This is a genomic window from Paracidovorax avenae ATCC 19860, from assembly GCF_000176855.2.
Classification (GTDB): Bacteria; Pseudomonadota; Gammaproteobacteria; order Burkholderiales; family Burkholderiaceae_C; genus Paracidovorax; species Paracidovorax avenae.
This window is the reverse complement of the sequence record NC_015138.1, coordinates 223760-280999: the sequence shown is the minus strand read 5'-3', so window position 1 is coordinate 280999 and position 57240 is coordinate 223760. Positions and strand designations below refer to the sequence as shown.

The 57240-nt window shown below is 69.1% G+C and carries 48 protein-coding genes and 1 pseudogene (2 of these 49 only partly in view); 25 read left to right on the top strand and 24 right to left on the bottom strand.

What is annotated here, in order from left to right; translation table 11 throughout:
* Positions 1-1511: the 5' portion of a pentapeptide repeat-containing protein gene (locus ACAV_RS23935; RefSeq protein WP_013592764.1), read on the bottom strand. Its footprint begins 1309 nt before the window's first position; 1511 of the gene's 2820 nt are visible here — the first part of the coding sequence; it begins with the start codon at positions 1509-1511; its stop codon lies beyond the left edge, outside the window.
* A 1346-nt stretch (positions 1512-2857) separates the two neighbouring features.
* Here ACAV_RS23935 and ACAV_RS01235 point away from each other — a divergent pair.
* A complete protein-coding gene (locus ACAV_RS01235; RefSeq protein WP_244875544.1) occupies positions 2858-3550 on the top strand; it encodes a class I SAM-dependent methyltransferase in 693 nt (230 codons plus the stop codon).
* Here the strand turns inward: ACAV_RS01235 and ACAV_RS01230 are convergent.
* Complete coding sequence (locus tag ACAV_RS01230) at positions 3507-4955, bottom strand: MFS transporter (RefSeq protein ID WP_013592763.1); 1449 nt, start codon at positions 4953-4955, stop codon at positions 3507-3509. The two genes, ACAV_RS01235 and ACAV_RS01230, sit on opposite strands and share 44 nt — an antisense overlap.
* A gap of 114 nt (positions 4956-5069) precedes the next feature.
* Here ACAV_RS01230 and ACAV_RS01225 point away from each other — a divergent pair, with 114 nt between their 5' ends.
* Positions 5070-6059, top strand: coding sequence for a LysR family transcriptional regulator (locus tag ACAV_RS01225; protein WP_013592762.1), 990 nt, complete (start codon positions 5070-5072; stop codon positions 6057-6059).
* On the opposite strand, the gene ACAV_RS01220 is transcribed toward ACAV_RS01225, so the two are convergent.
* Positions 5989-7356, bottom strand: a complete 1368-nt coding sequence (locus tag ACAV_RS01220) for an aminotransferase-like domain-containing protein (protein WP_041828488.1) — start codon at positions 7354-7356, stop codon at positions 5989-5991. The genes ACAV_RS01225 and ACAV_RS01220 overlap by 71 nt on opposite strands.
* Before the next feature lie 144 nt (positions 7357-7500).
* On the opposite strand from ACAV_RS01220, the gene ACAV_RS01215 reads away from it, so the two are divergent.
* Positions 7501-7734, top strand: coding sequence for a hypothetical protein (locus tag ACAV_RS01215; RefSeq protein WP_013592760.1), 234 nt, complete (start codon positions 7501-7503; stop codon positions 7732-7734).
* Positions 7735-7851: 117 nt separating this feature from the next.
* Here the strand turns inward: ACAV_RS01215 and ACAV_RS01210 are convergent, their stop codons facing one another.
* The 3 genes and pseudogenes from ACAV_RS01210 to ACAV_RS01200 form a co-directional block, all read right to left on the bottom strand.
* Entirely contained in the window at positions 7852-8583 is a 732-nt protein-coding gene (locus tag ACAV_RS01210; RefSeq protein ID WP_110088020.1) for a papain-like cysteine protease family protein, read from the bottom strand.
* A 128-nt stretch (positions 8584-8711) separates the two neighbouring features.
* Positions 8712-9759: pseudogene (locus ACAV_RS01205) on the bottom strand (tripartite tricarboxylate transporter substrate binding protein).
* A gap of 64 nt (positions 9760-9823) precedes the next feature.
* Positions 9824-11035: a muconate/chloromuconate family cycloisomerase gene (locus tag ACAV_RS01200; RefSeq protein WP_013592758.1), complete on the bottom strand. Its 1212-nt coding sequence runs from the start codon at positions 11033-11035 to the stop codon at positions 9824-9826.
* A 106-nt stretch (positions 11036-11141) separates the two neighbouring features.
* Here ACAV_RS01200 and cynR point away from each other — a divergent pair, with 106 nt between their 5' ends.
* Complete coding sequence (cynR, locus tag ACAV_RS01195) at positions 11142-12071, top strand: transcriptional regulator CynR (RefSeq protein ID WP_013592757.1); 930 nt, start codon at positions 11142-11144, stop codon at positions 12069-12071.
* Positions 12068-12583, top strand: a complete 516-nt coding sequence (locus ACAV_RS01190) for a hypothetical protein (RefSeq protein ID WP_013592756.1) — start codon at positions 12068-12070, stop codon at positions 12581-12583. The genes cynR and ACAV_RS01190 overlap by 4 nt, the downstream gene beginning before the upstream one ends.
* A gap of 12 nt (positions 12584-12595) precedes the next feature.
* On the opposite strand, the gene ACAV_RS01185 is transcribed toward ACAV_RS01190, so the two are convergent.
* The 8 genes from ACAV_RS01185 to urtA all read right to left on the bottom strand — a co-directional run bounded on the left by ACAV_RS01185 (position 12596) and on the right by urtA (position 20870).
* A complete protein-coding gene (locus tag ACAV_RS01185) occupies positions 12596-13630 on the bottom strand; it encodes an aliphatic amidase (RefSeq protein ID WP_013592755.1) in 1035 nt (344 codons plus the stop codon).
* Between the two features lie 58 nt (positions 13631-13688).
* A complete protein-coding gene (locus ACAV_RS01180; protein ID WP_013592754.1) occupies positions 13689-14054 on the bottom strand; it encodes an FmdB family zinc ribbon protein in 366 nt (121 codons plus the stop codon).
* A gap of 35 nt (positions 14055-14089) precedes the next feature.
* The gene (gene fmdA / locus ACAV_RS01175; RefSeq protein ID WP_013592753.1) at positions 14090-15316 is read right to left on the bottom strand and encodes a formamidase; all 1227 of its coding nucleotides are present in this window, start codon (positions 15314-15316) and stop codon (positions 14090-14092) included.
* Between the two features lie 27 nt (positions 15317-15343).
* On the bottom strand, positions 15344-16033 hold the full coding sequence (urtE, locus tag ACAV_RS01170) for an urea ABC transporter ATP-binding subunit UrtE (protein ID WP_013592752.1): 690 nt from the start codon (positions 16031-16033) through the stop codon (positions 15344-15346).
* 401 nt (positions 16034-16434) lie between these two features.
* Positions 16435-17178, bottom strand: coding sequence for an urea ABC transporter ATP-binding protein UrtD (urtD, locus tag ACAV_RS01165; RefSeq protein ID WP_013592751.1), 744 nt, complete (start codon positions 17176-17178; stop codon positions 16435-16437).
* Between the two features lie 29 nt (positions 17179-17207).
* Positions 17208-18428 carry an urea ABC transporter permease subunit UrtC gene (urtC, locus tag ACAV_RS01160; RefSeq protein WP_013592750.1) on the bottom strand — a complete coding sequence of 407 codons (1221 nt, stop codon included), beginning with the start codon at positions 18426-18428 and terminating at the stop codon, positions 17208-17210.
* 52 nt (positions 18429-18480) lie between these two features.
* Positions 18481-19395 (bottom strand): urea ABC transporter permease subunit UrtB, encoded by a 915-nt coding sequence (gene urtB / locus ACAV_RS01155; protein WP_013592749.1) that lies wholly within the window; start codon positions 19393-19395, stop codon positions 18481-18483.
* A gap of 203 nt (positions 19396-19598) precedes the next feature.
* The gene (gene urtA / locus ACAV_RS01150; protein WP_013592748.1) at positions 19599-20870 is read right to left on the bottom strand and encodes an urea ABC transporter substrate-binding protein; all 1272 of its coding nucleotides are present in this window, start codon (positions 20868-20870) and stop codon (positions 19599-19601) included.
* A gap of 188 nt (positions 20871-21058) precedes the next feature.
* On the opposite strand from urtA, the gene ACAV_RS01145 reads away from it, so the two are divergent.
* Positions 21059-24529 (top strand): hybrid sensor histidine kinase/response regulator, encoded by a 3471-nt coding sequence (locus ACAV_RS01145; RefSeq protein ID WP_013592747.1) that lies wholly within the window; start codon positions 21059-21061, stop codon positions 24527-24529.
* Positions 24516-25442, top strand: a complete 927-nt coding sequence (locus tag ACAV_RS01140) for a response regulator transcription factor (protein ID WP_013592746.1) — start codon at positions 24516-24518, stop codon at positions 25440-25442. Before ACAV_RS01145 ends, ACAV_RS01140 begins: the two co-directional genes overlap by 14 nt.
* A 177-nt stretch (positions 25443-25619) precedes the next feature.
* On the opposite strand, the gene ACAV_RS01135 is transcribed toward ACAV_RS01140, so the two are convergent.
* Positions 25620-26084, bottom strand: coding sequence for a PACE efflux transporter (locus ACAV_RS01135; RefSeq protein WP_041828485.1), 465 nt, complete (start codon positions 26082-26084; stop codon positions 25620-25622).
* 71 nt (positions 26085-26155) lie between these two features.
* On the opposite strand from ACAV_RS01135, the gene ACAV_RS01130 reads away from it, so the two are divergent.
* The 8 genes from ACAV_RS01130 (at position 26156) to ACAV_RS01095 (ending at position 35908) form a co-directional block, all read left to right on the top strand.
* Positions 26156-27127, top strand: coding sequence for a LysR family transcriptional regulator (locus tag ACAV_RS01130; protein ID WP_013592744.1), 972 nt, complete (start codon positions 26156-26158; stop codon positions 27125-27127).
* 31 nt (positions 27128-27158) lie between these two features.
* Entirely contained in the window at positions 27159-28061 is a 903-nt protein-coding gene (locus ACAV_RS01125; protein WP_013592743.1) for a glycoside hydrolase, read from the top strand.
* Positions 28058-28483: a DUF4087 domain-containing protein gene (locus ACAV_RS01120; RefSeq protein ID WP_013592742.1), complete on the top strand. Its 426-nt coding sequence runs from the start codon at positions 28058-28060 to the stop codon at positions 28481-28483. Before ACAV_RS01125 ends, ACAV_RS01120 begins: the two co-directional genes overlap by 4 nt.
* Before the next feature lie 250 nt (positions 28484-28733).
* A complete protein-coding gene (locus tag ACAV_RS01115) occupies positions 28734-30866 on the top strand; it encodes a TonB-dependent siderophore receptor (RefSeq protein WP_013592741.1) in 2133 nt (710 codons plus the stop codon).
* Positions 30867-30934: 68 nt separating this feature from the next.
* A complete protein-coding gene (locus ACAV_RS01110; RefSeq protein WP_013592740.1) occupies positions 30935-32413 on the top strand; it encodes an amidase in 1479 nt (492 codons plus the stop codon).
* Between the two features lie 91 nt (positions 32414-32504).
* Complete coding sequence (locus ACAV_RS01105; protein ID WP_013592739.1) at positions 32505-33392, top strand: PPK2 family polyphosphate kinase; 888 nt, start codon at positions 32505-32507, stop codon at positions 33390-33392.
* A gap of 178 nt (positions 33393-33570) precedes the next feature.
* Positions 33571-34473 carry a hypothetical protein gene (locus ACAV_RS01100; RefSeq protein WP_013592738.1) on the top strand — a complete coding sequence of 301 codons (903 nt, stop codon included), beginning with the start codon at positions 33571-33573 and terminating at the stop codon, positions 34471-34473.
* A gap of 133 nt (positions 34474-34606) precedes the next feature.
* A complete protein-coding gene (locus tag ACAV_RS01095; protein WP_013592737.1) occupies positions 34607-35908 on the top strand; it encodes a Glu/Leu/Phe/Val family dehydrogenase in 1302 nt (433 codons plus the stop codon).
* A gap of 165 nt (positions 35909-36073) precedes the next feature.
* Here the strand turns inward: ACAV_RS01095 and ACAV_RS01090 are convergent, their stop codons facing one another.
* The 8 genes from ACAV_RS01090 to ACAV_RS01055 form a co-directional block, all read right to left on the bottom strand.
* The gene (locus ACAV_RS01090; RefSeq protein WP_013592736.1) at positions 36074-37168 is read right to left on the bottom strand and encodes a hypothetical protein; all 1095 of its coding nucleotides are present in this window, start codon (positions 37166-37168) and stop codon (positions 36074-36076) included.
* A gap of 121 nt (positions 37169-37289) precedes the next feature.
* On the bottom strand, positions 37290-38156 hold the full coding sequence (locus ACAV_RS01085) for a hypothetical protein (RefSeq protein ID WP_013592735.1): 867 nt from the start codon (positions 38154-38156) through the stop codon (positions 37290-37292).
* A gap of 142 nt (positions 38157-38298) precedes the next feature.
* A complete protein-coding gene (locus ACAV_RS01080) occupies positions 38299-38880 on the bottom strand; it encodes a cytochrome b (RefSeq protein ID WP_013592734.1) in 582 nt (193 codons plus the stop codon).
* Between the two features lie 34 nt (positions 38881-38914).
* A complete protein-coding gene (locus ACAV_RS01075; protein WP_013592733.1) occupies positions 38915-39484 on the bottom strand; it encodes a TetR/AcrR family transcriptional regulator in 570 nt (189 codons plus the stop codon).
* 85 nt (positions 39485-39569) lie between these two features.
* The gene (locus ACAV_RS01070; protein ID WP_013592732.1) at positions 39570-40742 is read right to left on the bottom strand and encodes an AAA family ATPase; all 1173 of its coding nucleotides are present in this window, start codon (positions 40740-40742) and stop codon (positions 39570-39572) included.
* Positions 40729-41598: an RNA ligase family protein gene (locus tag ACAV_RS01065; RefSeq protein ID WP_013592731.1), complete on the bottom strand. Its 870-nt coding sequence runs from the start codon at positions 41596-41598 to the stop codon at positions 40729-40731. Before ACAV_RS01065 ends, ACAV_RS01070 begins: the two co-directional genes overlap by 14 nt.
* 351 nt (positions 41599-41949) lie before the next feature.
* Complete coding sequence (locus tag ACAV_RS01060) at positions 41950-44298, bottom strand: ATP-dependent DNA helicase (RefSeq protein WP_013592730.1); 2349 nt, start codon at positions 44296-44298, stop codon at positions 41950-41952.
* A 38-nt stretch (positions 44299-44336) separates the two neighbouring features.
* Positions 44337-45254, bottom strand: a complete 918-nt coding sequence (locus ACAV_RS01055) for a hypothetical protein (protein WP_041828482.1) — start codon at positions 45252-45254, stop codon at positions 44337-44339.
* Between the two features lie 142 nt (positions 45255-45396).
* Between ACAV_RS01055 and ACAV_RS01050 the strand changes: the two genes are divergently transcribed.
* The gene (locus tag ACAV_RS01050) at positions 45397-46695 is read left to right on the top strand and encodes a serine hydrolase (RefSeq protein WP_013592728.1); all 1299 of its coding nucleotides are present in this window, start codon (positions 45397-45399) and stop codon (positions 46693-46695) included.
* Positions 46643-47737 (top strand): serine hydrolase, encoded by a 1095-nt coding sequence (locus ACAV_RS01045; protein ID WP_013592727.1) that lies wholly within the window; start codon positions 46643-46645, stop codon positions 47735-47737. The genes ACAV_RS01050 and ACAV_RS01045 overlap by 53 nt, the downstream gene beginning before the upstream one ends.
* Here ACAV_RS01045 and recQ read toward each other — a convergent pair.
* Positions 47695-49557 (bottom strand): DNA helicase RecQ, encoded by a 1863-nt coding sequence (gene recQ, locus ACAV_RS01040; RefSeq protein ID WP_013592726.1) that lies wholly within the window; start codon positions 49555-49557, stop codon positions 47695-47697. The genes ACAV_RS01045 and recQ overlap by 43 nt on opposite strands.
* A gap of 268 nt (positions 49558-49825) precedes the next feature.
* Between recQ and ACAV_RS01035 the strand changes: the two genes are divergently transcribed.
* From ACAV_RS01035 to ACAV_RS01000, 8 genes are all read left to right on the top strand, one after another.
* Entirely contained in the window at positions 49826-50812 is a 987-nt protein-coding gene (locus ACAV_RS01035) for a Bug family tripartite tricarboxylate transporter substrate binding protein (protein WP_013592725.1), read from the top strand.
* Between the two features lie 184 nt (positions 50813-50996).
* Entirely contained in the window at positions 50997-52256 is a 1260-nt protein-coding gene (locus tag ACAV_RS01030) for a CaiB/BaiF CoA transferase family protein (RefSeq protein ID WP_013592724.1), read from the top strand.
* Between the two features lie 65 nt (positions 52257-52321).
* A complete protein-coding gene (locus ACAV_RS01025; RefSeq protein ID WP_041828480.1) occupies positions 52322-52735 on the top strand; it encodes a cupin domain-containing protein in 414 nt (137 codons plus the stop codon).
* Positions 52735-53898: an acyl-CoA dehydrogenase family protein gene (locus ACAV_RS01020; RefSeq protein ID WP_041828906.1), complete on the top strand. Its 1164-nt coding sequence runs from the start codon at positions 52735-52737 to the stop codon at positions 53896-53898. Before ACAV_RS01025 ends, ACAV_RS01020 begins: the two co-directional genes overlap by 1 nt.
* A 73-nt stretch (positions 53899-53971) precedes the next feature.
* The gene (locus ACAV_RS01015) at positions 53972-54859 is read left to right on the top strand and encodes a LysR family transcriptional regulator (RefSeq protein ID WP_013592721.1); all 888 of its coding nucleotides are present in this window, start codon (positions 53972-53974) and stop codon (positions 54857-54859) included.
* A 111-nt stretch (positions 54860-54970) separates the two neighbouring features.
* Positions 54971-55333, top strand: a complete 363-nt coding sequence (locus tag ACAV_RS01010; protein ID WP_013592720.1) for a hypothetical protein — start codon at positions 54971-54973, stop codon at positions 55331-55333.
* Between the two features lie 68 nt (positions 55334-55401).
* Positions 55402-56466, top strand: coding sequence for a homocysteine S-methyltransferase family protein (locus tag ACAV_RS01005; RefSeq protein ID WP_013592719.1), 1065 nt, complete (start codon positions 55402-55404; stop codon positions 56464-56466).
* Between the two features lie 82 nt (positions 56467-56548).
* Positions 56549-57240 carry the 5' portion of a sensor histidine kinase gene (locus ACAV_RS01000; RefSeq protein WP_041828477.1) on the top strand. 799 nt of this gene lie beyond the right edge of the window, so 692 of the gene's 1491 nt are visible here — the first part of the coding sequence; it begins with the start codon at positions 56549-56551; its stop codon lies off the right edge, out of view.

Genomic DNA, 57240 nt, shown 5'->3' with positions numbered 1-57240 from the left:
GCCACCAAATCGCCATAAACGCTATTCAGATTCAGCGATTTCGAGAATTCTAGTTTTCCGCGGCGATAGCTGAGCGCAACCAAGTAGTTTAGGAGTGGCTGCGCTGTAATTTCATCGATTTCTCGGATCTGCAATTCTTTGGGCAATGCCTGAAACGTTGCACCAATCAGTTCTCCATAATTTTTCCACCATTGCTGTCGCAAATCGATTTCGAGAAGCTTCTTTGGATCTTTGTACAATTCGTTCTCATCTGTTACCAGATACGGCAAAATAGACAAAATCTGCTTCGGACGACGGAACTCGGTCTCATTTTCTTGGACGATGAGTTCACGACCGCTTAGCAGAATGTAGATGGGATGGGGCCCCAGATTTCGTCTTTCTAGCATCCGCTCGACCGCTTGGACAAAGTCCCGTGCTACTTGGGCGGCAACCTTTCCCATGCTTGCCAGTTCATCTAGGCCGTCGAAAACCAACAGCAGATCGTCCTCGGCGCGATCCGGATCGAGTGGATTGAAGCCAAGGAGTCCTTCATCTCTGACGAATCGTTCTACTTCTTGAGCAACGTCTCGCGTAGGATCAATTAGGTGAAGGGGGATATATATCGGCTTTGCGTGCCCGCTCTCTGCTAATTCACAGCAGAACATTTTGGTGAATGACGATTTGCCGCTACCTGGTCCCCCGCTGATAACCCGCAACGCGTCTGCTTTATTTTTCGCCCCCATCCAGCGCTTCAGTTCTGCGTCGAGTCGTACGCACACGCGCTTTTGCGGACTCTTCAACATTGACGTTGAGTCGCTACATCTCTCCTTCGGCTCAAGATAGTACGCATTCAACGGCACATATATTTGTGACAAACCAAATGGTTCGTCGAAAACGCTCTCTGATACGCGCTTCCTGAGAAAAGAAAAATAAAGTTGCCAGCCATGCTGTGCGGCTTCGGCTGCTGAAAAGGGAGTGCCATTTTGTTCAAGAAGAATCTTGTATCTACCGGCGTTGGCGCGCCATTCATTGGCGAGTGAAAATGTGAAGTACTGTGGTAGGCGGCTAGCGATCGATAATGCAGCGTTTGGTGCGACTCCAGCATCACAAAGCCATTGCGCATACGCCTCTGACACGGTTTTTACGAATGGAATTTTGCCCGGAGATTGAAAGAAGTCGCGTCCGAAACTAACAGAAATGCTTTCAAGCAGCGATTCTGTCCGTTCGCTGAGCGCGTCAATCTGGCACAGATCGGGGTTAATGTGGGAATTGCTTTCTCTTGTGAGGGATAGCAGTGCATCAAGGATAGCGCGCTTGAGAAGCACGTAGGCCAACTCGTGAACTGGTGTTTCAATTCCCAAGCTCGTCGCTGCTTCTACTGCATCATTACCTAACTCCTCAAACTTTAGGGTTGCCGCATGAGTTGCTGCCTTGGCCAATGCTTTGAAGAGTGGCTTCAGATCAATTTTTACCTTGCGAGCCCAAATGCTCTGTGGTTTAGCAAGGGCAACGGAACTTTGCGTTGTAGCCATGTTGGTGAGTCCAGAGGTCTAAATTTTGGAAGGCTGTGGTCTATATCTGCCCTAACGCCCGCGATAAGCTGATATTTAAGGAGCGAGGCGACTGAAAAGAGCCAACCGTAAGGTTGGCGCCAGCTCAATCAAACAGTCAGACCGTTTTGCGTTTGACATGACGAAGGTACATCCCAAGGTATTATGTATTATTCCGCACATTTTCACCGATCAATCCCTCCACACTTAAACCATAGGCACTGAGTTTGATGAGTAAGTCTATTATTTGGCCAGTTCTTTTATTTATTGGGGAAATTTTCCCCATCTTTTCGCCGAATACCACAAGCATGGTTTTCCGATCTGTTTGGATATTTCCAGGCATCGAGCTAGCAGCTCTCCGCCATTGATGTCCCGAAGAAAATCGAGGAATGCATCGATTGATTTGTCGTAGTCTTGGATTGAAATTGGTCTGCGCAGCAGTAATTTGAATTTCTCGCCTTTAGGGCCATCGCCGCAACGAACCCAACAACAAATGTCGGCATGAGCCACTCCAGTCCAGCGAATGGGCCATTTGGTTCGCGGCTAACCACTATGATGTTTATTTGCTCGTTAGCGAGGGTGGTCTGGAAATCGGCGAATGTCGCGTCTGGAACACTGTCCACATGGAATATGGCAAGGTGTGGCTGCATGGCGTGATGTGAGGCCTAACGTAATGTAGACCGCACCAAGCCGCAGGCCATATCTGGCGCTTGCGGTCTAAATTGGTGCGAAGAAAACGCGGAAAGGGGCTTGTAGCCCAGCTTGACGGCGCGTGTGCTGTACAAAAATACAGAATTAAATTCAGCCATGCCCCCCCTCCTGTGTTGCACGCCGCACGGTTGCTGGATCAGGTCCGTGAGCGATTCGTTACAAACACTATAGCCTGAGTACCGAGCAGGCCTGCGTGCAATAGGTGCACATGTTCGTGAAACGGCACGGCTTGCGGCATCCATGAGACATCGGGCAGCTGGAAATCGAAGGTTTTCCTCTACCGCGAGGTGTCGGGCATGGACCTGCCATGGCTCGATGGCGCGCACGCCCAAGCGCATTCCCTCTGTTTTGACGGCCTTGCTGGCCGCCTGCTGTACGGTACCGGCATGCGGCTGATTGGAAAGGCCTGCGCTTGCAGGTCAAGGACATGGAGTTTGACCGTGGGGTGGCCGTGGTACGCCAAGCCAAGAGCGACAATGATCGGGAGCGGGAATGCGCCGTCGCCACGCTCAAAAACCATGAACCATCCCATCGACATCCTCGCCCACAACCAGGCTGCCTGGGACCGCTAGGCCGCGCAGGGCTGCGAATGGTCCGCCCCGGTCGGCCCCGAGGCCATCGCCGCCGCGCGCGCCGGGCACTGGCAGGTCCACCTCACGCCGGGCCCGCTGCCCGCGGGATGGCTGGAGCAGGTTGCCGGCCTGCGCATCCTCTGCCTGGCCGCCGGAGGGGGCCAGCAGGCCCCCATCCTCGCGGCGGCGGGCGCCGAGGTGACGGTGTACGACGCCTCGGCCGGCCAGCTCGCGCAGGACCGCGCCGTGGCCGAGCGGGAAGGCCTGGACCTGCGCTGCGTGCAGGGCGACATGCGGGACCTGGGCGTGTTCGCCGATGCCAGCTTCGACCTGATCTTCCACCCCATCTCCAACCTCTACGTGCCGGATGTGCGGCCCGTGTGGCGGGAATGCGCGCGCGTGCTCGTGCCCGGCGGCACGCTGCTGTCGAGCTTCTGGAACCCGGTGGTGTTCATCGGCGACCGGGACCCTACCCTGCGCGCCCAGGGCCTGGTGAAGCCGGTGTGGCGACTGCCCTATTCCGACGTGGCGCACCTGCCGCCCGAGGCCCTGGCGGACAAGCAAAGCCGCGGAGAGGCGCTGGTCTTCGGCCACACGCTCGCCGACCAGATCGGCGGCCAACTGGATGCGGGCTTCGTGCTGACGGGCTTCCATGAAGACTGGCAGCCGCATCCGCGGTTCGTGGTGGAGAACGTCATGCCGACGTTCGTGGCGACGCGGGCGGTGAAGAAGGCTTGAGGGCAGCGTCGAGCGTACCGGTCGGTGGGTCGTCGGCACCGCCCCGGCGCAGCCACGCTCCGGCCAGCGCGATGGCGAGCGCGGCGCCCATCAGCACGGCGTCCACCGCGAAGGTGCGGTGCATGCCCCGCGCGACGGCCGCCGCGCCCGCGCTCGCGACATCGGCCGACGACGATGCCGTGGCGAACACCGCGCCCAGTGCCGCCACGCCGGTGACGAGGCCGAGGTTGCGCGCGAGGCTCATCAGTCCGGAGACAAGACCGCGCTGCGCTGCGGCGGCGCCGTGCATCAGCGCGGTGTTGTTGGCGGCCTGGAAGCTCGCGTAGCCCACCGTCGTCACCACGATGCCGGCGAGCCATCCCGCCACGCCCAGGCCCGATGGCAGCAATGCCAGCAGCAGGGTGCCCGCAAACATCGCGGCGAGGCCGCCAACCACCACTCGAGAAGCGCCGACGCGGTCCACGACGCGCCCAGCCGGCGCCCCCGCCAGCGCAGACACCATCGGGCCGCACGACAGTACGACGCCCACGATGCCCGCTGGCAATGCCAGCGCGCGGGCGAGGTAGAACGGGCCGACCACGAGCGTGGTGGCGATCACGGTCGCCACCAGCGCCGTCGTCGCGAGGCCCGCGCACAGTGCCGCGTCGCGGAACATCGAGAGCCGCACCAGCGGTGCAGCGGCGCACGCCTCGACCGCCACGAACGCGAGCCCGCCGGCCAGCGCGGCGGCCATCCACGCGAGCGCATGGCCGCGGCCGACCGTCGTCGCGATCGCGTAGGCGGCGAGCGTGCCTGCCAGCAGCACGGTGCCAGGGATGTCGAAGCGCGGCCCGGCGCCTGCGGTGGCAGGGCGCGCCATCGGCAGGTGCCGGCGCGCCAGCCACAGGTTGACGAGGCCGACCGGCACGTTGACGAGGAAGATCGCGCGCCAGCCCAGGGCCGTGGTGAGCAGGCCGCCCAGCGACGGCCCGAGCGTCGTGCCGATGGCCGACATCGTGCCGAGCAGGCCCATCGCCGCGCCGGTGCGGTCGCGCGGCATCGTTTCGCCGACGAGCGCGACGGTCAGCGCCAGCATCGCCGCGGCGCCCAGGCCCTGCAGCACGCGCGCCGCCGCCAGCGTGGCGAGCGTCGGCGCGAGCCCGCACAGCAGCGAGGCAACGGTGAAGAGCGCGATGCCGGCGACGAGCAGCCGCCCGCGCCCGAGCAGGTCGCCGAGCCGGCCGGCGCCGACGATCAGCGCGGTGATGGTGAGCAGGTAGGCCAGCACCACCCACTGCACTTGCGCGAACGATGCCCCGAGGGCGTGGGCGAGCACGGGCAGGCTGGCATTGGCGATGCTGGTGTCCAGCGAGGGCATCAGCATCGTCAGGCACAGGGCGGCGAGCGCGGGTCGGTTGTCGTTCATGGGCATCTTTCCGGAGTCGTTCCCTGCAGCGTAGGGACGAACGGACCCTGGCGGAAGGCGCATGGATTGCATTGAATAGCTGCACGAGACGCCATGTCATGCCAAGATGGCGGCATGGTGCGACCCGACCTCAACCTGCTCGTGACGCTCGACGTGCTGCTTGCCGAGGGCAATGTGGCGCGCGCGGCGCGCCGCCTGGGCCTGAGCGCGTCGGCCATGAGCCGCTCGCTCGCGCGCCTGCGCGAGACGACCGGCGACCCGCTGCTGGTGCGCGCCGGCCGCGGCCTGGTGCCCACGCCGCGCGCGATCGAATTGCGGGAACGGACGGGCCCGGCGCTGCGCGAGGCCGAGGCGCTGCTGCGGCCCGCAGAACGCCTGGACCTCGCGCGGCTGGAACGGACGTTCACGCTGCGCACGCGCGACGGCTTTGTCGAGAACTTCGGCGCCGCGCTGATTGCCCGCGTGGCGGCCGAGGCGCCCGGTGTCAGCCTGCGCTTCGCGCCCAAGCCCGACAAGGACAACACACCGCTGCGCGACGGCAGCGTCGACCTGGAGACCGGCGTCGTCGGCCAGTCCACCGGCCCCGAGATGCGCGTGCAGGCGCTGCTGCGCGACCGCTTCGTGGGCGTGGTGCATGCGGGCCATGCCCTTGCTCGTGGCCGCATGACACCCGCGCGCTATGCGCAGGCCGGCCATGTCGTGGTGGAGCGCCGGCCCGGGCACCGCGGCATAGTGGACGGCGCGCTGGAGCCGCTGGGCCTCGCGCGCCGCGTGGTGACGACGGTGGACAGCTTTGCCGGCGCGCTGGCGCTCGCGCGCGACACCGACCTGGTGGCGACGGTGCCCGAGGCACACACGGCCCGGCTGCGCATGGGGCTGAAGACATTCGCACTGCCATTCGATCTGCCGGACTTCACCGTGTCGCTGATCTGGCATCCGCGGATGCATGCGGATGCGGGGCATCGATGGCTTCGCGAATGCGTGCGGGAGGTGTGCGCAGCCGGAAAACTGCCTGCAAGGGCCGGACAGCGCTCTACCCGGGCCGCCGCGCCAACAAATCAGACAGCTTCCGGAGCCCCGCCTGCAGGCGCCCGCGGTCCTTGATGCCGCCCAGAGAGATCCGGATGGCATTGGCATGCATGGCTCCGCCGCCCGTCGCAAACGCCTCCGCCGGCATGACGGCAATGCCCTCGCTCCGGGTGGCCTGCGCCAGCTCTGCAGAACTCCAATACCCTGGCAACTCCAGCCACACATGCAGGCCGTCTCCCGAGCCGCTGTACCGCCCCGCCAGAAGGTCTCCCGCCATCCGGTGGCGCAGGCGCGCTTCCTTGCGCACGCCCTCCATCAACTCGGCCGCTGAACCGTCGAGGATCCACTGCGTGGCCACTGCGGCCGTCAGGGGCGCGGCCATCAGCGCGAAGGCCCTGAGCGCGGCCAGGAAACGTTCGCGCTCCTGCGGGTCCCGCATCAGGACGAAGGCGACGCGCAGGCCGGGCGTCAGGCATTTCGACAGGGTCGCGATGTAGCTCACCCGTTCCGGAGCGAACGTGGCGATGGGCGGCGGCGGGGCATCGGCCAGGAGCCAGTAGGGGTCGTCCTCGATGATGCGCAGCTTGCAGCGCTGCGCGATGCCGGCCAGTGCCTTGCGCCGGTGTTCCGGCATGGTGACGGCGGTCGGGTTGTTCAGCGTGGGGTTGAGATAGACCAGCCCGGGCCGGTGCAGGCGGCACGCCTGCTCCAGCGCCTCGGGCATCATGCCCTGCCCGTCCGCTTCCACCGCCACGAGGCGCCGGCCGAATTGGGCGGCTGCAGCCAGCACGCCGGGATAGGTTGCGGGCTCCGCGAGGATCGCATCGCCCGGCTCCGTCAGCGCCAGTATCAGTGCCGCGATCGCCGCCTGCGCACCGGGGCAGACGATGACCTGCCCAGCCTCCACATCGCCCAGCATCGGCCTGAGCCATCGGGCCCCGGCCTCCCGGTCGGCCTCGCTGCCTCCGCCCGGGTGGTAGGTCATCAGCAACCCGGCATCCGCCCGCATCAGGACCTGGGACACGCCCTGCCTCAGCAGCTCATCGAAGTCCACGCACTCCGGTGGCGGGGGGATGTTCATGCCCAGGTCGAGGATCGGGGTCCATTCGACCTTCGGCGCCGCGACATAGGTGCCCCGGGCGCCGCGCCCCTCCAGCAGGTGGCGGCGCCGGGCTTCGTCGTAGGCGCGCGTGACGGTCGTGAGATCGACGCCCAGCCGTGCCGCCAGCAGGCGCTGCGGCGGCAGGCGGTCGCCCGGGGCCAGGGATCCGTCCGCCACCGCGGCCTGCAGGGCATCCGCGATCTGAAGGAAGCGGGGCCCGCCCTGCACGGCCAGTCGCGGCAGCCATAGGGGCGCGTTGTCGTCTTGCATGGCGGGGATGGATGGCGGCATGGGCCGTAGATGTATGGATATTGCTTCTGCGTACCATGTCCCGGAGCGGGCGGCGGCGCCCCAGCATTCTCCTCTGCCGCCTCCCATGCACCGTATCAGGCCACCCGCCCGGAAGCTCCCCAGATGATCGATTGGATCCCCGTAGTCTTCATTGTGTTCAAGGTGCTCGTGTTCGGCACGTGCATGTTCTTCGCCATCAAGTGGCATTACGACCAGGGCGGCAAGAAGATGGACAAGCGCGCGCTGCTGCTGACCACCTGCAAGCTCAGTGCCGCCTTCCTGCTGGCGCTGGCGGTGGTGGTGTGGTTGACGTTCGCCCTGGCCAGGCATCTGGGGATGGACCTGAGCCTGCCCTGAGGGCAAGACCAGGCAGAGATTGGAGGTCCGCGTCCGGTCTTGCTGTGGCCGTTGAAGCCTGGTTCGCGGCCGGCAGCCATCATCGGACCGCGCAGCACGACGAATAAGCGCGTGGTCTTACCCGTTGTATGCCGTCAATGCCGTCCGGTGGCTAGTCCAGTCAAAGGCCGCATTGAGCATTTCAATGGACACTTTCTGCCGCGGGCCCAGTTCCGGGTCATGGCAGATGACGTCCCCGTCTTCGTCGATGCCCGTGAGCACAATTGCATGGGCAACCAGTTCATCGTGGGGAGACTCGATGCGGGCCTCCAGCGGGCCGTGCTGATCGAGCAGGGCCTTGATCTTGTCGGCATCCCAGGACTTGCCTGCAGGAACAGGGACATTCTTGAGTTTGGCCTTGCGGTTTCTCGTCGCGTAATCCAGTTGCCCATTCAACTCTTTGGGTACTCCTTCTGCATCGTACAGGTAGGCAAGTTGTCGCTTGTCGAGAGGCGGTTGCCCGAAGTAAGCCCGCAGCATGTTCATGGTGGCTTCCCAGCACCCTCTTGTCCCATTTTGCGGAATATAGGGAACTGCAAGCTTGCTGCCTCCCGACGAAGAGCAGGAACCCGCACTTTGGAGATGCCCTCCGCCCAACGTCCTCGGTTTGATCGCCGCGATGTCCAGGATGCCTTTTCTCGGGCCGATGCCCGGCGCATCCGCGTGGGCCGGGCTCCTGCCTGCGGCCAACGGCATGGCGTTGCCGTGGGATACGCTCTTTGCACGGGGGGCGGTTGCCTGTATGGCAACTCCGCCGTCGCGTGCCACATTCATGTTCCTGTGGGGAGTCGCAGCATGGGTGATATGCATTTCATGGTCCAGATACAAAACTGCGGCGACTCTATGCAGTGCATCACGAACTGTGAAACGCAACCATTCGGCTGATAAGCGAATGCTTCGCCCAGGTGGCGAGCACTGCCTTCCCCGGACCTGTCGCGTCAATCCATCCGGATGTTGCGGTCCTTGATCAGCGCGCCCCACCGCGCCATTTCCTTGTCCAGGTGCGTGGCCAGCTGCGCGGGCGTGCTGCCGATGGGCTCGGCGCCGATGGCGTCGAAGCGGGCCTTGGTGTCCGGCTGCTTCATGGCGTCCAGCAGGGCGGCGTTGATCTTCTGCACGATGGGCGCGGGCGTGCCGGCCGGGGCGAACACGGCGAACCAGGGCGAGACCTCGTAGCCGGGCACGCCGGCTTCGGCGATGGTCGGCACGCCCGGCAACGCGGCCGAGCGCCTGGCGCTGGTGACGCCCAGGGCGCGCAGCTTGCCGGACTGGATGTGGGGGGCGGCGGAGGTGATGCTGTCGAACATCAGGTCCACCTGCCCGCCCAGCATGTCGGTCATGGCCGGGCCGCTGCCCTTGTAGGGCACGTGCAGCAGGTTGAGTTTGGCCATGGAGGCGAACACCTCGCCGGCCAGGTGGATGGAGGTGCCGTTGCCGGCCGATGCGTAGGTGAGCTTGCCGGGCTCGCGCTTGGCATGCGCGATCACGTCGGCCACCGTCTTGTCCGGGCTGTTGGCGTGCACCACGAGCACGTTGGGCACGATGGCCAGCAGGCTGACGGGCGCGAAGTCCTTCACCGGGTCGTAGCTCAGCTTGGCGTAGAGCGCCTTGTTGGTGGCCATGCCGATGGAGGTGATCATGATCGTGTAGCCGTCGGCCGGCGACTTGGCGACGGCGTCCGCGCCGATGTTGCCGCCCGCGCCGGGGCGGTTCTCGATCACGAAGGGCTGGCCCAGGGTGCGGCCGGCACGCGCCCAGGGTGCGGGCGATGACGTCCATGGCGCCGCCGGGCGGGAACGGAACGACCCAGCGGACGGGCTTGGAGGGCCAGGCGGCGGCATCGGCCTGCTGTGCATGGGCCGGCGCGGGCAGCACGCCCGCCAGGGCGGCTGCGGCGGTGGCGGCGGCACCCGCCGCGAGGGCCAGGGCGCGGCGGCGTGTGGGGACGTGGGCGAACGGCAGGGCCTGGGCGCGGATGGATGGCATGGGACTTGTCTCCGGATTTATAGGGTTCGGTGAAGGATGGATGGGTGAAACGGCGGCGCAGGCGTCAGGCGGATGGCGCGGCGGAGGCGGCCGCCTGGCGGCCCATGTCCACGTGCACGGGCGCGAGACCTTCGCGGGCACGGTCGAAACGGTGCAGGGCCTCGGGCAGCACCTCCACGCCGAAGCCGGGACCGTCGGGAAGCTGCAGCGCGAAGTCGCGCACGGCCATGGGCGTGGCGACGATGTCGTTGACCAGCAGTTGCGGGCCGAACAGCTCGCAGTTGTGGTGCGTGCCGGGCAGGGTGGCGAAGACGTGGGCCGACGCGGCGCTGCCGAGCGACGTCTCCAGCATGGTGCCGCCGTACCAGCCGATGTCCGCGGCCTCGGCCACGGCCGCGACGGCGCGGGTGCGCAGCAGGCCGCCGTGCTTGGCCACCTTGAGCGAGAAGACATGGCAGGCGCCCTGCCGCGCCAGCAGCATGGCGTCCTGCGGCGTGCAGACGGTCTCGTCGGCCATCACCAGCGCGCCGGCGGGCAGGCCGGCGGTGAGCTGGCGCAGGGCCTCCACGTTCCATTGCGCGACGGGCTGCTCGATCAGGCTCACGCCCGCATCGATGAGCTGGGGCACGTAGCGGCGCGCGGTGTTGCCGTCCCAGGCCTGGTTGATGTCCACCGTCATGTCGGCGCGCCCGTCCAGGCCGCGCGCGATGCGGGTGACGTGGGCCACGTCGTCCTGCGGAGCGCGCGCGCCGATCTTGAGCTTGAAGATGCGGTGGCGGCGCGCTTCCAGCATGCGCTCGGCCTCTTCCACGTCGCGCGCGGAATCGCCGCTGGCGAGCGTCCAGGCCAGCGGCAGGCCCTCGCGCTGCTTGCCGCCCAGCAGTTGCCAGGCGGGCAGGCCCAGGGAACGCGCCACGGCGTCGATGGCGGCCATCTCCACGGCGCTCTTGGCGAAGCGGTTGCCTTTGCAGACGGCGTCCATGCGCTGCAGCAATTGCTCGAAGCGGCCCGCGTCCTGCCCGGCCACGGCGGGGCCCAGGTACTGCGTGATGGCGTGCAGGATGGTTTCGGGGGATTCCTCGTTCCACGACGGGCCGCCGATGGTGGCGGCCTCGCCGAAGCCGCAGGCGCCGTCCGACAGCCACAGCTGCACCACCACCGGGCTCTGGCGGTGGATGGCGCCGAACGAGAACTTGTGCGGCCGGATGGTGGGGATGTCGAGGATGCGGGCCTCGATGCGCTCGATGCGCAGGCCGGCGGGGACAGGTGCGGTCATGGGGAGGACCTTATCCCGCGGTAAGCATTTGTTCCAATGGTATATATCGCACACTCCGTTCGTTGTCATCGAACGATCCACCGCACCGTTTCCAAAGGACTCTTCCATGGAGCTGCGCCAGCTGCGCTACTTCCTGAGCGTGGCCGAGACCGAGCACCTCACGCAGTCGGCCGACGCGCTGTTCGTCACCCAGTCCACGCTGTCGCACGGGCTTCGGCAGCTGGAGGCCGAACTGGGCCTGCCGCTGTTCGACCGGCTGGGGCGCGGGCTGAAGCTCTCGCAGGCGGGCATGGCATTCCGCAGCCACGCGGCACGCGCGCTGCAGGAGCTGGAGGCCGGCCGCATGGCGCTGGCCGACATGGCGGGGCTGCAGGCCGGCACGCTCACGGTGGGCGTGATTCCCACCTTCCTCACGCACCTGGTGCCGGATGCGGTGGCCGCCTTCAGCGCGGACTACCCGGGCGTGCAGGTGGTGGTGCGCGACCTGCGCGGCGGCCCGATCGAAGAGCAGTTGATCGCCGGCCGGCTGGACGTGGGCATCTCCTTCCACCCCGCGCACCGCGAGGAGATCGAGGCCGAGCCGCTGTTCGAGGAGCGCCTGCAGCTGGTGGTGCACGCGGGCCACGCGCTGGCGCGCCGCCGCAGCCTGCGCGTGCGCGAACTGGCCGGCGTGCCGCTGGCGCTGCTGCCGCAGAGCTTCGCCACGCGCCGCATGATCGACGCGGCCTTCGCCCAGGCCGGCGTGGCCCCCATGGTGCGGGTGGAGATGGAATCGGTGGACGCGCTGCTGCACGCCTGCCGCAACGGGCCCCTGGCCACCATCGCGGCCGAGCGAGCAGCCGGCCAGGCCGGGCCGGGCATGCGCGCGATCACGCTGACCGAACCCGCCACCGTGCGCCGCGCGGGCGTGCTGTGGCGCCGGGGCGCGTCGCGCAGCGCGGCAGCGCGGGAATTCGTGGCGCGGCTGCGGCCGGTGGTGGGCGCCGCGGCCACTGCTGCCGGCCGGCCGGCCACGTGCCGGACAATGCAGCCATGAACGACTCTCCCCTGCAGAAGACCGACGAGGCATCCCCCGAAACCACCGAAGCGCCCATCCAGGAAGCCCGCCTCTGGAGCGACGGACGCTGGACGGCCGAGGTGATCAAGAACGAAGACGACGACGGCTGGGCCGTGGCGATGACGCTGCGCGGCGAATCCGAGCCGGCGCTGGTCGGCCCGTGGACGATGGGCCGCGACAAGAAGAACCCCAAGCCGCTGGACGTGGCGGCCTTCCACACGCTGGTCAAGACCGCCTCCGAAGTGCTCCGCCGCCACGAGCAGCAACTGCACGCGCAACTGCACAAGGAGGTGGCCGTGGGTTCCGGCGCCGACCTCGTCCGGGTGGCGCTGCGCATCGTGCCGGACGAGGAATATCCGTATGCCGTTCTGACCGCGCATGGCGCCGCCGGGCAGTTGCTGGGCGAGGCGCGCGTGGAGGCGAACTTCAAGCTCAGCCAGGGCAGCGCGCTGGCGTGGATCGAGAGCGATTATTCGCCCCGAGGGCGGTAGCGCTGCGGAGCGTCAGGGTTCCCGCGCGCCGTGCGGAATGCCGTCCACCGGGCATTGCGGCGTCCCCACGGTGCCGCGCGTGACGGCCTCCGCCGTGCGGCGCGCGGCGGCCGGGTCGGCCACCCACTGGCGGTAGAAACCGTAGGGACAGTCCGCCACACCCTGGTCGCCCTCGCCCGAGTTCAGCAGACCGGTATATCCCCGGTGCAGCAGCTTGAACAGGTGGTTCTCGCTCTGGCCGTGGCGGCGGAAGTCGCGGATCAGGTGCTTGGAGAGCGCGGCGTACTGCACGCCCATTTCCTCCTCGCCGCATTCGCCCAGCGTGCGGCCATCGAAGCCGATCAGCGCGCTGTGGCCGAAGTAGCTGTACACGCCGTCGAAGCCGGCCGCGTTGGCCACGGCCACGTAGCTGTTGTTGGCGAAGGCCATGGCCTTGCTCATCAGGATCTGCTGCTCCTTGGCCGGGTACATGTAGCCCTGGCAGCGCACGATGAGCTCCGCGCCCTGCATGGCGCAGTCGCGCCAGATCTCGGGGTAGTTGCCGTCGTCGCAGATGATGAGGCTGATCTTCAGGCCCTTGGGGCCCTCGGTCACGTAGGTGCGGTCGCCGGGGTACCAGCCCTCGATGGGCGTCCACGGCATGATCTTGCGGTACTTCTGCACGATCTCGCCCTGGTCGTTCATGAGGATGAGCGTGTTGTAGGGCACCTTGCGCGGGTGCTCCTCGTGCCGCTCGCCGGTGAGCGAGAACACGCCCCACACCCTGGCCTTGCGGCAGGCGGCGGCGAAGATCTCGGTTTCCTCGCCAGGGATGGTGGCGGCGGTGTCCAGCATCTCCTGGCGGTCGTACATGATGCCGTGGGTGCTGTACTCGGGGAAGATGACCAGGTCCATGCCCGGCAGGCCGGCCTTCATGCCGACCAGCATGTCGGCGATTTTGCGGGCGTTGTCCAGCACCTCGGCTCGGGTGTGCAGCCGGGGCATCTTGTAGTTGACGACCGCGACGCCGACGGTGTCGTCGCTGCTCGAGATGTCACCGTGGATCATGGCAAGGTCTCCTTGTGGGAATGGGTGGCATAAGAAAAGTCCGTACGGGGCCCGGCGCTCAATGGCTGATCATCCAGGGCCGCTTCGACGGGAAGGCCTTGGCGCCGTTGGGCGCAGTGACGGTGGCGCTGCGCTTGCTCCCACCGCCGCCGCTGCAGCAGCCGCAGCCCGCGGGGTGGCGCAGCCGGCCGTAGCTGCCGGCCTCGGCATCGCGCGAGGAGCGCGGCGCATGGCGGGCGCGCTCGTTGGTGTCATGGGCGCGGCGCTGCTCCGGGCCCAGGCAGGCCAGCCGCGGCGCGCTGGCGAACACGCGGGGCGAAGGTGCGCCGCACTCCGGGCAGGCGGCGGGCTCGTTGCGCTGGGCCAGGCCGCGCAGCGCATCGAAGCCGCCGCAGTCCGCGCAGTGGTAGTCGTAGGTGGGCATGTGCGGCCTCCTCGTCTGTTCTTCGGTCCGCGCCCTCAGGCGAGGTCGGGCGAGAGGGGCATGTCGATGCTGCCGTCCAGCATCTTGACGGGGCCGCTGGCGCTCGGGTTGATGTCGAAGTCGAAGATCTGCGTGGGTAGCCACAGCGTGGCGCAGGCGTTGGGCACGTCCACCACGCCGCTGATGTGGCCCTGCACCGGCGCCGTGCCCAGGATGGAATAGGCCTGCGCGCCGCTGTAGCCGAACTTCTTCAGGTATTCGATGGCGTTCAGGCAGGCCTGGCGGTAGGCCACGTTCACGTCCAGGTAGTACTGCTTGCCGGCCTCGTCCACCGAGATGCCCTCGAAGATCAGGTAGTCGTTGTAGGTGGGCACGATGGGGCTGGGCTTGAAGATGGGGTTCCTGATGCCGTACTTGGCCATGCCGCCCTTGATAAGCGTGACCTTCATGTGCACCCAGCCGGCCATCTCGATCGCGCCGCAGAAGGTGATCTCGCCGTCGCCCTGGCTGAAGTGCAGGTCGCCCACGCTCAGCCCCGCGCCGTCCACGTAAACGGGGAAGTACACCTTCGCGCCACGCGAGAGGTCCTTGATGTCGCAGTTGCCGCCGTGCTCGCGCGGCGGCACGGTGCGGGCGGCTTCGGCGGCGGCCTTGGCGCGCGCATCGCCGGTCATCTTGCCCATGTGCGCCGTGCCGGGCGACGGCGGGTTCGCGAGGCCGGCGGTGGGGTCGCTGTCGATCAGCGCCTGCTCGCGGGCGTTCCACTGGTCGAGCATGGCCCGGTCGGGCAGGCAGCCGATCAGGCCGGGATGGATCAGGCCGGCGAAGTTCACGCCCGGGATGTGGCGCGAGCTGGTGAACATGCCCTTGAAGTCCCAGATGGACTTCTGCGCCTCGGGGAAGTGCTCGGTCAGGAAGCCGCCGCCGTTCTTCTTGGAGAAGAAGCCGTTGAAGCCCCAGAGGCTGTCCGGCTTGGCGCCGATGTCGAGCAGGTCCACGACGAGCAAATCGCCCGGCTCGGCACCCTTCACGCCCACCGGGCCGGAGAGGTAGTGCACGGTGGTCAGGTCGATGTCGCGCACGTCGTCGGCGCTGTCGTTGTTCTTGATGAAGCCGCCGGTCCAGTCGAAGGTCTCCAGGATGAAGTCGTCGCCGGGGTTGACCCAGCAGGCCATGGGAATGTCGGGGTGCCAGCGGTTGTGGATGTTCTCGTTTTCGGTGGGCGACTTCGTCAGGTCGACTTTGATGAGGGTGTCGGTCATGGCAGGCTCCTTGGGGGTGGATGGTGGTCAGACGGAGAGGTAGGACTTGATGCGCTGCTGGTCGGTGTCGGCGCGGGTGGTCTCGTGCACCAGGCGCCCGCCTTCGATGACGAAGAGCCGGTCGGCCACGTCCATCGCGAAGCTGAGCACCTGCTCGGACACGACGATGGTGAGCTGGCGCATGCGGCGGATCTCGTTGAGCGCCTTCGCGATGTCCTTGATGATGGAAGGCTGGATGCCTTCGGTGGGTTCGTCGAGCAGCAGCACCTTGGGGTCGGTGACCAGCGCGCGGGCGATGGCGAGTTGCTGCTGCTGGCCGCCGGAGAGATTGCCGCCCTTGCGGCGGCGCATGTCCCAGAGCACGGGGAAGAGGGCGTAGATCTCGTCGGGGATGCGCTTCTCTTTGGCGTTCTCCAGGCCGGTCTGGATGTTCTCTTCCACGGTGAGGGTGGGGAAGATCATGCGGCCCTGGGGGACGTAGGCGATGCCTTTGGCGACGCGGCGGAAGCTTTCGTCGCGCGTGACGTCCTGGTCCGCGACGCGGATGCTGCCGCTCTTGGTGGGGAGCACGCCCATGAGGCTTTTGAAGAGGGTGGTCTTGCCCATGCCGTTGCGGCCCATGATGGCGACGGTTTCGTTGGCATGGCCTTCGAACGAGATGCCGTGCAGGGCTTCGCTCTGGCCGTAGGCGACGTGGAGGTCTTTGACTTTCAGCATGGGATCGCTCCTGGGGAATGCGTGGCGTGCGTTGCCTGCTTGGCGGTTGCGCAGGCAGAGGGGACAGAGAGGTGCGAGCTGTGCGCCCGGGCCGGGATCGCCGGGTGGCCCCTTCCGCGAATGTCCCCCGGCTTCGCCTCCTCCTTGATTTCGCTGCAGGGGCCACCCGGCACTCCCGGCCAGTTCAGTGCTCTGCCTTGCCGGCCGTGAAAACCGCGCGGCGCTGGCTGCCCGTGGTGGTGGCCTGCCCCGCGCAGCGAAATAAAGGAGGAGGCCGCAGGCCGGGGGACATTCGCGGAGCGGGGCATGCCGCCGCCACGGGCCACCCCGAACCCACGCGCCATGAGGCCTTCGCTCGGACACCGGGGCAATGAAGGCAACTGTCGTTCGCACCGCATAGCTCAATGCCCCAGGTACACGTCGATGACCTTCGGATCGGCCTGCACCTTGTCCATTGGCCCCTCGGCCAGGATCTTTCCCTGGTGCATCACCGTCACCTTGTGCGCGATGCGCTTCACGAACTCCATGTCGTGCTCGATCACGATCACCGCGCGGTTGCGGCAAATGCGCTCCAGCAGCTCCGCCGTCAGCTCGCGTTCGCGCGCGCTCATCCCCGCGATCGGCTCGTCCAGCATCAGCAGCTCCGGCTCCTGCATCAGCAGCATGCCGATCTCCAGCCACTGCTTCTGCCCGTGCGACAGCAGCCCGGCCTCGGTCTCCAGGCGCTCGGCCAGGCCGATGTCTTCCGCCACCGCCTGCACGCGCTCCTTCACCACATCGGTGCAGCGAAAGGCCAGCGCACCGAACACCGTGCGGCCCGTCGGATACGACACCTCCAGGTTCTGGAACACCGACAGGTTCTCGTAGATCGACGGCGTCTGGAACTTGCGCCCGATGCCCAGGCGCACGCGCTTGTGCTCCGCCATGCGGGTCAGCTCCTCGTTCTTGAACTTGATGCTCCCGCCAGTGGCGCGCGTCTTGCCGCAGATCAGGTCCAGCAGCGTGGTCTTGCCCGCGCCGTTGGGGCCGATGATCACGCGCAGCTCGTTCCTGTCCACGTACAGCGTGAGGTTGTCGATGGCCTTGAAGCCGTCGAAGGAGACGGTGAGGTCTTCCACGGCGAGGGCGAAGTCGGTGTTGCTCATGCAAAAGTCTCCTGCGCGGTGGTGGAGGTTCAGACGCCCTGGTGGCGCGTGCCCTGGGGCAGCGGAGCCGCAGGCGCGGCCGGTGGCAGGGGTGCAGCGGCGGAAGCCTCCGGCTCCGCGGCGGGTGCGGGCCACGGGGCCGGGGCCGGCACCGCGGCGCGGCGCAGGGCCTCGCGGCGGCCCTTCCACCAGGGCACGATGCGCTCCTCCCACAGGCCGGCCAGGCCCATCGGGAAGGCCATGGTCACGCCGATGAAGAGCGCGGCCATGAGGAACAGCCACAGGTCGGGAAAGCTCTCCGAGAAATACGTCTTGCCCGCGTTCACCAGCAGCGCGCCATACACCGCGCCCACCAGGCTCATGCGCCCGCCCACGGCGGCGTAGATCACCATTTCGATCGAAGGCACGATGCCCACGAAGCTCGGCGACATGAAGCCCACCTGCAGCGTGAACAGCGCGCCGCCGATGCCGGAGAGCGCCGCCGCCAGGCAGAAGGTGAAGACCTTGAAGTTGGCCACGTCGTAGCCCGAGAAGCGCACGCGGTCTTCCTTGTCGCGCATGGCCAGCAGCAGCGTGCCCAGCTTGCTCGTCTGGATGTAGCGGCACAGCACGATGGACGCCACCAGCAGCGCCACGCACACGTAGTAGAGGATGACCTTGGCGCTGTCGGTGCGCGTGTCCCAGCCCCAGAGCGTCTTCAGGTCGGTCATGCCGTTCACGCCGCCCGTGTAGCCCTGCTGGCCGATGATGAGCACCGTGCAGATCAGCGCCACCGCCTGCGTGATGATCGCGAAATACACGCCGCCCACGCGGCGCTTGAACATGGCGAAGCTCACGATCCAGGCCAGCAGCGTGGGCAGCACGACCACCGCGGCGAGCGCGAACGGCAGGCTCTTGAACGGCACCCAGAACGACGGCAGCGCCGTGATCTGGTTCCAGTCCATGAAGTCCGGGATGCCGGGGGTGGACTGGATCTTCGTGCTGATGGGGTCGGAGGCCTCGAGCTTCAGGAACATGGCCATGGCGTAGCCGCCCAGGCCGAAGAACACGCCCTGCCCCAGGCTCAGCACGCCGCCGTAGCCCCACACCATCACCAGGCCGATGGCGACGAAGGCGTAGGTGAGGTACTTGCCCACCAGGTTCAGGCGGAACACGTCGAGGGCCAGCGGCAGGACCACGGCCAGCAGCACGGTGAGCAGCACCAGGCTGGCGAGCTGGTAGCGCTGGACCCAGGCTTTGAGGGCGTTCATGGGAGGACTCCGGTGGATGCGGAAAGGAAGGAACGACAGGGCGCGGCGCGCATCAGCGGCGGACCTTGGAGGCGAACAGCCCCTGCGGCCGCACCATCAGGATCAGCACGATCAGCGAGAGCGTGATCACCTTGGCCATGGAGCCGGCCAGGAAGAACTCGGTGATCGACTGCGTCTGCGCGATGCCGAAGGCCGACACCACCGTGCCCAGCAGGCTGGCCGCGCCGCCGAAGGTCACGACGAGGAAGGCATCGACGATGTAGAGCGAGCCCGAGGTGGGCCCCGTGGAGCCAATGGTGGTGAAGGCCGCGCCCGCCACGCCGGCGATGCCGCAGCCGATGGCGAAGGTGAGGCGGTCGGTCTTCTTGGTGTCGATGCCGATGGCGTTGGCCATCACGCGGTTGCTCACGGTGGCGCGCACCCGCAGGCCCCAGCGGCTCTTGTGCAGCGCGATCAGCACGCCGGCCGTCACCACCACGGTCAGGGCCAGCACGAACAGGCCGTTGACGGGAATGTCCAGCCCCTCCGCGGGTGCCCAGGAGCCCATCAGCCAGTCCGGCAGCGTGGGGCTCACTTCCTTGGGGCCGATGAAGGTCCGGAAGCACTGCTGCAGCGCCAGGCTGATGCCCCAGGTGGCCAGCAGCGTGTCGAGCGGGCGCTTGTAGAGGTGGCGGATCAGCCCCCACTCCACCAGCCAGCCGGCCACGAACGCGAAGCCGAAGGCGGCGGCGATGGCCAGCGGGAAGTAGAACGGCATGAAGCCGGGCGCGTACTGCGCCGTCAGCGTCGAGCCCAGGTAGATGGTGTAGGCGCCGATGGTCATGAATTCGCCGTGCGCCATGTTGATCACGCCCATCTGCCCGAAGATGATCGCCAGCCCCAGGCCCATGAGCAGCAGCACCGCGAACAGGCTCAGGCCCGCGAAGCCCTGCATCAGGCCGATGTTCATCATCTCGGAGAAAGTCATGGTGCAGCTCCTGCGTGCAAACCAGTCAGGGAGGAAAGCAGTCCGTGCGAAATCCGGCACCCCATAGCCGGCAATGCCCACGGCCCTGGAAACCGGCGCGGCCCCAGGCCAGAGACACCGAGGAAGGGCCGCCCCGCACCGAAGGTGTCGCCCCCCTCCCGCGCAGCGAGAGAGGGGGAGGCGCGCAGCGCCTCAGGGGGTGATCACTGATACCCCTTGGGGAATGGGTCCGGTTTGATGAGCTCGGGCGATTCGGACACCACCTTGAACGTGCCGTCCGGCAGCCCCTGGGCGATGCGCGACTTGCTCCAGAGGTGGTGGTTGGCGTCCACCTTCACGTAGCCTTCGGGCGCAGTCTTGAGTTCGATGCCGGGTGACGCGGCCACCACCTTGTCCACGTCGAAGCTCTTGGCCTTCTCCACCGCGGCCTTCCAGAGCCAGGGGCCCAGGTAGCCGGCCTGCGTCACATCGCCGATCACCGCGTTGGGCCCGTACTTGGCCTTGAAGGCGGCCACGAACTTCTTGTTGTTCTCGTTGTCCAGCGACTGGAAGTACTTCATCGACGAATAGAAGCCCGCGAAGTTCTCGCCGCCCACGCCGGTCATTTCGTCCTCGGTGACCGACAGCGTCACCAGCAGCTGCTTGTCGCCGGTGATGCCCGCGGCCTTGAGCGCCTTGTAGAAGGCCACGTTGGAGCCGCCCACCACCGCCACGAAGATGCAGTCGGGCTTCTGCACCTTGATCTTGTTCATCAGCGAGCCGAAGTTGGTGCTGCCCAGCGGGTAGTACTCCTCGCCGACGACCTTGCCCTTCTGGAAGTTCTCGATGTGCTTGCGCGCGATCTTCATCGAGGTGCGCGGCCAGATGTAGTCCGAGCCGATCAGGAAGAAGGTCTTGGCCTTCTTCTCCTTCTGCGCCCAGTCCAGGCTGTAGAGGATCTGCTGCGTGGCCTCCTGGCCGGTGTAGATCACGTTCTTCGACTGCTCCAGGCCTTCGTAGAAAGTGGGGTAGTACAGCAGGCCGTTCTCCTTCTCGAAGATCGGCAGCACCGCCTTGCGCGAGGCGCTGGTCCAGCAGCCGAACACCGCCGCGCAGTGGTCGTTGATGAGCAGCTTCTTGGCCTTCTCGGCGAAGGTGGGCCAGTCGGATGCGCCGTCTTCCTTGATGACCTTGATTTTGCGGCCCAGCACGCCGCCCATGGCGTTGATCTGGTCGATGGCGAGCTGCTCGGCCTGGATGGAGCCCGTCTCCGAGATCGCCATCGTGCCCGTGGCCGAATGCAGCTGGCCCACGGTCACTTCCGTGTCGGTCACGGCCAGCTTGGTCGTGTTGACCTGCGCCGTGGGCTGGGCGTGGCCCCAGGCCGGCAGGCCGGCGATGGACGCGGCGCCCATGGCCTGCAGCAGGCGGCGGCGGCCCGCGTCGGCGCTGGCCAGGGGGGACGAAACGTTCCGGGGGTCGAGGGGGTGCTTCATGAAGGCGCTCCTTGCGTCTGGCGAGGGTGGAAGGCGGCGGTGGTGTCGCACCGGATGGACGACAGGTGCCGCGCTGGAATGAAGGTTAGGGAGAACCCTGCGAAGCGCCCATACGTCAATTAACGTAGGGGCCTGCGCATGCCGCCGCCCGCACCGCGCCAAGAACGTTTCTTGCATGCGGTCCGGGCATGGCCGCCCTTCCCACCGCCCCCCCTGCCGACGCACCGGCCGCGACGCAGACGATCTTTCGCTTCCGGCGCGAATACAACGCCTGGGTGGCCGACGAGTCCATGGAGGACTACGCACTGCGCTACACGCCCAAGAGCTTCCGGCGCTGGAGCGAATTCCGCGTGGCGAACACGGCATTCGGCTCGCTCTCGTTCCTGGCGCTGGAGGCCATCGGCGGCGCGGTCGCACTCAACTACGGCTTTTCCAACGCGATGTGGGCGATCCTCGCGGTGGGCGTGCTGATCTTCCTCACCGGCCTGCCGATCGCGTACTGCGCGGCGCGCTACGGTCTGGACATGGACCTGCTCACGCGCGGCGCGGGCTTCGGCTACCTGGGCTCGACCATCACCTCGCTGATCTACGCGGTGTTCACCTTCATCTTCTTCGCGCTGGAGGCAGCCATCATGGCGCTCGCCCTGCAGCTGGTGGTGGACTGGCCGCTGCAGTGGTGCTACGTGCTCTCGTCGCTCGTCATCCTGCCGCTCGCCATGCGCGGCATCACGCTGATCTCGCGCCTGCAGGCCTGGACGCAGCCGCTGTGGCTCTTCCTGCTGCTGCTGCCCTTCGTGTGGATCGCGCTGGCGCAGCCCCAGCTCTACCGCGACTTCGCCAGCCTCTCGGGCCTCAAGAGCGGCAGCAGCCAGTTCGATCCGCTCATGTTCGGTGCGGCCTGCGCGGTGATCTTCTCGCTGGTGGTGCAGATCGGCGAGCAGGTGGACTTCCTGCGCTTCCTGCCCGAGCGCACCGCCGCCAACCGCTGGCGCTGGTGGGGCGCGGTGCTGGTGGCCGGGCCGGGCTGGATCGCCATGGGCATGCTCAAGATGGCGGGCGGCGCCTTCCTCGCGTTCGCGGCGCTGCAGTTCGAGGTGGGCGTGCACCGCGCGGCCGAGCCCACGCAGATGTTCCTGGCGGGGTTCCGGCAGGTGATGCAGTCCCTCGGACTGCCCGGCATGGCGGTGGCCGTGACGGTGCTGTTCGTGGTGGTCTCGCAGATCAAGATCAACCTGACGAATGCCTATGCGGGCTCGCTGGCCTGGTCCAACTTCTTCGCGCGCGTCACGCGCAGCCACCCGGGGCGCGTGGTGTGGCTGGTGTTCAACGTGGGCATCGCCACGCTGCTGATGACGCTGGGCGTGTTCGGCGCGCTCGAGAAGGTGCTGGCGGTGTACAGCAACGTGGCGATCGCCTGGGTGGGCGCGCTAGTGGCCGACCTGGTCATCAACAAGCCGCTGGGCCTGTCTCCCCGGGGCATCGAGTTCCGCCGGGCGCACCTGTACGACTTCAACCCCGTCGGCCTGGGCGCGATGGTGGTGGCCGCGGCCGTGGCCTGCTGCGCCTATGCCGGCCTGCTGGGCGAGGCCGCGGCGGCCTTCTCGCCTTTCATCGCGCTGGCCCTGTCGATGGCGCTGGCGCCGCTGTTCGCGTGGTGGACCGGCGGGCGCTACTACCTGGCCCGGCAGCCCGCCACCGGTTGGGCCCCGGGCGAGCTGGTGCGCTGCGCCGTGTGCGAGAACCGCTTCGAATCCGAGGACATGGCACGGTGCCCCGCGTATGGCGCGGCCATCTGCTCGCTGTGCTGCTCGCTCGAGTCGCGCTGCCACGACCGCTGCAAGACCGGATCGCGCGCGGCCGATCAGCTGCGCTCGCTGGCCGCGCTGCTGCTGCCGCGCGCCTGGGCGGCGAAGATGAACTTCCGGCTGGGCCAGTACCTGATGGTGTTCGCCTCGCTCTGCGCAGTGGTCGCCTTCCTGGTGGGCGTGGTGTACGTGCAGGAAGGGCTGGAGACACCCGCGCAGTTCCTGCGTGTGCCGTTCCTCAAGGTCTATGCCCTGCTGGCGCTGCTGGCCGCGGTGTGCGCATGGTGGGTGGTGCTCAGCACCGGCAGCCGGCGCATGGCGCAGGACGAATCCGAGCGCCAGACGCAGCTGCTGCTGCAGGAGATCGAGGCGCACAAGCGCACCGACGCCGAGCTGCAGGCCGCGCGCGACCGTGCCGAGGCCGCCAACATGGCCAAGACGCGCTACGTGGCCGGCATGACGCACGAGCTGCGCTCGCCGCTCAACAGCATCCTGGGCTACACCCAGATCCTGCAGAAGGCCCCGCCGGACGCCCACGCGCTGCGCGACGCGCTCTCCACCATCGAGCGCAGCGGCCGGCACATGCATGCGCTGATCGACGACTCGCTGGAGCTGGCCCGCATCGAGGCCGGCCGGCTGCGGCAGGCCGTCGCGCCGCTGCCGCTGGCCGAGCTGGTGCGCGACGTGGAGGGCATGCTGCGCCCGCAGGCCGAGGCCAGGGGGCTGGCCTTCGCCGTGGAAGTACTGGGCACCATGCCCGAGTGGATCCGCGCGGACGCCAGGCGCCTGCGGCAGATCCTGATCAACCTGCTCTCCAACGCGGTGCGCTTCACGCGCCAGGGCGAAGTGCGGCTGCGGCTGGACTTCCGCGCCCACGTCGCGCGCATCGAGGTGATCGACACCGGCATCGGCATCGAGCCGCAGGACCTGGAGCGCATCTTCCTGCCCTTCGAGCGCGGCAGTGCCGGCCGCCGCGCCAGCGAGCCCGGCACCGGCCTGGGCCTGACCATCACCCACCTGCTGACCGAACTCATGGGCGGGCAGCTCAGCGTGCGCAGCACCGTGGGCGAGGGCAGCACCTTCACCGCGCGCCTGTACCTGCCCGCGGTCGCGCCCGATCCCGCCTGGCAGCCCGCGCAGGCCGCCCTGCGCCCCGTGGTGGGCTACCGGCCACCGCGCCGCACCCTGCTGGTGGTGGACGACCAGCCGCTGCAGCGCCAGCTGCTCGCAGGCCTGCTGGTGCCGCTGGGCTTCGACGTGCGCGAAGCCGCGAGCGGGCGCGAGTGCCTGGAGATCGTGCGGCAGTCGCCCCCGGATCTGGTGCTGCTGGACATCAGCATGGACGATCTGGACGGCTGGCAGACCGCCGCGCTGCTGCGCGAATGCCTGCCGGCCGAGGTGCTGCCCATCGTCTTCGTCTCCGCCAACCAGTTCGACAACGACGGCGCGCGCGTGGCCGCCCACGGGTGCCAGGGCTTCGTGGGCAAGCCGGTGGTGGAATCTGAACTGCTGCAGGCCCTGCAGTCCGCGCTCGGACTGCAGTGGCTGCACGACCCCGCGCCGCAGGAGGTGCCCCCCGCCACCGGCGCTCTCCCGGCGCAGGCCGGTGCCGCGGCGGCTTCCGCGGAACCGCGGCCGGAACCACTGCCGGAGCCGCTGCGGGAAGCACTGCACCACCTGGCCCGCTCCGGCCAGGCCTCCGCGCTCCGCGCCCGGCTGCGCGCGGCCCGGGCCGACCATCCCGGCCATGCCGTGCTGGCGCAGTTGCAGGACGCCGCCGACCAGATGGATTTCGACCGGCTCACCCGGCTGCTGCGCGAACCCGAAGACGACGACAACGATGAACCCGCCTGACCCCGCTCCCGCTTCCCCCTCCTCCGCCGCGGCGCGGCGCGCCATCCTCGTGGTGGACGACGACCTCGCCACGCTGCGCATGCTCGGCGACGCGCTCGCCGCAGAAGGCTACGCCGTGCTGGCCGCGCGCGACGCCGACGAGGCGCTCGAGCGCTTCGACCTCGCCGTGCCCGACGGCGTGCTGCTGGACGCCGTCATGCCCGGTACCGACGGCTTCACGCTCTGCGCCCGCATCAAGGCCACGCCGCCGTGGTCGCACGTGCCCATCGTGTTCATGACCGGCCTGTCGGAGACCGAACAGATCGTGCGCGGCTTCGCGGCCGGCGGGGTGGACTACGTGGTCAAGCCCCTGCGCCTGCCCGAGGTGCTGGCCCGGCTGGCCACGCACGTCGCCAACGCCCGCGCCGCCCGGCTGGCGCGCGAGGCAGTGGACGTGGCCGGCATGGGCGTGGTGGTGCTCGACGGCCAGGACCGCATCGCCTGGCGCTCGCCCCAGGCCACGCGCTGGCTGGAAGCCGCCTTCGCTGCCGATGCCGCCCCCGCGCCGGCCATGGCGCGCTGGCTGGCCCAGGCGCAGCAGGCCGGCGAAGGCGCCACCGCGCTGGAGCCCGGCCAGCGCCTGCTGGCGCGCCCGCTGGGCGCCAGCGGCCTGGGCGAAACCATGCTGCTGCTGTCGGTGCAGGCTGCCGGCGCGGAGCCCGCGGCGCGCCTGCCGCGCGTGGACCTCACGCCGCGCGAGACCGAGGTACTGTCCTGGATCGCCAAGGGCAAGACCAACCGCGACATCGCCGACATCCTGGGCATGAGCCCGCGCACGGTGAACAAGCACCTGGAACACATCTTCGAGAAGCTCGGCGTGGAGACGCGCACCGCCGCCGCCGCGCTGGCAGGTCAATGGGAAACACCCCCCTGAGGCCCTGCGGGCCTTCCCCCCGCTCTCGCCTTGCTGCGCAAGCCGGGCAGGGGGACGCAGCCTTCGCTGCGGGGCGGCCCTTGCTCGGCTGCCGCTGGCCTGGGCCGCGCCGGCATTGCAGGCCGTGTGCGGGATGCGGCGCCGTAGATCGCTGGGGCTTGCTGAGGGCGCAGCCCATCAGCCCTGCGCCGAGGCCGGCAGGCCGAACACGCGGTCGAACACCCAGTTGAAGACGAAGGTGTAGCCCAGGAAGAACAGCAGCAGACCCATGTCCATCACGAAGGCCTCCCACAGGCCGATGCCGAACCACCAGGCCAGCACGGGCACGAGCACCATCGCCAGGCCGCCCTCGAAGCCGATCGCGTGCGCCACCCGCCGCGCGGTGCTGCGCCCGCGCACGGCCTGGCGCGATTCCCAGCGCTCGAACGCCCAGTTGAACACCACGTTCCACACGATGGCGATGCCCGAGGCGATCGCGGCGACGGCGCCCGAATGGCCCGCGCCCTGGCCGGTCGCCCACATCATCCCGAACGTGGCGAAGGCGATGGCGATGAGTTCGTAGAGCGTGACGTACACCACGCGGCGCACGGGGCCCTGCAGGCCGGATGGACGGGAAACGGGCGAAGACGGAGTGGACAGCATGGGTGTACTTTATGTGCGCAACGCTGATATATAAAGTCAGCTTCTTTCAGTTTTTCTGATACATCGGATCCATGGCCTTTTCTTCCGACAGCGTGCAGGTCTTTCTCGCCGTGCTGGACCACGGCTCGTTCTCGGCCGCCGCCCGGGCGCTTTCCCGCGTGCCCTCGGCCGTGAGCATGACCATCGCCCACCTGGAGGCCGAGCTCAACGTGCAGCTCTTCGACCGCAGCGGGCGCGAGCCCCGTCCCACCCCCGCCGCCCGCGCGCTGGAGCCGCAGGCCCGGCTGCTGGGCGCGCAGCTGCGCCAGCTCAACGCGCAGGCCCTCGCGCTCACCCAGGGGCTGGAAGAGCGCCTGACAATCGCCATCGCGCCCGAATTGCTGGCCGGCCCCTGGACCGAGGCGCTGGCCGCGCTCACTGCCGAGTACCCCCAGCTGCAGGCGGAAGTGCTGGCCGCCCCGCAGGCCGACGCCATGGCGCTGCTGCATGCGGGCCGCGCCCAGCTGGCGCTGGTGTTCGAGCGGTCCAGCCTGGACGGGCGCGAAGGCTTCCAGGAAGTGGGCAGCGAGACGCTGGTGGCCGTCATCGCGCCGCAGCATCCCGTGATGCAGGCCGCCGCGGGCGCGCCGCTGAGCGAGGTCCACCTGACCACCACGCGCCAGATCGTCGTGGCCGGGCGCGATCTCGCGCAGACCGACCCGCGCTTCGTGTTCGCGCGCCACCACTGGCGCACCGACAACCACCTGGCCGCGCTCAGCCTCATCGAGGCCGGCCTGGGCTGGGGCTGGCAGCCGCGCGAACTGGTGGAGCCCCGCATCCAGGCCGGCACGCTCGTGGAAATGCCGTTCGACAACCTCAGTAACGGCGTGGAGTTGTGGGTGGACGTGGTGTGGTCCAGGGAGCGGCCGCAGGGGCTGGGCGCACGGCGCTTCGTGGAGCGGCTGCGGCAGTCCGCCCAGGCTCCCGCAGGCCGCGGCGGCGGAGGTGATACAGGCTTGCAGAAATTACATCCGGCAAAACAAAGCCACGGACGAGCGTCCTAGACTGGCGCGTTTCCATTCCACGGATGGGTCCATGCCTGCGCCGCAGAAAATCAATTACCAGCACACCGGCCCCTATGACCGGGTCGTTTTCCAGGAACAATTCACCCAGCAGTTCGGCACCAGCGGCAGGTACAACGCCGCAGCCATTCCCGACATGCTGTCCCTGCTGGGCATGATCGAGCGCGACACGGCCATCAACGACGTGCGACAGGCCGCCTACATGCTCGCGACCGTGATGTGGGAGACCACGTCGCCGGTCACCGTCACCAAGGTGGCGACGAACAAGAAGGGGCAGCCGCTGGTGGACAAGCACGGGCAGCCCGTCGTCCTCAAGCAGAAGAAGTGGCTGATGACCATGGCCCCCGTGGCCGAGATCGGCCACGGCAAGGGACGGCAGTACCACGAGCCCGTCAAGGTCAAGCTGCTGCCCGATGGCGGGGCACGCATCACCGAGCAGGACGGCGACCAGTTCTCGGTCACGGCGGCCGGGGACATCTCCCCGCTCACCAAGGGCGCCAAGATGGGCACCAAGGATGGCGGCGCCGCCACCAAGTCCTACGACGCCGACGACGGCATCGAGCAGGCCTATTACGGGCGCGGCTACGTGCAGCTGACCTGGTGGTCCAACTACGCCAAGGCAGGCGTCGCGCTCGGCCGCGGGCTGGGGTTGCTGACGGACCCGGAGCAGGTCAAGACGCCCGAGACCGCCTATGCACTGATGTCCTACGGCATGCGCACGGGCGGCATCTTCGCGAACGGGCGCAAGTTCTCGCTCTACTTCTCGGGGGACGCGACCGATTACGTGTCGGCCCGGAAAATGGTCAACGGAAGCGACCACGCCGAAGACATCGCCAAGATCGCCCGGAAATTCGAGGCGGTCCTGCTGAAGGCCCGGCCGAACGCCATCACCACACCCGCCACCCCCAAGCCATGACACGCTGCACTGCCCCGAAGACCCTGCGCGGCCCGATGACGGCCCGCGTCCTCCATGCCCTGCTGTGGCTGGGCGCCAGCCAGTTCGCGGCCGCCGCGATGCCGCCCGACACGACCACGCGCTGCGGCTGGTTCGACAACCCGACGCCCGGCAACGCGACCCTGGTGGACAAGGACGGGGAATGGACCATCGGCATGCAGGGAGGCCACCAGGCCGAAGGCGACTGGCCGACGTTCCCCAAGTCGCGCTGGGTGGCGACCGGCACCGGCAGCGCAGGCTACGGCTGCGCCTGCCTGAAGCTGAGCGCCCGCGCCGATACGCAGGAAGTGACGCACATCTTCTCGTCACGCACCCAGCCTTTGTCGGTCTGCCGCAAGGACAAGGCGCTGACTGGCAAGGAACCCGAAAACCCCCTCAAGTAAGTCCGATGGCCCGGGTGTGCAGCCCTGCGGCAGCGTCGCGGCAATGCGACAGCGAATGAGATTGGTTCTCAACCTGGTGTTACAGTTCGGCGCCTTCACGGCCGAGTTGCGCACCGTTGCGCGCTGATCCGTTCCCTGTCCTTTTCGCGTCTTCTCCCGCGCCGGAGCCTCCTCCGGCCTGCTGCATATGCCTGCCCTCCCGTCGCCTTCCATCCCGGCCGCCGTGGCCGCGGCCCCATCGCGCCCTGCCATGCCCAGCCGCGCCCCGCTGGCGCAGGCCATGCTGGCGCTGGCCGCCACACTGTCCGCCCCGCACGTGGCCCATGCGCAGGAGGCCGCCACGGCCCCGGCGGCCCCCACCGCCACGCTGCAGGAAGTGCGCGTGCAGGATGCCACCGACGGCTCCGGCTACCAGGGCGCGCAGCGCCAGACCGCGGCCACGCGCACCGATACGCCCCTGATCGAGACCCCGCAGGCCGTGCGCGTGGTGCCGCGCCAGCTGATCGAGGACCTGGGCGCCACGCGACTGGCCGACACGGTGGACTTCGTGAGCGGCGTCACCCGCATGAACGACTTCGGCGGCACCTGGGACAACTACGCGATCCGCGGCTTCAGCAACACCGAAGGCGGCTCGCTGCTGAACGGCTTCGCCTCCGGCCGCGGCTACGGTCCGCAGCGCGACGCGGCCACCATCGAGCGGGTGGAATTCCTGAAAGGACCGGCCGCCGCGCTCTACGGCAGCAGCGAGCCCGGCGGCACGCTCAACGTGGTCACCAAGAAGCCGCAGTTCACCGCCGCGCGCACCGCCGGCCTGCAGATCGGCACGCTGGGCATGCGCCGCGCCACGCTGGACCTGACCGGCCCGCTCACGCAGAACCTGGCCTACCGGCTGAACGTGGCGGCCGAGGACGGCGCCAGCCGGACGGGCCTCGTGGACAACCGCAAGTACGTGGTCGCCCCCGCCTTCGCCTGGACGCCGGGCGCCGACACCGTGCTGCAGTACGAGGCGGAAATCATCCGCATCCGCACGCCGCTGGACCGCGGTGTCGTGCAGGTGAACGGCAACGCCCTGGCCCTGCCCGCCGACCGCTTCCTGCAGGAGCCCGACCGCGGCAACCTGCACGTCAACGGCGACACGCACCAGCTCACCCTGGACCACGACCTGGGCGGCGGCTGGCGCGCGCGCGTCGGCGGCACCTACCGCGAAACCGAGCTCTACGGCAATGCCGTGGATTTCGGCACGGGCCAGATCGGCCTGCTGGGCGCCGACGGGCGCACGCTGTCGCGCACGGACAGCTGGCGCACCCTGCCGTCGCGCGACGTGTCGGTGCAGGCCGAGCTGGAAGGCAGGTTCAGCACCGGCAGCCTGCGCCACACCGTGCTGGCCGGCCTGGAATCGTGGCGCCTCTACATGGGGCAGGATATCCGCTATTCCGCCCAGAAATACCCGATCGACATCTACAACCCCACCTACGGCAACGTGCCGCGCGGCCCGCTGGTGCAAGGCTACCTGCAGGACGACCGCCTGCGCGCCACCGGCCTGTTCCTGCAGGACCAGATCGACCTGACCCCACGCTGGAAGCTGATGGCCGGCCTGCGCTTCGACCGCTTCCACGAGGATTTCGTCAACTGGATGGCGAACACGCGCCAGAACCAGCAGCACTCGTCCGCCACGCCGCGCGTGGGCCTGAGCTACATGGTGACGCCGGACAGCTCGGTCTATGTCTCCTACGGCCGCTCGTTCCGCCCCAATGCCGGCACCGACGCCGCGGGCAATTCCTTCGATCCGCAGGAGGGCAAGGCCTGGGAAGCCGGCGCGAAGTGGCAATCGGCCGACCAGCGCCTGAACGCCTCGATGGCGGTGTTCGACATCCGCAAGACCAACGTGCTCACGCGCGACCCGAACAACGGGAACTTCAGCGTGGCAGCGGGCGAGGTGCGCAGCCGCGGCCTCGAAGCCGATCTGGCGGGCCGGCTGGATGCGCACTGGCGCCTGACGGCCAATGCCGCCTTCACCGACACCGAGGTGCTGCGCGACAACAATCCCGCCCTGGTGGGCAAGCGCCTGCTGGGCATTCCGCGCGTGAGCGCCGGCCTGTTCGCCATCCGCGAAGACCGCCTGGCCTCCGGCGGCCGCTACGGCGTGGGCGCCGGCCTCGTGCACGTGGGCGAGCGCACCGGTACCGCCACCGATACCTACCGGCTGCCTGCCTACACCACGGCGCGCCTCACGGGCTACTGGCAGATCGACCAACGCACCCGGCTCACGCTGGACATCCACAACCTGTTCGACAAGCACTACGCCGCCGCCTCGTGGAACGCGATCGCCGTCATCCCGGGCATGGGACGGCAGGTGGTGGCGGGGGTGCAGGTCAAGTTCTGAGCCCCAGCGGGGCCGCGCGCGATGCGCGGTAACCTTGCCGCCGTACAACGCGAACGGAAGGCTGGCACATGGGCTTGGCGATGGGTTGGGACGAATGGGCCGCGCAGGACGCGGTAGGGCTGGCCGGACTGGTGCGCCGGGGCGAGGTGGCCCCCGCCGAACTGGCCGCCCAGGCGGCGGCCGGCGTGGCGAAGGTCAACCCCGCCCTGGGCGCGGTGGTCGAGGTCTTCGCCGATGCGGTGGCCGACCCGCAGCAGGCCGGCATGCAGCCCGGCGGCCCGCTGGCCGGCGTGCCCTTCTTCATGAAGGACCTGGGCCCCACCATGGCGGGCCGGCTGCAGGAGCAGGGTTCGCTCTTCATGCGCGGCCACCGCCCCACCGAAGACGCCTGGCTCGTGCAGCAGATGCGCCGCGCGGGCCTGAACCTCATGGGCCGCACCACCACGCCGGAGTTCGGCGTGTGCAGCTCGGCGGAGAACCCGGCCGTCTATGTCACGCGCAACCCCTGGAACACCGGCTACACCACCTGCGGCTCGTCCGCCGGCACGGCGGCCATCGTGGCGGCGGGCGTGGTGCCGATGTCGCACGCCACCGACGGGGGCGGCTCCATCCGCATCCCCGCGGGCTTCAACGGCAACGTCGGCCTCAAGCCCTCGCGCGGCGTGTTCTCCATCGCGCCCCATGCCTCGGACATCACGGGCTACGTCTCCACCCAGGGCTGCCACAGCCGCACGGTGCGCGACACCGCCGCCTTCGTCGATGCCTGCCGGGGCGGCGCGCCGGGCGAGTTCATGCCCTACTGGACCGCGCCCGAGCCCTACACCGAACTGATCCGGCGCGACCCGGCACGGCTGCGCATCGCCCTCTCGCACGAATGGGGCGACTACCGCGCCACGCCCGCCATCGTGGCCGAGCTGGAGAAGGCCGGCCGCTTCCTCGAAGGCCTGGGCCACCAGGTGGAGTGGGCGCTGCCGCAGGTGGACCTGCGCGCCGCCTTCCGTGCCCAGACCACCTGCTACATCAGCAACTTCGCCCAGGTCATCAACGGCCTGCTGGAGCGGCGCGGCCTGGAGCGCCCGCCCGCCGGCCTGATCGAGCCCATCAACATCCGCATCTGGGAGGCGGGCCGCGGCCTGCCCTATGCCGAGCGCCACCGCATGCAGACCGTGTTCAACACCACGGCGCGCGGCTTCGGCGCCTTCTTCGAGGAGTGGGACATCATGCTCACCCCCATCACCGCGCGGCCCACGCCGCCCGTGGGCACCACCGAATACCTCACCACCAGCAGCAACCCCGACGTGCTGGACTGGTTCGACAACCTCTGGCAGTTCTTCGCCTATACGCCGTTGTCCAACCTCTGCGGCATTCCGGCCATCTCCCTGCCCATGGGCGCGCAGGACCACGGCCTGCCCTTCGGCATCCACGCACAGGCCCGGCAGGGCCACGACGGCCTGCTGCTGCAGTTGGCAGCGCAGGTCGAGCGTGCGCTCGGCGGGCGCTGGAACGATGGCCGAAGGCCGGAGGTGCACGTGGCAGCTGCGCAATAGAGGCGCGCGGCCCGGCGGTAGCGCGTTTCTCCCACGGCAGGGCACGCAGGGGGCCGGGTACAGTGGTCCATCGCCCAGGAGACACCCACCGATGGAATTTTCCCCGCCCTTCTCCCGCATCGACCCCGCCCTGGCCCGCCAATGGGCCGGCTGGCAACCGAAGGAGTTCGCCAGCCTCCCGGCCCTCCGCAAGGGCCTGCCCGATCCCCTGCCCCTGGAACGCTTCGACCCCGGCGCCAAGCCGTTTTCCTCGGGCGAGAAAGCCATGGACAAGGCCGCCGTGGAAGCCCTGGCCGAGGAGCTGGACGGGCTGCAGAACCTGTTCTACGCCGACCGGCGCTACAAGCTGCTGGTGCTGCTGCAGGGCACCGACACCTCCGGCAAGGACGGCACCGTCCGCGGCGTGTTCGGCCGCATGAGCGCCCTGGGCGTGCGCGCCGTGGGCTGGAAAGCCCCCACCGAGGCCGAGCGCGCGCACGATTACCTCTGGCGCATCCATGCCCAGGTGCCGGCGGCGGGCGAGACCGTGGTCTTCAACCGCAGCCACTACGAGGACGTGCTGGTGCCCGTGGTGCAGGGCTGGATCACGCCCGAGCAGCACGCCCAGCGCCTGGCGCACATCAACGACTTCGAGCGCATGCTGGCCGAGACCGGCACGGTGATCGTCAAGTTCATGCTGCACATCAGCAAGGACGAGCAGCGCGAACGCCTGCAGGCCCGGCTGGACGATCCGGCCAAGCACTGGAAGTTCGAGATGGGCGACATCGCGGCCCGCAAGCAGTGGGACGACTACCAGCGCGCCTACGCCACGCTGCTGGCCGCCACGCACACGCCCTGGGCGCCGTGGACCATCGTGCCTGCCGACTCCAAGACCCACCGCAACCTGATGATCGCCACCGTGCTGCGGGAGGTGCTGCGCAAGCTCGACCTGCGCTATCCCGAGGGCGATCCGGCGCTGGCCCATTTCAAGATCGAATGATTCGGCCGCCAGGCAGGCCGCGGCGGGAACGGCCAGGCAAGGCAGAACCGGACGCAAATATTTGCATAAACAAAAATAATCACACCGATGCGTTTGTATTGAGTATTTTCATAGGTTGCTCATCCATACGGCACACGCCATTTGTCCAACCACATCGGCACCACCGGAGGTACCCACCATGCAACGTCGTGCACGCAAGACCCTGTTCCGCTCGTTCCTGCCATGGCTGGGCCTGCTCATCGCAGGCTCGACCGGCGGCCCCGCTTCGGCGGCGGACACCACCGGTTTCAGCATGTCCTACAGCAGCTATGGCACCACCTATGGCATCAGCGGCCGGGAGCCCGCCGCCGCAGGCAGGTACCCGGTGTACATCCACATCGGCGGCACCGGCGAGCCCTACCAGAGCAACTGGTCTCTCGCCGCGGTGAACACTGCGGCCGCCAAGGGTTTCGTGGCCGCGTCCGTCCAGTACGACAACACCAGCTTCGGCGACTGCAGCGTCATCGGCAGCCGGGCAAGGGCCATCTTCGATGCCCGGAATCTCCAGAGCGCCATCGCCCAGGTCTGTTCGCGCGGCAAGGCGGATTGTTCCAAGGGCGTGGTGACCGGCGGCCTGAGCCAGGGCTCCATCATTTCGGTGCTTGCGCACGACTATGACAGCCGGGTCGTGGCTTCCTTCGGCCAGGGCACCGGCGCGACCTATACCCCCTACTACAACCTCGGCAGCTGCATCGCCAACGGCAACCACTCGCTGCCCGGCGACCGGTTGCGCATCATCAATGGCGAGCGCGACATGTTCGTCGGCGGCAACGAGAGCATCGCCCGCGACTCGGCCACGCTGGTGACCGGCCTTGCCTGCCCCGGCGCGCAGTCCTGCGGCGGGAGGAACGGCAGCGGCTGGTACATCGTCAAGGACAGCGAAGTGCAGGATGGGTATGCCGACCATTGCTTCATGGGCTATGGCGGCTACTACGGCACCCAGTGCACCGGCCTGCTGGTGGACTCCGGCTACCTCTACGGCAACAACGGCTGGGAACTCAACCCCACCCTGGATTGGCTCAAGAGCTTCGTGCAGCCGTGATGGCACGGGGGTGCGGACCCCGGTTATGCATCTGCCGCATAACCCGGAAACACTCAGGCCTTGGACAGCCCGTGGGGCGAGGCATACAGTCGCTTGCCTGACCCTACCTCCTACACCCAAGGGAAACATCCGCATGTCGAACTCCGCCGGCACCCTCGTCCAACATCCCGTGCCTTCCTACCTCCAGGCCGACCACCTCGGCCCCTGGGGCAACTACCTGCAGCAGGTGGACCGCGTCACGCCGTACCTCGGCAACCTGGCGCGCTGGGTGGAAACCCTGAAGCGTCCCAAGCGCATCCTGGTCGTGGACGTGCCCATCGAACTGGACAACGGCACCATCGCCCACTACGAGGGCTACCGCGTGCAGCACAACCTGAGCCGCGGCCCCGGCAAGGGCGGCGTGCGCTTCCACCAGGATGTGACCCTGTCCGAAGTGATGGCCCTGTCGGCCTGGATGTCGGTGAAGAACGCCGCCGTGAACGTGCCCTACGGCGGTGCCAAGGGCGGCATCCGCGTCGATCCCAAGAAGCTCTCGCGCGGCGAGCTCGAGCGCCTGACGCGCCGCTACACCAGCGAGATCGGCCTGCTCATCGGCCCCTCCAAGGACATCCCCGCACCCGACGTGAACACCAACGGCCAGGTCATGGCCTGGATGATGGACACGTACTCGATGAACGTGGGCGCCACCGCCACCGGCGTGGTCACCGGCAAGCCCGTCGATCTGGGCGGCTCGCTGGGCCGCGTGGAAGCCACCGGCCGCGGCGTGTACACCGTGGGCGTTGAAGCCGCCAAGCTCACCGGCCTGCCCATCGAGGGCGCACGCGTGGCCGTGCAGGGCTTCGGCAACGTGGGCGGCATCGCCGGCAAGCTCTTCGCCGAAGCGGGCGCCAAGGTCGTGGCCGTGCAGGACCACACGGGCACCATCCTGAACAAGAACGGCCTGGACGTGCCCGCCCTGCTGGCGCACGTCAAGCAGACCGGCGGCGTGGGCGGCTTCGCCGGCGCCGAGGCGATGGCGAAGGAAGACTTCTGGGGCGTTGAATGTGAGATCCTCATCCCCGCCGCGCTGGAAAACCAGATCACCAAGGAGAACGCCGGCCAGATCAAGGCCAAGCTGGTGATCGAGGGCGCCAACGGCCCGACCACCACCGAGGCCGACGACATCCTGGCCGACAAGGGCGTGCTGGTGCTGCCCGACGTGATCGCCAACGCCGGCGGCGTGACCGTGAGCTACTTCGAGTGGGTGCAGGACTTCTCCAGCTTCTTCTGGAGCGAGGACGAGATCAACGCCCGCCTCGTGCGCATCATGCAGGAGGCCTTCGCCGGCATCTGGCACGTGGCGCAGGAGCACAAGGTGACGCTGCGCACCGCCACCTTCATCGTGGCCTGCCAGCGCATCCTGCACGCCCGCGAAATGCGCGGCCTGTATCCCTGATGCACTGACATCGGCAACACCGACGGACCTCCTGCCCCGCGCGCCCACCGAGCGTGCACGGCAGGAAGAAGCCGCCAGCGCCCTACCCGGGCCTGGCGGCTTTTTTCACGGCATGGCCACGCGCCACCGGGCCCGGCACCGTGCCGCCCGCTGGAGCGTGGCCGCTCAGGCCGGGTAGCGGGGAGCCTGCACCCGCAGCGCCAGGCAGAAGGGCTGCTCGCAGGGCGCCCGGCCTTCGTAGGGGCAGCCCGGCTGGTCGCAGGGCGGCACCGCGCCCCGGCGCGCGGCGGCCTCGGCCTCCTCGTCCTCGCGGCGCCAGCCGCTGGCCTGCAGCGCCGCCATCTGCAGCCAGGGATCGGCACGCAGGGCGGGCTGCATCCACTCGCGCCCGTACAGGCCCTGCTGGGGCGGCGGCTGGAATTCCAGGGACAGGAGCGCGCTCGTCCTGCCCGGCGCACCCGCGTCGTCCCGGGCCGGCTGCAGCACCAGTGCGAACACGCCCGGCTCCAGCCGCGCCTGCCGCCCGGGAAACGGGATGGCCAGGGCCTGCGCGCCTGCGGATGCCGCCATGCCCGCGGACGCTCCAGCGGCCGCACCGCGCGCCGCCCAGGCCGATGGCACCTGGAGCGTGAAGGCGAAACCCCGCTCGCCGTCCTCCGCCTGCACGCTGCCCTGCCCCACCCGCCAGGTCTGCAGTGCGGCCGGGCCGCCCTGGGCCGACACAGCGGCCCGCAGCGCCCGCGCCATGTCCGCCGTCCAGGGCTGGGCCGACACCACGCGCAGGGCCGGGCCGCCAGCCTCCGACATGCCGTGCACCAGCATGCCCAGCAGGGAACGCATGGGGCCGCCGACCCCGCCGGTAGGCCAGGCCTCGCCCGGGCCGTCCACCGGGGCCATGCCCGCGGCCGGCGCAGGCACGGCCAGGCCAGGCAGCCCGGCCGGAGGGCGGCCTGCCCCCGGCGAACCCTGGCCTGTGGTGCCCGGCACCACTGCCCCGCCGCGCGCAGCCGCGCCCGGACCCGGGCCCAGCGCGGCATCCGCGCGTGCGCGGGCCTCGGGCGACACGCTCACGCGCTCAGTGGACGGTGGGGGCGGCGTGGCAGCGCCGGGAGCCTGCGGCGGGGCCGGGGCCGAGGGGGCTGCATCACCGCCACGGTCGGTGCCGAGCAGCATGCCCTGCCGCTGCAGTGCGGCTTCCGCGAACAGGCGCGCCAGGGCGCCCTGCGGCGGGAGCGGCGGATCGATGGATGAAGGGGGCATGGCGTTTCCGGAAGGCCCGCCGCGCACGGCGGCCTGACCGGATTCTGCGGCCTGGCGGCCGCGAGCGCCATGCCTGCCGGCGCGTGCCCGCGGCGACGCGACACGGCCAGGCCTCGCCGCCTCAGGGCGCGGGGGCCTGCAGGGCCACGGCTTCCAGGTGGGAGCGCAGGGCAACCTGCAGGGATGCGGGAGGCACAGCGCCTTCCGCGGAGCCGGCCGACTTCAGGGCGATGCCCGTGCCGTCGCCCTTGGCCGTGGCGACGCGGCGTGCGACCAGGAACTGCTGGGTGTTGCTGCTCGCCCCTTGCGAGTAGCCCTCGCCGTCGTGGATGCTGTAGTTCATCACATAGACGCGCTGCAGCGTGCCGCTGCTGTTGACGCGCACGCACAGCACGCTGCCCGCCAGGGTGCCGGACACCTGGTGCTCGCAGCCGAACAGGCCGTCGCTGCTCGCCAGCAGGCCATTGCCGTTGCTGGTGCCCGAAAGCGGCGTGTCCAGCAAGGCGGCATCGGCGCGGGTCCCTTCGGAGCCCACCGAGGTGAAGGTCCAGATGCCCGCCAGGCTGGAAGGCTTCTGCGGATAGCCGAAGTTGAAGCGGGAGATGGGCTTTTCCGGCTCGTTCGGGAAGGTGATGAAACCGGTCGTCCCGCTGGTGAAGCGGATGGTCACGTTGCCGGGGCTGCCGGCCTCGGTGCCCGACTGCGCCGGGCTGCCGAAATAGCGGCCGCCGGTGTAGCGGTTCAGGCGCGCAGTGACCCTGTTGTCCGCCACGGTGCCCACGGCGAGGTAGAACGTGGGCTGGCCACTGTTCTCGTAGGCATACATCTGCAGGGCGAGCGTGCCGTTCTGCACGTCCACCGACAGGCCGCGCCCCGGTTTGCCATCCACTTCCGACGACACGACCCAGGTGCCGGCCTGGGGCTCGTAGGCGTGGGCACCCGCGGTGCACGCCAGCAGCGCGACCGCTGCCCATTGCTTGAAAACCAAAGCGCTCTCCTCCACAGAAAGTCACGCCGTTATACCGAACCCGGGAGGAAACGTGAATATTTGTAATCCATTCACCCCGGGTGGCGCTCGGTCACTTGATTTGTCAGCAATGCGTAAGCGGAAAACCATAGGGCAGAGGTCCCTAGCGCCGGCCCGGCAGCATGCGGGTGAGCACGTCGTCGCGCCGCACGCGGTGGTGGAAGAGCGCCGCCCCCACGTGCAACAGCACCACGACCCAGGCCACGAACTGGCCCAGGAAGTGGTGGACGGCATCGACCGGCGCCTCAAACGCCTCCCAGCCCACCTGGAAGGTGCGGCTGATCCAGGCGAAGAGTGCGGTCTCGTTGAACCCCGTCACCGTGAACAGCCCGAAATCCGTGGGCGCCCCGGTGCCGATGTAGCCCGTGAGCGGCATGGCGACCAGCAGGCCGTAGAGGCCCCAGTGCGCGGCATGGGCCAGGGCGTGCTCCAGGGGTGCGCCGGGCGGGTCCTCGGGCTGCACGTCCAGCAGCCGCCAGAGCAGCCGCGGCAGCACCAGGAAGCCCACGATCAGGCCCAGCACCCAATGGATGTTGAGCACGGGCAGGGATGCGTCCGACGTGTCGTCCATGAACCAGATGACGTAATAGACGACGACGTAGGCGCCGATGAATGCGGCGGCACTCGTCCAGTGGAAGAATTTGGCGAGCGCCCCGAAACGGGTCGCGGTGTTGGTCCACTGCATGGGGGTGTGCTCCTTGGCGGGCGGGAAAGAAAGATCAGGGGCGGACGAGCAGCCCGTCCAGCAGCCGGTCCAGGCCGTCCAGGGCCTGCGCGAGGCGCGGTGCCTGGTCCCCGTCCGGCTCGGCGATCCAGAACGAGGCCTCGGTGACCACGCCGTAGAGCATCCGGGCCATGGCGCCGGCATGCAGCGGGGCCACCGTGCCCTGCTCGATCAGGCCCTGCAGCGCGCTTTCCAACGCGGCGATGCCGGCCGACTGCGCGGCCTGCGGCACGTCGCCGAAGACGGCCCGGGCGTCCTGCAGGACGATGCGGCGGATTTCGGGCTCCAGCGCCAGTTCCAGGTAGGTGCGGCAGCGGCGGCGGAACCCCTCCCACGGCGTGGGCGCCGCCCCGGACACGGCGCTCAGGCGCTCGCCGACCTCGGCTTCGATCTGCTCGATGACCGCGGCCAGCAGGCCCTCCTTGCTGCCGAAGTGGTGGTAGAGCGCCCCGCGCGTCAGGCCGGCCTCGCCCGTGAAATCGTCCATCGACGTCTGGGCATAGCCGCGGGCCGCAAAGGCGCCGCGCGCCGCGGCCAGGAGCCGGGCGCGGGTGGCCTCGATCATTTCCGCCCGTGTCCGGCGTTGCTGCAGGGGTGCCCTGGTTGACATACGGCGCGTATGCTAATTTGCATACGGAGCGTATGTCAATTCACGGGCAGTGCGTCCATGGAGAGGTTTCCGCTGCCAGGGCGCAGTAGGTCACGCGATGCGCCTCGGTGCGCGACGGCACCTCCCAGCGATGGAGCATCCCCAGCAGCGCCTTGTCGGTCAGCGATGTGTCCCGCTGGCGGTTGCGGCGCAGCAACTCGGCGCGCGGGGCTTCCAGGTACACGATCTCCACCTCGGCGCCATAGGCATAGCAGAGGTCCAGGGTCTTGGTGCGCATCTGGCTGCCGAGGTGGGTGGCGTTCCACACGAAGGGCTCCCTGGCCCTCAGCAACTCCTTCGCCTTGTCCAGCGCCCGGTGCGCGACCTTGCCCTCGGCCTTGCCATGCCGCAGGCCCAGTTCCGCACGGGCATCGTCGTACGACACGACGGGCAGACCAGGGCGGTATTTCGCCACCCAGCGGTTCTTCCCGGATGCCGGCAGGCCGGCCATGACGACCACCCGGCTGCCCGGCTCCTGGTAGAGCGGGAAGTCCGGGTGCACGCTGGCGCCGCGGAAATAGCTGACGGCCGTGTGGGCATCGGCGAACGCGCGCGGGCTCCTGTAGCAGCCTTCCTCCTGCGCGAGCTCCCGGAACAGCGCGATGGCATCAAGCACCTTGCACTGGTCCTCGCAGATGCGGCCAAGCATGTCGGCCTCGGCCAGCGCGCAGAGCAGGTGCAGATCCACGCGCCATGACAACTCCCGGACGCTGAATTCGGGCGTGATGCCGCGCCGGGACGGCTCGAACGCATGGAAGGGCCGCTGGTGCGACTCGATGAGCGAGCAGACCGCTTCACGCGCGGCGAACGGAACACCGGCATCCCACAGCGCGATGCGGGCGTCGATGGCCCCCTTCTTCGAATGGCCGGGGTGCGAGATGTCTCCCGTCTCCGGATGGATCGCCGTCGTGCTTGCCTTGGCCACGTCGTGCAGCAGCGCGGCCAGGAAGACGATCTCCTGCTCATCCCGGGCAAGGGCCCCGTAGTCTGCGCCATCGATGAGCGCGCGCACGACGAGCCGGGTGTGGATCCAGCAATCGCCTTCGGCGTGCCAGCGTGGCGACTGGGGCGTGCTGCCCAAGGCCCGCAACATGGGAAACGCATCGAGGCAGGCATCGAAGTCCGGCGCGGCGCCGGGGGCGGGCACCAGTGCCCGCAGGTCATTCCATTGCATGATTTTCTCCTGGGGCGCCGGCGCGGGGCCAGCGCTTGTCCACGGCGGACGCGAAGAGGTCCGTTCCCGGGCGCAGCCCGTTCGGAACGATCGGCCGCGTGCTGTGGTGCGATCCCGAGTCGAGGATCGTCTGCACGAAATCGCTCCGCACCAGCTTGTAGCGCTCCACCGTGCGGCCGTCCTCCTCGACCTTGACGTAGAGCCCTTCGGCCAGTTCGGACCGGTCGGTCTGCATCCAGCACAGGCCCGGATCCAGTTTCTGGCGATGGACTTCCGCTTCGAAGTCGGCACGCCAGGTCGCGGTGCGCCCCAGGGAGGGCGCGATCATGGCGACCAGGTCCTGGTACCTCGGCGGCGCGATCCCCGCATACAGCACGGGCACCGACACGACGGGCAGGGTATCGAGGAGCGCATGGCGCGCCGCCGTGTCCAGAAACGATCCGGTGGACCGGTCCCAGACATCGAATTCGAGGAACAGGTGCGGCAGGGCGTTGTAGGCCAGGCTGTGCTTGGCGTACATGTATTCGCCGTAGCACACGTATCTGTCTTCGAGCACCTCCAGCAGACCGTCCTCGTGGAACCGCGCCCAGCGCTTGAACATGGCGAAGGCACGCTCTCTTCCCGCCTGGGTGTCCAGGTGGAGGTAGTGGCCGCGGGACTGCAGGTACAACTGCCCGCCCGCATCGAAGCTCACGCCGGCGTTGGCTCCGTCGAACTTCTCTTCGACGACGATGAACCGGCCCGACAGGGCCTGGTACGGTGCTGGCGTGCCCTTGTCACCGGGCTGGTAGCGGGACCCCTGCAGATGGGGGGTACGGGGGTATTTCGCGAGTTCGCGATCGAGGATGTCCGACATGGCTGTCTCCGTGCAAGCTGTTGGCCAGGGAAAGGACCCTGGAGCTGTGGCCGAAGACAACATGCGATCGCGCTCTGGCGATCGGGGCGGACGTGATGGGAACCGGAGGGCGCCGTCAGGCGCCGATGGGATTTCTCATGCCCACACGAGTGGCATAACCCGCGGCTTGAGGCCGGGGGCTTCGTGTGACGTGTCGTTCAGCAGGAACGGAGGCGGCGGGGCATGGAAATCTCGCTCGAAGAGGGGTTGTGGGTTGGCAGGGCGCGGATGATAAGGGCATCCGGAGCCAGCCGCCAATCCGCCATGCCAGGTTGTTGCAATGCGGCTACGCTGCTCCGGGCGTACACGCGATCAGGCGGCAGGGCCCACCTCCCACCACGCTGGCAGCAGCCGCCGCACCTGCGCACGCGCGAAGCGGTCGTCGATGAGGTGCACCACGCCCTCGTCCTCGGGCGTGCGGATCACCCGGCCCGCGGCCTGCACGACCTTCTGCAGGCCCGGGTAGAGGTAGGTGTAGTCGTAGCCCGTCCCGAAGAGCCGGTCCATGCGCTCGCGCACCTGCTCGTTCACCGGGTTCACCTGCGGCAGTCCCAGGGTGGAGAGGAAGGCCCCGATCAGCCGGCGGCCGGGCAGGTCGATGCCCTCGGCGAAAGCACCGCCCAGCACCGCGAAGCCGATGCCCTGTCCGTCTTCGGTGAAGCGCTCCAGGAACGCGCGCTGCCCGGCCTCCTGCATGCGGCGGGACTGGCACCAGTGCGGCACGCCGGGATGGCGCTGCGCGAATACCTCCGCCACCTGCTGCAGGTAGTCGTAGCTGCTGAAAAAGGCCAGGTAGTTGCCGGGCCGGCCCGCGAACTGGCTCGCCATGAGGTCGGCGATGGGCTGCGCCGAGGCAGCGCGATGGGCGTAGCGCGTGGAGATGTGGCGCGCGATATGCACCTGCAGCTGCGCTGCCTGGAAGGGAGAGGCCACGTCGGTGCGGACATGGTCCTGCGGCAGGCCGAGCAGGTCGGCGTAGTAGTCCATGGGCTGCAGCGTCGCGGAAAACAGGGTGCCCGACTGCGCGGCCTGCAGGCGCGGCCCCAGGAACGGCGCGGGCACGAGGTTGCGCACGCAGACCACGGAACTGCCGGCGGCGCCCTGCGCGGGGCGGCTCACGTCCACGATGGAATGGGCGTCCAGCAGTTCGGCCATGCGCAGCAGCTGCAGCACCTCCAGGTGGAAGGTCTGCAGCGCGGCATCCATCTGCTCCGGGTACTCGGCAAAGTGCTCGCCCAGCGCGAGGGAGCACTGCTGCAGCGCCGCGAGCAGCTTGCCGGGAAAAGCCTCCAGCACGGCATAGTCGCCCGGCTGCTCCCTGTCCAGCGCCACCCAGCAGCGCCGCACGCGGTCGAGGGCCTTCTTCACGGCCGGCACGGTGGCAGCGGTGGCCGAGCGGCGGGCCTGGAAGAGCGAATCCGGCAGGAGTTCCGCGCTGTACATGCGCCGGCCGCGCTCCACCAGGTTGTGCGCCTCGTCCACCAGCAGGGCCACGCGCCACTGGCTGGCCTGCGCCAGGCCGTGCAACAGGCCGCCCATGTCGAAGTAGTAGTGGTAGTCGCCCACCGCCACGTCGGCCCAGCGCGCGAGCTCCTGGCCCAGGTAGTAGGGGCACACCCCGTGGCGCAGGGCGGCATCGCGCACGCGGGCCTGGTCCAGCGGCGCCGGCGCCCCGCCGCCGGGCGGATGCAGCGCATCGGCCCGCGCGGCTGGCAATCGGTCGTAGAAGCCGCGCGCGAGCGGGCAGGCGTCGCCATGGCAGGCGCTGCCCGGGTATTCGCAGGACTTCTCGCGCGCCACCAGTTCCAGCACGCGCAGGGGCAGCGGAGAAGGCGCCGCGATGCGGGCGAGCGCGTCCAGGGCCACCTGCCTCCCCGAGGTCTTGGCCGCGAGGAAGAACACCTTGTCGATGCCCGCGCCCGGCGCGGCCTTGAGCAGCGGGAACAGCGTGCCCACCGTCTTGCCGATGCCCGTGGGCGCCTGCGCGAGCAGGCAGCGGCCGGCGACGGCAGTGCGGTACACGGCCTCGGCCAGGGGCCGCTGTCCTGCGCGGAAGCCCCCCGCGAACGGAAAGGACAGGCTGCGCAGCGCAGCATCGCGCTCTGCCCGGTGGGCCACCTCCTGCACGGCCCAGCCCACGAAGCGTCCGCACAGCGCCTCGAAATGCGCCTGCAGCGCCTGCGCCGTCCAGTCTTCCGACAGCACGGTTTCCTTCTGGGTGCCGATGTCCAGGTACACCAGCGAGACGGTGAGCCCCGGCAGCCCGCGCGAGGCGCACAGCAGCCACCCGTACACCCTGGCCTGCGCCCAGTGCAGCGCGCGGTGGGCGGCCGGCTGGCGGTCGAGCCGGCCCTTGAAGGTCTTGACCTCGTCCACGCGGCACGCCACGGCGTCGAATCCGTCGGCACGGCCCCGCACGCGCAGCAGGCCGCACACGCCTTCCAGCGGCACCTCGGCCTCGTAACCCGGGGACTCGGCCGCCCGGCGGGCCGCCACCGCGGCATGGCCCGCCATGCCCTCCCGCGCCGTGGGCGCCGGGGTGAAGCGCAGGTCGAGGTCGCCCTGCTTGGCGGTGAACTCGCACAGCTCGCGCACCGCGACGGTGTAACCCTGCGGCGGCGCAGGCTCGGCGCCGGGCGTTCCAGGGCCTGCGGGCTCCATGGCCGATTCCTCCGCTGCCGTCCGCATGGGCTGGCGGGTCAGGGAGCGGCAGAGGGTGCCGCCGCAGGCACCTCTGCAGGCACATGGGCGGGCACCCCGGGGTCCGGCACCCGGCCCTCCTGGCCCTCCTCGCCCAGCAGCGCCTGGGCAGGCTCGCCCTCGCCGTGCAGGGGCGTGGCGCGGCACAGCGCCATCCAGACGGCGAAGGGCAACGGGCACCGGGCATGGCGCGCGGGGCGCAGCAGTTCGAAGCGGCCGGTCTCGATGGAGCCGTGCAGCACCCACACGCCGAAGGGCTCGGGAATTTCCGACAGCTCGGCGATGCCCGCGGGAAAGACGTAGTAGCACTCCTCGCACAGCCACTGGTAGGCCTCGCGCTTGGCCGCATGCCGCAGGTCGGAGAGCAGGTCGGCACGGCTCGCCTTCACCTCGTGCACCATGGGCTGCAGGTAGGCGGGCACGCTGGTGTGGCGGATCGAGAACAGGTCGGGCCGGGCCATGCGCCACACCCGCGCCACCGCGGGCGGCGGCAGGCAGGCGCCGGTGTCGGCATCTTCCCCGTCCCACAGGCCGGCCAGGGTGCCACGGCCGGGTGTCGCCGGAGACAGCGGCGGCACGGGCGCAGGGGCCGGCAGTGGCAGCGCCTCCACGGCGGCGCGCAGGGACAGCTCCCGCCAGACGATGCGGCCCGCCGAGAGCAATTGCTCCGCGAAGCGCATCGCCAGCCGGTCGTGGGCGCTCAGCGCCCGGGCATTGCGCTGCCGCGCCTGCGCCAGGCAGGCGATGCCCGCGTCGGTCAGGCGGAGCACCTCGTGCCCGCCCGGCTCCGGCACCAGGCGCAGCATGCCGGCGGCGAGCAGGTCTATCTCGACCGTATCGCGGCAAGGCCAGCCCGCCGACCGCCAGATCTGCAAGAGGCGGGTGCGATGGATGCGTTGGAGGGCGATGTCCGGCATGGCGCGATTGGAGCACTGATTGTAAATACAGTGCATGGCGCACTCCGGACGACCCTGCAGCCCGCAAGGGGCATTGCCCTACGGCGCCGCGCGCGCGCCGGCGCTAGGGTGGACCCGTCGTGCCCGTTCCGAGACCGTCCGCATGCCCCAGACTCCCGCATCCACACTCCACCGCTTTCGTCCGGCCGGCCCCCTGCGCCAGCTGAGACTCCTCGCCTGCGCCACCTCCGCGCTGTGGCACATCGCCACGGGCACGGCGCACGCGCAGGCCGCGGATGCGCCATCCGCCACGCTGGCCGCTCCATCCTCCGCGCCAGCTTGGGTGCAGCCGCTGGAGCGCGCGCTGGCGCGGGTGGAGGCGGACAGCGGCGTGCGCATCGGCGTGTATGTGCGCGACCTGGACACGGGCGCCTCCGCATCGCTGCACGGCACGGAGCCGTGGTACCTGGCCTCGTCGGTCAAGGTGCCGGTGGCGATCGCCGTGCTCCGCGGCGTGGAGCGCGGCGACTTCACGCTGGAGACGCCCCTCACCCTGCGCGCGGCCGACTACGTGGACGGCGCGGGCCCCACCAACAGCCGGCCCGTTGGCACGCCGCTGACCGTGCGCTACCTGCTGGAGCAGATGATCATCTACAGCGACAACACCGCCACCGACATGCTCATCGGCCTGGTCGGCATCGGCACGGTGAACGCGGTGGTGCAGTCGCTGGTGCCACGGGGCTTCGGGCGCATCACCTCGCTGGCCGACGTGCGCCGCCACGTGTACGGCGTGCTCACGCCCGCGGCATCACACCTGTCCGGCACCGACTTCCTGGCACTGCGGCAGCAGCAGCGGCTGCATGGCGACGCGGCGGCGCGGTCCGCGCTGGCCACGTTGCTGCGCGTGCCCGAACGCTCCCTCGCGCCCACGGACCTGGCCTCCGCCTACGAGACCTACTACGCCACCGGACTCAACAGCGGGCACCTCGATGCCTATGCCGACCTGCTCCAGGCACTCGTCGAGGGCCGGGCGCTCGATGCCCGGCACACGGCCTACCTGCTGTCGGTGATGGAACGCGTGAAGACCGGCACCCAGCGCATCAAGGCGGGACTACCGCCGGGTGCGCGCTTCGCCCACAAGACCGGCACACAGCGCGCACGAACATGCGATTCCGGGCTCGTCACCGTGCCGCGTTCCCACCCGGGGCCGCGCTTGCTGGTGGTGGCCTGCACGCGCGGCGAACCTTCCACGGCCCGGTCCGATCGCGCGCTCCGGCAGGTGGGCATCGCCCTCTGCCAGTCGGGCCTGCTGTCCGACGGGAGATCGCATGAACCACGCTGCCCCACCCTGCCCTCCCGCTCCACCGGCGCCACGACGCCGGGCGACGCGCCGGCGGCTCGCCCGCCCGGTGCTGGCGGCGGCGCTGCCCCTGCTGACGGCGCTGTGGACGACGACGCCTGAGCGGGCGCTGGCCGCCCCCGCCTGGGCCGAGGCCCTGGGCAGCCAGGTGCAGAAGCTCGAACGCGAGACGCCCGGCCAGTTCGGCCTGTACTTGAAGCGCCTGGACAACGGCGAGACCTTCGCCTGGGAGGCCGACCGGCGCTGGTATCTCGCATCGTCGGCGAAGCTGCCGCTGGCCATCGCGGTGCTGCAGGAGGTGCAGCAGGGCCACCTGCGGCTGGACCAGGAACTGCGCGTGGAAGAGCGCGACAAGATCGACGGCTCCGGCGCGCTGGTGTGGCAGCCCGTGGGCACGCAGCACAGCGTCGAGACGCTGCTGCGCCGCATGCTGATGGACAGCGACAACACCGCGGCGAACCTGCTGATCCGCACCATCGGGCTGGACACCTTCAACACGCGCGCCCAGGCGCTGATGGGCGCGCGCAACGTCGGCCCGCTCACCAATTTCACCCAGGTGCGCCAGGACGTGTATGCCGAACTGCATCCCCGCGCGCGGGAGATCGCGCCGATGGACCTGGTGCGCGTGGCCGCCGCCCCCATGGGCCCGCAGCGCGTGCAGGCCCTGGCCCGCTCGCTGCATGTCAGGAAGGACGAGTTGCAGCTGAAGACGATGGAAGAGGCCTACGACCGCTACTACGCACGGGGCGCCAACACCGCCACCCTCGCGGGATACGGCGGCATGCTGGAGAAGCTGGTGCGCGGCCAGCTGCTCACGCCGCCGCACCAGCAGATGCTCTACAAGGACCTGAAGTTCGACACCTACGACGCCTACCGGCTGGAGGCCGGGCTGCCGCGCACCGTGCGCTTCATCCACAAAACCGGCACGCAGTACCACCGCGCCTGCCACATGGGCGTGATCGATCCGCAGGATGGCGGTGCGCATGCGATCGTGGTGGCCACCTGTGCCGAGGGCATGGACGAAATGCGGCAGGCGGGCCGCCTGTTCGAGCAGATCGGGCGCGCGATCACGCGCACGCTGCTGAAGGACCGGCCGGCCGCTCAGCCCGCCGAGGCGCACACGCGCAGCACGTCGGCCCCGTAGGCCTCCAGCTTCTTGGCGCCCATGCCGCTGATGCCCTGCAGGTCGGCCAGCGAGGCGGGCTGCCGCTCCGCGATCGCGGCCAGCGTGGCGTCGTGGAAGATCACGTAGGCCGGCAGGTTGTGCTCGCGCGCCACCTCGGCGCGCCAGGCCTTGAGGTTGATGAAGCGCACCTGGGCGTCCGGGCCCAGGTTGGCGGCGGCCGCCGGCGGCGCGGTGCTGCGGCGGGTGCGCCTGGCCGGCGTGCTGGCGGTGGATTCGCGCAGTTGCACGGGCACCTGGCCCTTGAGCACCGGCTTGGAGCCGGCCGTGAGGCTCAGCGTATCGAAGCTGTGGCCGCTCTCCAGCATCACCTTGTGCAGGCCCACCGCGCCCGTGGCGAGCAGTTGGCGCAGCACGCCGCGCAGCTGCGGTTCGGTGTATTCCTTGCCCACACCGAAGGTGGAGAGCTTGTCGTGGCCGAACTGCCGGATCTTCTCTGTGTCCTTGCCGCGCACGATGTCCATGATGTGGCCGGTGCCGAAGGTCAGGCCGCTCGCCTCGTGCACGCGGTAGATGGTGGACAGCAGCTTGCGCGCGGCGTCCGTGCCGTCCCAGACCGCCGGCGGATTCAGGCAGTTGTCGCAGTTGCCGCAGGGTTCGGACGGCTCGCCGAAGTAGCCCAGCAGCCGCACGCGCCGGCAGTCCGTGGCCTCGGCCAGGCCCAGCAGCGCGTCGAGCTTGCCGCGCATCACCTGCTTGAACTCCTCGCCCGCAGGGCTCTCGTCGATCATGCGGCGCTGGTTCACCACGTCCTGCAGGCCGTAGGCCATCCAGGCATCGGCGGGCAGGCCGTCGCGGCCGGCGCGGCCGGTTTCCTGGTAGTAGCCCTCGATGTTCTTCGGCATGTCCACGTGGGCCACGAAGCGCACGTCGGGCTTGTCGATGCCCATGCCGAACGCGATGGTGGCGACCATCACGATGCCCTCCTCGCGCAGGAAGCGGTCCTGGTTCTCCTGGCGCACCTCGGGCGGCAGGCCTGCGTGGTAGGGCAGCGACTTCAGGCCCGCATCGACCAGCGCGGCGGACATCTCCTCCACGCGCTTGCGTGACTGGCAATAGACCACGCCCGCATCTTCCGGGTGCTCGCGCTCGATGAAGCGCAGGAGCTGCGCGAGCGGCTCTTTCTTCTCGACGATGGTGTAGCGGATGTTCGGCCGGTCGAAGCTGGAGACGAAGTGCTGCGCACCCTCGAGCTGCAGCCGCTCCACGATGTCCTCGCGCGTGAGTGCATCGGCCGTGGCGGTGAGCGCGATGCGCGGCACGCCCGGGTAGCGCTCGTGCAGCACGGTGAGCGCGCGGTATTCGGGGCGGAAGTCGTGGCCCCACTGGCTCACGCAATGCGCCTCGTCGATGGCGAACATCGAGAGCTGCCCGCGCTGGTGCAGGCCGTCGAGCAGCTCCAGGAAGCGCGGTGTGGTCAGCCGCTCGGGCGCGGCATACAGCATGGTGATGTCGCCGCGCGCCACGCGCCGCTCCAGCTCCTGCGTCTGCTGCCAGTCGAGCGTGGAATTCAGGTAGGCCGCATCCACGCCCGCCTCGTGCAGCGCGCCCACCTGGTCGTGCATGAGCGCGATCAGCGGCGACACCACGATGGCCACGCCGCGGCCCGCGTCGCGCCGCACGATGGCCGGCACCTGGTAGCACAGCGACTTGCCGCCGCCCGTGGGCATGAGCACCAGCGCGTCGCCGCCGGCGATCACGTGTTCGACGATGGCCTGCTGCGGGCCGCGGAAATGCTCGTAGCCGAAAACGTCGTGCAGGACGAAATGCGCGGGGGACAAGGCGGTGGAACTCTCTGGTCGATGGCGTCGGGATGCCCGCGCGGCAGTGGCGCTGGGCGGGTGCAGGGCAGGACGGCATCCCGGCGGGGCCGCTGCGCCTGCACGCAGGCAAGTGCCTATTGTGCTCCGTCCCGCAGGCCGGAAGCGCGGCAACCATTCGCAAAAGCTATCACACGCTTCAACGATTGAATTGGACGCGAATGGATGGCGAGCCCAAGATGCCCTCCAGGCCCGGGTACAGAGGCCGCCCTTCCAGGAGACAGACACCATGCGCTTTTCCCTTCCCCGCGCCCTGCGACGGGCCTGCGGTGCCGCGGCCGCGCTCGCCGCCACGGCAGCCCTGGCCCAGGCCCCCGCCTATCCGAACGCTCCGATCACCCTCATCGTGCCCTTTGCCGCCGGCAGCGGCACGGACGCCGTGGCGCGCACCGTGGGCCAGAAACTGTCCGAGCGCCTGAAGCAGCCGGTGCTGGTGGACAACAAGCCCGGCGCCAATGCCCAGGTGGGCGCCCAGCTGGCGGCCCGGGCCAGGCCGGACGGCTACACGCTGTTCATGACCACGAACACCTCGCACTCAGCCAACCCGGCGCTCTACACCAGCCTCAAGTACGACCCCATCAAGGATTTCACGCCCGTGGCCCGGGTGGGCGAGCTGCCCTTCGCGCTCGTGGTGAGCCCGGCCCTGCCGGTCAAGACCCTGCCCGAGTTCCTCGACTACGCCCGCGCCCATCCCGGCACGCTGAGCTACGCCACGCCCAACAGCACCTCGCTGGTCGCGATGGAGAGCATCAAGCACATCGCGAAGGTGGACATCCTGGGCGTGCCCTACAAGTCCAGCCCGCAGGCGCTCACCGACCTGCTGGGCGGGCAGGTGCAGGCCTACGTGGTGGACCTGGGCTCGGGCAAGAGCATGCTCACGGGCGACAAGGTGCGCACTCTGGGCATCACCACCGCCCAGCCCTCGCCGCTGCTGCCGGGCGTGCCGCCCATCGGCCAGACGGTGAAGGGCTTCGACCTGACCTCATGGAACGGCATCTTCGGCCCGGCCGGCATGCCGCCCGCCGTGGTGCAGCGACTGAATACCGAGCTGCAGGCCGTGCTGGCCGACAAGGACACGCAGGACAAGCTCGCGCAGATCGGCTTCCAGGTCTGGCCCAGCAGGACGCCCGAGGAATTCGCGCAGTACGTGGCGCAGCAGCTGGCGCACTGGCGGACCTTGATCCAGCAAGCCGGGATTCAAGCGACATCCCCCTGAGCGGCTGCGCCGCTTCCCCCTTCTCTCGGTCCGCTGCGCGGTCCGGGAAGGGGGACGACGCCAGTGGCCTGGCGGAGCCAGTTCCACGGCGTCTGCTGGCCTGGGCCGCGCTGGCGCGAAAGCCGTGAGCTCGAGCGTAGACAGGGGTGGCGCTGCCGGACGGACCTGTTCAACGGAACATGACATGACAGACGACTCTTCTTCTCCTGCTCCATCCGCTTCACGCACCGGCCCGCTGGCGGACGTGCGCGTGCTCGATCTCACCTCGGTGATCATGGGGCCGTTCGCCACGCAGATCCTCGCGCAACTGGGTGCGGAGGTGGTGAAGGTGGAGACGCCCGAGGGCGACAACATGCGGCATGTGGGGCCGATGCGGAGTGCGGGCATGGGGCACATCTTCCTGCATGCGAACGCGGGCAAGCAGAGCATCGCGCTGGACCTGAAGCACCCGGAGGGGCGCGAGGCGGCGCTGCGGCTGGCCGAGGGATGCGACGTGCTCATCAGCAACGTGCGGCCGCAGGCGCTGGCGCGGCTGGGGCTGGACTACGAGGCGGTGCGCGCGCGCAACCCGCGCATCATCCATGTAAGCTGCTGCGGCTTCGACCAGGAGGGGCCGGACGCCGCGCGGCCGGCCTACGACGACCTGATCCAGGGCGCCACCGGCATCCCGTGGCTCATGCAGCGCTACGGCGCGCCGGAGCCGTCGTATGCGCCCACCACGCTGTCGGACCGGGTGACCGGACTGCACGCCGTCTATGCCGTGACGGCGGCACTCTACGCCCGCGAGAAAACCGGCCAGGGCCAGGCGGTGGTCGTGCCGATGTTCGAGGCCATGGCGCAGTTCGTGCTGGGCGACCACATGGCGGGCCTGACCTTCGAGCCGCCGCTGGGCGAGCCCGGCTACGCGCGCCTGCTCACGGCCCACCGCAAGCCCTACGCCACGGCCGACGGCATGCTCTGCGTGCTGATCTACAACGACAAGCACTGGCGCAGCTTCTTCGCGGCGATCGGCGAGGACGGCAGCGGCGGCCTCGCGCACGACCCGCGCTTCGCCACGCACGGCGCGCGCGCGGCGCACATCGACGCCGTGTATGCCGAAGTGGCACGCATCCTGCGCACGCGCACCACGGCCGCATGGCAGGCGCTGCTGGACGCGGCCGACGTGCCCAACATGCCGATGAATTCCCCGGCCGACCTGCTGCAGAACCCGCAGCTGCGCGCCACCGGCTTCGTGCACGACACCGAGCACCCCACCGAGGGGCCGATGCATGCCATGGCGCACCCCACGCGCTGGTCCGCCACGCCCCCGGCGCGCGACCTGCCCCCCGCGCCGCGCCTGGGCGAACACACGCGCAGCCTGCTGGCCGGGGCCGGCTACACGCCCGCGCAGATCGACGCCCTGCTCGCGCAGCGCGCCTGCCGCGCCGCCGGAGACGGCGCATGACCTCCACCACCGCGCCCACGACCTCTTCCGCAACCCCTCCCCCGACGACCGACACGACCACCGCCATGACCTCTGCCGCCCCGTCCTCTTCCCGCTACCTGGTGCGCGCCGCCCAGGTGCCCGGCTACCAGCCCGCCAACCACCACCACACCGTGAACCAGCGCCTGATCGGCCCCGAGACCGTGGGCGCGCGGCAGATGGAAGTGCTGCTCGGCACGCTGCACAGGGGCGGCGGCGCGCTGCCGCATGCGCACCCGGGCATCGAGCAGGCCTGCTACCTGCTGGAAGGCACGGCCCGTGCCGAGGTGGAGGGCGAGGCTTTCGACATGGTGCCGGGCGACATGTGCTTCTTCCCGGCCGACCGCATGCACGTGTTCACCGTGACCAGCGACACGCCCGTGAAGCTGCTGGTGATCTACAGCCCGCCCTACGGCGAATCGCCCGACAAGGTGGTCCGCCCGGCCGCGAAAGGCGCATGATGGACTTCGCCCTCTCGCCGGAACACGAACAGATCCGCGATGCGATCGAGCGCGTCTGCGCGCCCTTCGATGCCGACTACTGGCTCGCGAAGGACCGCGAGGGCGGCTTTCCGCACGACTTCCACCAGGCGCTGGCCGATGCCGGCTGGCTGGGCATCGCCATGCCCGAAGCCTACGGCGGCGCGGGCCTGAGCATCAGCGAGGCCGCGCTGATGATGCACACGATCGCCGCCACGGGCGCGGGCCTGTCGGGCGCGTCGGCCGTGCACATGAACATCTTCGGGCTGCACCCGGTGGTGGTGTTCGGCACCAACGAACAGAAGGCACGCTGGCTGCCGCCGCTCATCCAGGGCCGCGACAAGGCCTGCTTCGGCGTGACCGAGCCCAACACGGGCCTGAACACCCTCAAGCTCAGGACCCGCGCCGTGCGGCAGGGCGACCACTACGTGGTGCACGGCCAGAAGGTGTGGATCAGCACCGCGCAGGTGGCCAGCAAGATCCTGCTGCTGGCGCGCACCACGCCGCTGGAAGAGTGCCGCGGCACCGAAGGCCTGAGCCTGTTCTACACCGACCTGGACCGCAGCACGGTGGAGGTGCGCGAGATCGAGAAGCTCGGCCGCAAGTGCGTGGATTCCAACCAGGTGTTCATCGACGGCCTGCGCATTCCCGTGGAAGACCGCGTGGGCGAGGAAGGCAAGGGCTTCCAGTACATCCTGCACGGCCTCAACCCCGAACGCATCCTGATAGCGAGCGAGGCCGTGGGCCTGGGCCGCGCGGCGCTGGCACGCGCGGCCGGCTATGCGCAGGAGCGCGAGGTGTTCGGCCGACCGATCGGGCAGAACCAGGGCATCCAGCACCCGCTGGCGCAGTCGTGGATGGAACTGGAGGCCGCGCACCTCATGGTGCAGAAGGCCGCCTGGCTCTACGACCGGCACCAGCCCTGCGGCGCCGAGGCCAATGCCGCCAAATACCTCGCGGCCGAAGCCTGCTACCACGCCTGCGAGCGCGCCATCCTGACCCATGGCGGCATGGGCTACGCCAAGGAATACCACGTGGAGCGCTACATGCGCGAATCGTGGATCCCGCGCCTCGCGCCCGTGAGTCCGCAGCTGATCCTGTGCTTCATCGCGGAGAAAGTCTTAGGCTTGCGGAAATCGTATTGACATCACCCTGAGCGGCTGCGCCGCTTCCGCGTACCGGATCGCCGGACCCACAGCGGCTGGCATCATTCCCCGCATGAAACTGCACCTGCTGCGCTACTTCGCCGTGCTGGCCGAGGAGCTGCATTTCGGCCGCGCGGCGGAGCGGCTCGCCATCACGCAGCCGCCGCTCAGCTCGGGCATCAAGGCGCTGGAGGATGAACTCGGCGTGAAGCTGTTCGACCGCAGCAGCAAGCACGTGGCGCTCACGCCCGCGGGACAGGCCTACCTGGCCGAGGTGCGCGTGGTACTCGACCGCGTGGCACGCGCGGGCGATACGGCGCGCGCCGTGGCCGCAGGCCTGCGCGGACGGCTGGACATCGGCTTCACCGGATCGATGGTCTATCGCGACATGCCGGCCATCGTGCGCGCGTTCAGTGAGCGCGCGCCGGGCATCGAAGTCAGCCTGCGCGAGATGTCCTCGGGCGAGCAGACCGAAGCGCTGCTGCACCGCCAGCTGCATGCCGGCTTCATCAACGCCAGCGTGGTGCCCGCGCCCCTGCGCAGCCTGCCGCTGGCGCACGACCACTTCGTGGCCTGCCTGCCCCAGGGCCATGCCCTGGCCGGCACGGCGCCGGTGGACCTGCACGCCCTGGCCGGGGAAACCTTCGTGATGTTCGCGCGCGACGTGGCCCCGGCCAACCACGACAACGTGATCGCCCTCTTCCACCGCGCCGGCATCCACCCGCACACACGCCATGCCGCGCGCCAGTGGCTGACCGTCGTGGCGCTGGTCGCCATGCGCATGGGCGTGGCGCTGGTGCCGGCCTCGATGGCGCAGGCCGCCGTACAGGGCGTGCGATTCGTGCCCATCGCCCACCTGGAGCACCCCACGGTGGGGGTACTGGCCTGGCATGAAGAGGGCGCGAATCCGGCGCTGCAGGCGTTTCTGGACGTGGCGGCTGCTGCAGGCCACGCCGGATAACCGCGGCACGGTTCTCCTGATAATCACGCTCGCGGCCGGTACTGGACCCAACTCCACGGCAGGCAGCAAGCAGGATTTCAGACCGGATTACCCACCAACCCCATGCCAGCCATGAAAATCGCATCCTTCATCGCCTTTGCCGCCGTCGCCTTCAGCGTGCAGGTGCTCGCCCAGCCCAAGCCCGCGAACCAGATCACCCAGAAGGACATGCAGGCAGCGATGGAGCGCCAGATGCACGTGACCGATGCGGCCACCGTCGCCAACTGCTCGTCCCTGCACCCAGACCTTGCCAAAAAGATCGACAAGAACTGGCAGACCAATCTGGCATCGCTTCCGCCCCAGCTGGCCGAGTACCGCAAGAGCCCGGCGTTTGCCTCCGCCGTGGCGGACGCCCGGCGCGACCAGATGCAGGAAGCCAGGACACCCGAAGGCCAGAAGAGCATGGCGGCCTTGTGCAAGGCCATGGCCGAGTAAAGGGCAAGGGCGGCAGAACCGGCACGGGCAGGCCGGTACGCCGGGCGCACTTTCTACAATGGAGGCTTATGCAACCCCTCCACTACACCCGCGCCCAACAACTGCCTGGCATCCTGGCCGAACGCATCGCCATCCTCGACGGCGCCATGGGCACCATGATCCAGCGCTTCAAGCTGGGCGAGGCCCAGTACCGCGGCGAGGGCTACAGCGGCCCCGGTGGCGCGGGCGACCGGTTCAAGGACTTCCCGCGGGACGTGAAGGGCAACAACGAGCTGCTGTCGCTCACGCGGCCCGACGTGATCCGCGACATCCACGAGCGCTACCTGGCAGCGGGCGCCGACCTGATCGAGACCAACACCTTCGGCGCCACCACGATCGCGCAGGAGGACTACCACATGGCCGACCTGGCGCGCGAGATGAACCTCGCCTCGGCCCGGCTGGCGCGCGCCGCCTGCGACAAGTTCTCCACGCAGGGCAAGCCGCGCTTCGTGGCCGGCGCCCTGGGCCCCACGCCCAAGACGGCCAGCATCAGCCCCGACGTGAACGACCCCGGCGCGCGCAACGTCGATTTCGAGCAGCTGCGCGCGGCCTATTACGAGCAGACCCAGGCGCTGGTCGAGGGTGGCGCCGACGTGCTGCTGGTGGAAACCATCTTCGACACGCTCAACGCCAAGGCCGCCCTTTTCGCCATCGACGAATACTTCGAGGCGAGCGGCGAGCGCCTGCCGCTCATCATCAGCGGCACCGTCACCGACGCCTCCGGCCGCATCCTCTCGGGCCAGACCGTGACGGCGTTCTGGCACAGCGTGCGCCACTCGCGCCCGCTGGCCATCGGCCTGAACTGCGCCCTGGGCGCGACGCTGATGCGCCCGTACATCCAGGAGCTGAACCGGGTGGCGGAAGACACCTTCATCAGCTGCTATCCCAATGCCGGCCTGCCCAACCCGATGAGCGACACCGGCTTCGACGAGACGCCCGAGGTCACCAGCCGCCTGGTGCACGAGTTCGCGGCCGAGGGCCTGGTGAACATCGTGGGCGGCTGCTGCGGCACCACGCCGGACCATATCGCCGCCATCGGCCGCGCCGTGGCGCCCGTGCCGGCGCGGCGGCTGTTCTACCCCGAAGCGGCCTGATCCTGCCCGGCCGGCCCTCTGGACCTCCGGGCCTGGCGGATGGGCTGCTCTCCTACCGCCGGCTCATCCGTGGCACCGTAGGATGCGCACGTCTTCTCCCACCCGCGGATCCCCCGTGCGCTCCCTGCGTATCCAACTCACCCTTTTCTGGACCCTGCTGCTGGGCGCCTGCGCCCTGGTGGCCGTGGTCCTCACGGTGCTCTACCAGTCGGGCTCCGGCGCGCAGGTGGCCGCCGGCCGCACCCGCGTGGCGCAGGCCTGCGCCGACGTCGCCGCACGCTACGCCCAGTCCGTGCCCGACGTGGTGGCCGACGCCCCGCGCGAGGACCTGCTGCGGGTGCTCCTGCACATGGTGCTGCTGGAGGCGCCGCGCGTCGAAGGCGGCGCCTGGAGCGCCAGCGGCGGGATGCTGGCCTATGCCTATCCCACCTACGAAGGCAGCGGCGTGAAAAGCGACGTGCCCTCCGCCGAGGAGCCCCTGATCGTGGAGATGGCGCGGCAGGCGAGCGCCGGGCGCCAGCCGCTGGTGAACCTGGTGCGCGGCAGCCGCGAGGTGCTCATCGTGGCGGCCTGTCCGCTGTCCGCGCACCCGGACACGGCCGTCTGGACCATGACCCGCGTGCATGCCGGCGCCATCGCCGCGCAGGACAGCCTGCGCGCGGGCATCGCCATCCTGGCCCTGCTGGTGGTGGTGTCGGGCGCCTGGCTCGGGTGGATGCTGCAGCGTGGCCTGCGGCAGGTGCAGCGCATGGAGGACGCCCTGGCGCAGGCCGG

Excerpts from the sequence above, each read along its gene's own strand:
- ACAV_RS01230 (WP_013592763.1), bottom strand. The coding sequence starts at position 4,955 with ATGAACGACAACCGACCCGCGCTCGCCGCCCTGTGCCTGACGATGCTG.
- ACAV_RS01225 (WP_013592762.1), top strand. The coding sequence starts at position 5,070 with ATGGTGCGACCCGACCTCAACCTGCTCGTGACGCTCGACGTGCTGCTT.
- ACAV_RS01220 (WP_041828488.1), bottom strand. The coding sequence starts at position 7,356 with ATGCAAGACGACAACGCGCCCCTATGGCTGCCGCGACTGGCCGTGCAG.
- ACAV_RS01215 (WP_013592760.1), top strand. The coding sequence starts at position 7,501 with ATGATCGATTGGATCCCCGTAGTCTTCATTGTGTTCAAGGTGCTCGTG.
- ACAV_RS01210 (WP_110088020.1), bottom strand. The coding sequence starts at position 8,583 with ATGCATATCACCCATGCTGCGACTCCCCACAGGAACATGAATGTGGCA.
- ACAV_RS01200 (WP_013592758.1), bottom strand. The coding sequence starts at position 11,035 with ATGACCGCACCTGTCCCCGCCGGCCTGCGCATCGAGCGCATCGAGGCC.
- cynR (WP_013592757.1), top strand. The coding sequence starts at position 11,142 with ATGGAGCTGCGCCAGCTGCGCTACTTCCTGAGCGTGGCCGAGACCGAG.
- ACAV_RS01190 (WP_013592756.1), top strand. The coding sequence starts at position 12,068 with ATGAACGACTCTCCCCTGCAGAAGACCGACGAGGCATCCCCCGAAACC.
- ACAV_RS01185 (WP_013592755.1), bottom strand. The coding sequence starts at position 13,630 with ATGATCCACGGTGACATCTCGAGCAGCGACGACACCGTCGGCGTCGCG.
- ACAV_RS01180 (WP_013592754.1), bottom strand. The coding sequence starts at position 14,054 with ATGCCCACCTACGACTACCACTGCGCGGACTGCGGCGGCTTCGATGCG.
- fmdA (WP_013592753.1), bottom strand. The coding sequence starts at position 15,316 with ATGACCGACACCCTCATCAAAGTCGACCTGACGAAGTCGCCCACCGAA.
- urtE (WP_013592752.1), bottom strand. The coding sequence starts at position 16,033 with ATGCTGAAAGTCAAAGACCTCCACGTCGCCTACGGCCAGAGCGAAGCC.
- urtD (WP_013592751.1), bottom strand. The coding sequence starts at position 17,178 with ATGAGCAACACCGACTTCGCCCTCGCCGTGGAAGACCTCACCGTCTCC.
- urtC (WP_013592750.1), bottom strand. The coding sequence starts at position 18,428 with ATGAACGCCCTCAAAGCCTGGGTCCAGCGCTACCAGCTCGCCAGCCTG.
- urtB (WP_013592749.1), bottom strand. The coding sequence starts at position 19,395 with ATGACTTTCTCCGAGATGATGAACATCGGCCTGATGCAGGGCTTCGCG.
- urtA (WP_013592748.1), bottom strand. The coding sequence starts at position 20,870 with ATGAAGCACCCCCTCGACCCCCGGAACGTTTCGTCCCCCCTGGCCAGC.
- ACAV_RS01145 (WP_013592747.1), top strand. The coding sequence starts at position 21,059 with ATGGCCGCCCTTCCCACCGCCCCCCCTGCCGACGCACCGGCCGCGACG.
- ACAV_RS01140 (WP_013592746.1), top strand. The coding sequence starts at position 24,516 with ATGAACCCGCCTGACCCCGCTCCCGCTTCCCCCTCCTCCGCCGCGGCG.
- ACAV_RS01135 (WP_041828485.1), bottom strand. The coding sequence starts at position 26,084 with ATGCTGTCCACTCCGTCTTCGCCCGTTTCCCGTCCATCCGGCCTGCAG.
- ACAV_RS01130 (WP_013592744.1), top strand. The coding sequence starts at position 26,156 with ATGGCCTTTTCTTCCGACAGCGTGCAGGTCTTTCTCGCCGTGCTGGAC.
- ACAV_RS01125 (WP_013592743.1), top strand. The coding sequence starts at position 27,159 with ATGCCTGCGCCGCAGAAAATCAATTACCAGCACACCGGCCCCTATGAC.
- ACAV_RS01120 (WP_013592742.1), top strand. The coding sequence starts at position 28,058 with ATGACACGCTGCACTGCCCCGAAGACCCTGCGCGGCCCGATGACGGCC.
- ACAV_RS01115 (WP_013592741.1), top strand. The coding sequence starts at position 28,734 with ATGCCCAGCCGCGCCCCGCTGGCGCAGGCCATGCTGGCGCTGGCCGCC.
- ACAV_RS01110 (WP_013592740.1), top strand. The coding sequence starts at position 30,935 with ATGGGCTTGGCGATGGGTTGGGACGAATGGGCCGCGCAGGACGCGGTA.
- ACAV_RS01105 (WP_013592739.1), top strand. The coding sequence starts at position 32,505 with ATGGAATTTTCCCCGCCCTTCTCCCGCATCGACCCCGCCCTGGCCCGC.
- ACAV_RS01100 (WP_013592738.1), top strand. The coding sequence starts at position 33,571 with ATGCAACGTCGTGCACGCAAGACCCTGTTCCGCTCGTTCCTGCCATGG.
- ACAV_RS01095 (WP_013592737.1), top strand. The coding sequence starts at position 34,607 with ATGTCGAACTCCGCCGGCACCCTCGTCCAACATCCCGTGCCTTCCTAC.
- ACAV_RS01090 (WP_013592736.1), bottom strand. The coding sequence starts at position 37,168 with ATGCCCCCTTCATCCATCGATCCGCCGCTCCCGCCGCAGGGCGCCCTG.
- ACAV_RS01080 (WP_013592734.1), bottom strand. The coding sequence starts at position 38,880 with ATGCAGTGGACCAACACCGCGACCCGTTTCGGGGCGCTCGCCAAATTC.
- ACAV_RS01075 (WP_013592733.1), bottom strand. The coding sequence starts at position 39,484 with ATGATCGAGGCCACCCGCGCCCGGCTCCTGGCCGCGGCGCGCGGCGCC.
- ACAV_RS01070 (WP_013592732.1), bottom strand. The coding sequence starts at position 40,742 with ATGCAATGGAATGACCTGCGGGCACTGGTGCCCGCCCCCGGCGCCGCG.
- ACAV_RS01065 (WP_013592731.1), bottom strand. The coding sequence starts at position 41,598 with ATGTCGGACATCCTCGATCGCGAACTCGCGAAATACCCCCGTACCCCC.
- ACAV_RS01060 (WP_013592730.1), bottom strand. The coding sequence starts at position 44,298 with ATGGAGCCCGCAGGCCCTGGAACGCCCGGCGCCGAGCCTGCGCCGCCG.
- ACAV_RS01055 (WP_041828482.1), bottom strand. The coding sequence starts at position 45,254 with ATGCCGGACATCGCCCTCCAACGCATCCATCGCACCCGCCTCTTGCAG.
- ACAV_RS01050 (WP_013592728.1), top strand. The coding sequence starts at position 45,397 with ATGCCCCAGACTCCCGCATCCACACTCCACCGCTTTCGTCCGGCCGGC.
- ACAV_RS01035 (WP_013592725.1), top strand. The coding sequence starts at position 49,826 with ATGCGCTTTTCCCTTCCCCGCGCCCTGCGACGGGCCTGCGGTGCCGCG.
- ACAV_RS01030 (WP_013592724.1), top strand. The coding sequence starts at position 50,997 with ATGACAGACGACTCTTCTTCTCCTGCTCCATCCGCTTCACGCACCGGC.
- ACAV_RS01025 (WP_041828480.1), top strand. The coding sequence starts at position 52,322 with ATGACCTCTGCCGCCCCGTCCTCTTCCCGCTACCTGGTGCGCGCCGCC.
- ACAV_RS01020 (WP_041828906.1), top strand. The coding sequence starts at position 52,735 with ATGGACTTCGCCCTCTCGCCGGAACACGAACAGATCCGCGATGCGATC.
- ACAV_RS01015 (WP_013592721.1), top strand. The coding sequence starts at position 53,972 with ATGAAACTGCACCTGCTGCGCTACTTCGCCGTGCTGGCCGAGGAGCTG.
- ACAV_RS01010 (WP_013592720.1), top strand. The coding sequence starts at position 54,971 with ATGAAAATCGCATCCTTCATCGCCTTTGCCGCCGTCGCCTTCAGCGTG.
- ACAV_RS01005 (WP_013592719.1), top strand. The coding sequence starts at position 55,402 with ATGCAACCCCTCCACTACACCCGCGCCCAACAACTGCCTGGCATCCTG.